General features: G+C 59.3%; 42 protein-coding genes and 2 pseudogenes (1 of these 44 only partly in view). 28 read left to right on the top strand and 16 right to left on the bottom strand.

Annotated features, from left to right (window positions below; genetic code table 11):
• Positions 1–521: 521 nt before the first annotated feature.
• Complete coding sequence (locus AACY30_RS22495; RefSeq protein WP_339470451.1) at positions 522–1,742, bottom strand: CaiB/BaiF CoA transferase family protein; 1,221 nt, start codon at positions 1,740–1,742, stop codon at positions 522–524.
• A gap of 12 nt (positions 1,743–1,754) precedes the next feature.
• Positions 1,755–2,936: an acyl-CoA dehydrogenase gene (locus AACY30_RS22490; RefSeq protein ID WP_339470453.1), complete on the bottom strand. Its 1,182-nt coding sequence runs from the start codon at positions 2,934–2,936 to the stop codon at positions 1,755–1,757.
• A 157-nt stretch (positions 2,937–3,093) separates the two neighbouring features.
• Here AACY30_RS22490 and AACY30_RS22485 point away from each other — a divergent pair, with 157 nt between their 5' ends.
• From AACY30_RS22485 to AACY30_RS22390, 20 genes are all read left to right on the top strand, one after another.
• Positions 3,094–3,993 (top strand): LysR family transcriptional regulator, encoded by a 900-nt coding sequence (locus tag AACY30_RS22485; RefSeq protein ID WP_339470454.1) that lies wholly within the window; start codon positions 3,094–3,096, stop codon positions 3,991–3,993.
• A 452-nt stretch (positions 3,994–4,445) separates the two neighbouring features.
• Entirely contained in the window at positions 4,446–5,567 is a 1,122-nt protein-coding gene (locus AACY30_RS22480) for a Re/Si-specific NAD(P)(+) transhydrogenase subunit alpha (RefSeq protein WP_339470455.1), read from the top strand.
• A 15-nt stretch (positions 5,568–5,582) separates the two neighbouring features.
• Positions 5,583–5,906: an NAD(P) transhydrogenase subunit alpha gene (locus AACY30_RS22475; protein WP_003170836.1), complete on the top strand. Its 324-nt coding sequence runs from the start codon at positions 5,583–5,585 to the stop codon at positions 5,904–5,906.
• Complete coding sequence (locus AACY30_RS22470; RefSeq protein ID WP_339470456.1) at positions 5,903–7,339, top strand: NAD(P)(+) transhydrogenase (Re/Si-specific) subunit beta; 1,437 nt, start codon at positions 5,903–5,905, stop codon at positions 7,337–7,339. The genes AACY30_RS22475 and AACY30_RS22470 overlap by 4 nt, the downstream gene beginning before the upstream one ends.
• A gap of 179 nt (positions 7,340–7,518) precedes the next feature.
• On the top strand, positions 7,519–9,012 hold the full coding sequence (locus tag AACY30_RS22465; protein ID WP_339419137.1) for an acetyl-CoA hydrolase/transferase family protein: 1,494 nt from the start codon (positions 7,519–7,521) through the stop codon (positions 9,010–9,012).
• A gap of 318 nt (positions 9,013–9,330) precedes the next feature.
• The gene (locus tag AACY30_RS22460; protein WP_049710714.1) at positions 9,331–9,543 is read left to right on the top strand and encodes a DUF1127 domain-containing protein; all 213 of its coding nucleotides are present in this window, start codon (positions 9,331–9,333) and stop codon (positions 9,541–9,543) included.
• Positions 9,544–9,804: 261 nt separating this feature from the next.
• Positions 9,805–9,990, top strand: coding sequence for a DUF1127 domain-containing protein (locus AACY30_RS22455; RefSeq protein ID WP_339470457.1), 186 nt, complete (start codon positions 9,805–9,807; stop codon positions 9,988–9,990).
• Between the two features lie 136 nt (positions 9,991–10,126).
• The gene (locus AACY30_RS22450) at positions 10,127–10,447 is read left to right on the top strand and encodes a DUF2388 domain-containing protein (RefSeq protein ID WP_339419142.1); all 321 of its coding nucleotides are present in this window, start codon (positions 10,127–10,129) and stop codon (positions 10,445–10,447) included.
• 80 nt (positions 10,448–10,527) lie between these two features.
• Positions 10,528–10,836, top strand: a complete 309-nt coding sequence (locus tag AACY30_RS22445; protein WP_049710716.1) for a DUF2388 domain-containing protein — start codon at positions 10,528–10,530, stop codon at positions 10,834–10,836.
• A gap of 39 nt (positions 10,837–10,875) precedes the next feature.
• Positions 10,876–11,196, top strand: a complete 321-nt coding sequence (locus tag AACY30_RS22440) for a DUF2388 domain-containing protein (protein WP_049710717.1) — start codon at positions 10,876–10,878, stop codon at positions 11,194–11,196.
• Complete coding sequence (locus AACY30_RS22435) at positions 11,193–13,154, top strand: DUF7844 domain-containing protein (RefSeq protein ID WP_339470458.1); 1,962 nt, start codon at positions 11,193–11,195, stop codon at positions 13,152–13,154. The genes AACY30_RS22440 and AACY30_RS22435 overlap by 4 nt, the downstream gene beginning before the upstream one ends.
• Before the next feature lie 317 nt (positions 13,155–13,471).
• Positions 13,472–14,779: a CitMHS family transporter gene (locus AACY30_RS22430; RefSeq protein WP_339419150.1), complete on the top strand. Its 1,308-nt coding sequence runs from the start codon at positions 13,472–13,474 to the stop codon at positions 14,777–14,779.
• 68 nt (positions 14,780–14,847) lie between these two features.
• Positions 14,848–15,615, top strand: coding sequence for a TerC family protein (locus AACY30_RS22425; RefSeq protein WP_339470459.1), 768 nt, complete (start codon positions 14,848–14,850; stop codon positions 15,613–15,615).
• A 211-nt stretch (positions 15,616–15,826) separates the two neighbouring features.
• Positions 15,827–17,485 (top strand): Na/Pi cotransporter family protein, encoded by a 1,659-nt coding sequence (locus AACY30_RS22420; RefSeq protein WP_339419151.1) that lies wholly within the window; start codon positions 15,827–15,829, stop codon positions 17,483–17,485.
• Between the two features lie 57 nt (positions 17,486–17,542).
• Positions 17,543–18,925, top strand: coding sequence for a M16 family metallopeptidase (locus AACY30_RS22415; RefSeq protein WP_339470460.1), 1,383 nt, complete (start codon positions 17,543–17,545; stop codon positions 18,923–18,925).
• Positions 18,926–18,997: 72 nt separating this feature from the next.
• On the top strand, positions 18,998–20,029 hold the full coding sequence (locus AACY30_RS22410; RefSeq protein WP_339470461.1) for a DUF5924 family protein: 1,032 nt from the start codon (positions 18,998–19,000) through the stop codon (positions 20,027–20,029).
• A gap of 54 nt (positions 20,030–20,083) precedes the next feature.
• A complete protein-coding gene (locus AACY30_RS22405) occupies positions 20,084–21,232 on the top strand; it encodes an ABC transporter permease (RefSeq protein WP_339419155.1) in 1,149 nt (382 codons plus the stop codon).
• Positions 21,229–22,032, top strand: coding sequence for an ABC transporter ATP-binding protein (locus AACY30_RS22400; protein ID WP_445261452.1), 804 nt, complete (start codon positions 21,229–21,231; stop codon positions 22,030–22,032). The genes AACY30_RS22405 and AACY30_RS22400 overlap by 4 nt, the downstream gene beginning before the upstream one ends.
• Position 22,033: 1 nt before the next feature.
• Complete coding sequence (locus AACY30_RS22395) at positions 22,034–22,972, top strand: MlaD family protein (protein ID WP_339419157.1); 939 nt, start codon at positions 22,034–22,036, stop codon at positions 22,970–22,972.
• On the top strand, positions 22,969–23,580 hold the full coding sequence (locus tag AACY30_RS22390; protein ID WP_339470462.1) for an ABC-type transport auxiliary lipoprotein family protein: 612 nt from the start codon (positions 22,969–22,971) through the stop codon (positions 23,578–23,580). The genes AACY30_RS22395 and AACY30_RS22390 overlap by 4 nt, the downstream gene beginning before the upstream one ends.
• 91 nt (positions 23,581–23,671) lie before the next feature.
• Here the strand turns inward: AACY30_RS22390 and AACY30_RS22385 are convergent, their stop codons facing one another.
• From AACY30_RS22385 to AACY30_RS22365, 5 genes are all read right to left on the bottom strand, one after another.
• Positions 23,672–24,901 (bottom strand): nucleoside recognition domain-containing protein, encoded by a 1,230-nt coding sequence (locus AACY30_RS22385; protein ID WP_339438463.1) that lies wholly within the window; start codon positions 24,899–24,901, stop codon positions 23,672–23,674.
• 98 nt (positions 24,902–24,999) lie between these two features.
• Complete coding sequence (gene gltP, locus AACY30_RS22380) at positions 25,000–26,331, bottom strand: glutamate/aspartate:proton symporter GltP (protein ID WP_339470463.1); 1,332 nt, start codon at positions 26,329–26,331, stop codon at positions 25,000–25,002.
• A 747-nt stretch (positions 26,332–27,078) separates the two neighbouring features.
• Entirely contained in the window at positions 27,079–27,546 is a 468-nt protein-coding gene (locus AACY30_RS22375; protein ID WP_339470464.1) for an inhibitor of vertebrate lysozyme family protein, read from the bottom strand.
• A gap of 2 nt (positions 27,547–27,548) precedes the next feature.
• Positions 27,549–27,713 (bottom strand): DUF1328 domain-containing protein, encoded by a 165-nt coding sequence (locus AACY30_RS22370; protein WP_084378456.1) that lies wholly within the window; start codon positions 27,711–27,713, stop codon positions 27,549–27,551.
• Between the two features lie 80 nt (positions 27,714–27,793).
• On the bottom strand, positions 27,794–28,078 hold the full coding sequence (locus AACY30_RS22365) for a hypothetical protein (protein WP_339419167.1): 285 nt from the start codon (positions 28,076–28,078) through the stop codon (positions 27,794–27,796).
• A gap of 378 nt (positions 28,079–28,456) precedes the next feature.
• Here AACY30_RS22365 and algB point away from each other — a divergent pair, with 378 nt between their 5' ends.
• Together algB and AACY30_RS22355 are read left to right on the top strand one after the other, a co-directional pair.
• Positions 28,457–29,803, top strand: coding sequence for a sigma-54-dependent response regulator transcription factor AlgB (gene algB, locus AACY30_RS22360; protein WP_339419169.1), 1,347 nt, complete (start codon positions 28,457–28,459; stop codon positions 29,801–29,803).
• A gap of 10 nt (positions 29,804–29,813) precedes the next feature.
• A complete protein-coding gene (locus tag AACY30_RS22355; protein WP_339470465.1) occupies positions 29,814–31,601 on the top strand; it encodes an ATP-binding protein in 1,788 nt (595 codons plus the stop codon).
• On the opposite strand, the gene AACY30_RS22350 is transcribed toward AACY30_RS22355, so the two are convergent.
• From AACY30_RS22350 to AACY30_RS27615, 7 genes and pseudogenes are all read right to left on the bottom strand, one after another.
• Complete coding sequence (locus AACY30_RS22350) at positions 31,598–32,374, bottom strand: N-acetylmuramoyl-L-alanine amidase (protein WP_339470466.1); 777 nt, start codon at positions 32,372–32,374, stop codon at positions 31,598–31,600. The genes AACY30_RS22355 and AACY30_RS22350 overlap by 4 nt on opposite strands.
• Positions 32,375–32,462: 88 nt before the next feature.
• Positions 32,463–34,523, bottom strand: coding sequence for a GGDEF domain-containing protein (locus AACY30_RS22345; protein ID WP_339470468.1), 2,061 nt, complete (start codon positions 34,521–34,523; stop codon positions 32,463–32,465).
• Complete coding sequence (locus AACY30_RS22340) at positions 34,520–35,398, bottom strand: endonuclease/exonuclease/phosphatase family protein (RefSeq protein WP_339470470.1); 879 nt, start codon at positions 35,396–35,398, stop codon at positions 34,520–34,522. The genes AACY30_RS22345 and AACY30_RS22340 overlap by 4 nt, the downstream gene beginning before the upstream one ends.
• Positions 35,399–35,408: 10 nt before the next feature.
• The gene (gene dsbA / locus AACY30_RS22335; protein WP_339419178.1) at positions 35,409–36,044 is read right to left on the bottom strand and encodes a thiol:disulfide interchange protein DsbA; all 636 of its coding nucleotides are present in this window, start codon (positions 36,042–36,044) and stop codon (positions 35,409–35,411) included.
• Between the two features lie 168 nt (positions 36,045–36,212).
• A complete protein-coding gene (locus AACY30_RS22330) occupies positions 36,213–36,824 on the bottom strand; it encodes a c-type cytochrome (RefSeq protein WP_339470472.1) in 612 nt (203 codons plus the stop codon).
• A gap of 36 nt (positions 36,825–36,860) precedes the next feature.
• A pseudogene (locus tag AACY30_RS27620) lies at positions 36,861–36,980 on the bottom strand (c-type cytochrome); the annotation flags it as partial.
• Positions 36,981–36,983: 3 nt separating this feature from the next.
• Positions 36,984–37,079, bottom strand: a pseudogene (locus tag AACY30_RS27615) (cytochrome); the annotation flags it as partial.
• Positions 37,080–37,270: 191 nt separating this feature from the next.
• On the opposite strand from AACY30_RS27615, the gene yihA reads away from it, so the two are divergent.
• Positions 37,271–37,912, top strand: coding sequence for a ribosome biogenesis GTP-binding protein YihA/YsxC (yihA, locus tag AACY30_RS22320; RefSeq protein ID WP_032862650.1), 642 nt, complete (start codon positions 37,271–37,273; stop codon positions 37,910–37,912).
• Positions 37,913–38,180: 268 nt separating this feature from the next.
• Here yihA and polA read toward each other — a convergent pair whose 3' ends face one another.
• Entirely contained in the window at positions 38,181–40,958 is a 2,778-nt protein-coding gene (polA, locus tag AACY30_RS22315; protein ID WP_339470474.1) for a DNA polymerase I, read from the bottom strand.
• Positions 40,959–41,032: 74 nt separating this feature from the next.
• On the opposite strand from polA, the gene AACY30_RS22310 reads away from it, so the two are divergent.
• Complete coding sequence (locus AACY30_RS22310; RefSeq protein WP_339419185.1) at positions 41,033–41,323, top strand: DUF2782 domain-containing protein; 291 nt, start codon at positions 41,033–41,035, stop codon at positions 41,321–41,323.
• Between the two features lie 56 nt (positions 41,324–41,379).
• On the top strand, positions 41,380–42,333 hold the full coding sequence (locus tag AACY30_RS22305) for a homoserine kinase (protein ID WP_339470476.1): 954 nt from the start codon (positions 41,380–41,382) through the stop codon (positions 42,331–42,333).
• A gap of 63 nt (positions 42,334–42,396) precedes the next feature.
• Here AACY30_RS22305 and AACY30_RS22300 read toward each other — a convergent pair whose 3' ends face one another.
• Entirely contained in the window at positions 42,397–43,326 is a 930-nt protein-coding gene (locus tag AACY30_RS22300) for a zinc ABC transporter substrate-binding protein (RefSeq protein WP_339470478.1), read from the bottom strand.
• Between the two features lie 58 nt (positions 43,327–43,384).
• On the opposite strand from AACY30_RS22300, the gene zur reads away from it, so the two are divergent.
• The 3 genes in view from zur to znuB are tightly spaced (each overlapping or abutting the next) and all read left to right on the top strand, a layout consistent with a single transcriptional unit that may run on beyond the window.
• Positions 43,385–43,867 (top strand): zinc uptake transcriptional repressor Zur, encoded by a 483-nt coding sequence (zur, locus tag AACY30_RS22295; protein WP_065875637.1) that lies wholly within the window; start codon positions 43,385–43,387, stop codon positions 43,865–43,867.
• On the top strand, positions 43,867–44,646 hold the full coding sequence (gene znuC, locus AACY30_RS22290) for a zinc ABC transporter ATP-binding protein ZnuC (RefSeq protein ID WP_314562907.1): 780 nt from the start codon (positions 43,867–43,869) through the stop codon (positions 44,644–44,646). The genes zur and znuC overlap by 1 nt, the downstream gene beginning before the upstream one ends.
• On the top strand, positions 44,639–45,296 hold the 5' portion of the coding sequence (gene znuB, locus AACY30_RS22285; RefSeq protein ID WP_339427756.1) for a zinc ABC transporter permease subunit ZnuB. 131 nt of this gene lie beyond the right edge of the window; 658 of the gene's 789 nt are visible here — the first part of the coding sequence; it begins with the start codon at positions 44,639–44,641; the stop codon falls past the right edge of the window. Before znuC ends, znuB begins: the two co-directional genes overlap by 8 nt.

Below are 45,296 nucleotides of genomic sequence, written 5' to 3'. Positions count from 1 at the left end.
GTCTGACTCCACAAGCACCCACACGAATTGCTTGATTCAGTTGTTAAAGAGCGGTTGGTTAAGATCTTTCGTCTCAACCGAGGCGCGCATTCTACAGCAGCCTCATTTGCTGTCAAGTGATTATTTTAAGAAGTTTTCGAAGAATTCTTCAACAACTTCAACCACTTGCGCTTCCGATCTCTCGTTAGCGGGAGGCGAATTCTACAGCGTTACACGCTGCTGTCAACACCTCTTTTTCCCCGCTTTCGACCGAGAGGATCGAAACGTTAATAGAGCCAAACAACACTGCTCTACCAACTCCTTCTGGGCTTCGATGAACTAAAGCAACTCGCTGTCGAATTTCGCATAACTCTTTGTTTACCAAGGAGTTTTCCGTTTCGACTGCGCCGGAAGTGGGGCGAATTATAGACTTCCAGAATCTGCCGTCAACCCTTAATTTTGCTTTTTATATCAATTAGTTAGGATTGATCAAAAAACCACCAAAAAGGCCACGATAACGCCCTCTATATAAAGGGGAAGACTCAGATAACACCCAGCCCCCTCAGGGCAGCCACGTTGGCCACACCCAATCCCAGCACATCCTGCAGCACTTTCGCCGTATGCTCCCCTAATAGAGGAGGCGCACTCCGGTACTCCACAGGGGTCTTGGACAACCGTATCGGACTGGCAACCTGAGGCACCATCCCCGCCAGCGCATGGGGCAACGCCATCGCCAACCCGCGCGCTTTGACCTGTGGATCGGCAAACACTTGAGCCAGGTCATTAATAGGCCCGCAAGGCACACCGACCCGCCCCAACTGTGACACCCACTCAGCCGTCGTCTTAAACACCGTAGCTTGGCGAATCAACGGAATCAGCTCTGCGCGATTGGCCACTCGCACCTTATTAGTAGAGAAACGCGGATCATCCGCCCACTGAGACTGCCCAGCCACCTCAGCAAACTTACGAAACTGTCCGTCATTACCCACCGTCAGGATGAAGTCACCATCGGCCGTGGGAAAGTCCTGATAAGGCACAATATTCGGGTGAGCATTGCCCAAGCGCTTAGGCGCCTCCCCTGTTGTCAGGTAATTCATCGCCTGGTTAGCCAGGCAAGCCACCTGCACATCCAGTAACGCCATATCAATATGCTGCCCGCCACCGTCATGGTCCCGATGAGCCAGCGCCGCCAGTATCGCTACGGTCGAGTAAAGCCCCGTAAGAATGTCAGTCAGGGCCACGCCAACCTTCACCGGCCCAGCCCCGTCATCACCCTCGGGCCTGCCCGTCAGACTCATAAGCCCGCCCAGCCCCTGGATCATGAAGTCATAGCCAGCACGCGCCGCATAAGGCCCCGTCTGACCAAAGCCGGTAATCGAGCAGTAGATCAACTCCGGATTGATCTCCTTGAGCGACTCATAATCCAGCCCATACGCCGCAAGACCACCCACCTTGAAGTTCTCGATGAGGATGTCCGACTTGGCCGCCAAGTCGCGCACCAGTGCCTGCCCCTCCGGCCGCGTGAAGTCGATAGTCACGGACTGCTTATTGCGATTGGCCGACAGGTAATACGCCGCCTCACTGGTGTTCTCGCCATAGGCATCTTTAAGGAAGGGCGGCCCCCACGCACGCGTGTCGTCGCCATTGCCCGGCCGCTCGACCTTAATTACCTCTGCCCCAAGGTCCGCCAGGATTTGCCCGGACCAGGGCCCCGCCAGTACTCGCGATAAATCCAGTACCCGCAAATGCGAAAGCGCGCCCATGCCGTACTCCCGTTAATAGAAAGCCTGAAGACCGGTTTGCGCACGCCCTAAGATCAGTGCATGCACGTCATGAGTGCCTTCATAGGTGTTCACCACCTCGAGGTTGACCAAATGGCGCGCCACCCCGAACTCATCGGAAATACCGTTGCCACCCAACATATCCCGCGCCATACGCGCGATATCCAGCGACTTGCCACACGAGTTGCGCTTCATGATCGAAGTAATCTCCACCGCTGCAGTGCCTTCATCCTTCATACGACCCAAGCGCAGGCAGCCTTGCAGGGCCAGAGTGATCTCGGTCTGCATATCGGCCAGTTTCTTCTGGATCAATTGAGTCGCCGCCAATGGACGACCGAATTGCTGACGATCCAGAGTGTATTGGCGAGCGGTGTGCCAGCAGAACTCTGCGGCGCCCAAAGCCCCCCAAGAGATGCCATAGCGGGCAGAGTTAAGGCAGGTGAAAGGCCCTTTCAAACCACGCACATCCGGAAAAATGTTCTCTTCGGGCACGAATACGTTCTCCATGACGATTTCACCCGTAATGGAGGCGCGCAACCCGACCTTGCCGTGAATCGCCGGGGCGCTCAGACCTTTCCAGCCTTTCTCCAGGACAAAACCACGGATATCACCGGCATCGTCCTTGCCCCAGACCACAAATACATCCGCGATCGGGCTATTGGTGATCCACATCTTCGCGCCGGTCAGGCTGTAGCCGCCGTCTACCTTACGAGCACGGGTAATCATCGCGCCCGGGTCGGAACCATGGTCGGGCTCTGTCAGGCCAAAACAGCCGATCCATTCGCCAGAGGCCAACTTCGGCAGGTACTTCTGTTTCTGCGCCTCAGTGCCAAACTCGTTGATAGGCACCATCACCAGTGACGACTGCACACTCATCATCGAACGGTAGCCCGAGTCGACACGCTCCACCTCACGCGCAATCAACCCATAGCAGACATAGTTCAAACCGCTGCCACCGTACTGCTCGGGAATCATCGCACCGAGCAGCCCGGTCTCACCCATCTCGCGAAAAATCGCCGGGTCGGTCTTTTCATGGCGAAAGGCTTCGAGCACACGCGGTGCCAACTTGTCCTGGGCGAATTGCTCAGCACTGTCGCGCACCATGCGCTCTTCTTCGGTGAGCTGTTGATCCAGCAGCAGCGGATCGATCCAGTTGAAGCTTGCCTTACCAGCCATGAATAAGTCCTCGCGGAGAAAATCGGAAATCGTGGAATGAGCCTAGGCCCCCCAGACGCACAGGGCAAACGAGGTTTCCGCATAGGGTTGTGCTAATTTGTCACTTCGTAACGGCCAAGAAAGACCCATCAGCGCTTTATGAGTGAGGACAAGGTATATGCGCAGGAAAATTCCCAGCACCACCGCCCTGGTCAGTTTTGAAGCAGCAGCCCGCCACGAAAGCTTCACCAAGGCCGCGCACGAGCTTTCGATCACTCAAGGCGCCATCTGTCGACAGATTGCCAGCCTTGAGGAGTTTTTGAGTGTCGAGCTGTTTCGGCGCTCACGGCGCGGGGTCAAGCTGACGGAAGCAGGGCTTTCCTACAGCCGTCGCGTTGCCACACAGTTGGACGCAGTGGAGCGCGATACGCTTTCGGTAATGGGACAGCAGGGCGCCAACGTCATTGAGCTGGCCGTGGTCCCGACGTTTGGCACTCAATGGTTAATACCTCGCCTAAAGGACTTTCAACGCCAGCACCCTGAAGCCACCGTCAACCTGACCAACCGCACGCGCCCCTTTCTGTTTGCCGATACCGAATTCGACGCCGCCATCTACTTCGGCGATGCCGACTGGTCCGGCACTGAATCCCATCGACTGATGGGTGAGAACCCTGTCCCCGTGTGCAGCCCACGACTTTTGGCTAGCCGCACGCTGCTCAGCGCTCAGGAGATTGCAGAGCTGCCGCTCCTGCAGCAGACCACTCGACCCTACGCGTGGCGCCAGTGGTTCAGCGCCCAACAACTGAACATCCCCCGCGACATGACAGGCCCCCGCTACGAGCTATTCTCGATGTTGTCCCAGGCAGCCATGCACGACATGGGAATCGCGCTGATCCCGCCGTTCCTCATCCAGCGCGAGCTGGAGGAGGGCCAACTGGTGATTGCAAACCCCCAGACACTGACCAGCTCAAAGGCTTACTACCTGATGATTCCTGAGAGAAAAGTAGAATCTGCCTCACTGCACGCATTCAGAGACTGGTTGATCGACCAATCACAGCGCTACAGCCCCAATATATAAAGGCTAAAACCGAATTACTGACTTTGTAGTCAATTAATTTTTAAACCTACAGATATACATATATGTCGCATTTCAACAGACTGTATCTGTCAATCAAAAATCAGGCTAAAAGCCATGACCTACATGGCTTGTAGCGACTATTACAAGCCAATAACCGACTATTCACACGAACCATTGCAAAATACCGCAAAAACGCCTTAAACGCTTTAACCCCATGTATTAGAAGCGTTTATTTCGCCTTGTTGCGACAATCAGTCACAGGGTGACTTGTAGTTAATTTTTCGTCACGCGTCATAATCCCTTGAAGGCCGTAAAGTTCGCCTGCAAAATGCCGCGCCCCGCTGTCATTTCAGCGGGATCGTGCTGATCGGCCGCCCCAGCTGCGCCACTCGCGGTGCACTGGCCTTTTTACAAAAAGATCAAAAGCAAAAAGATCATGCAGGAGATTTGACGTGCACATTGGTGTTCCTCTCGAAACCCAGACCGGTGAAACGCGGGTGGCTGCCACCCCGGAAACCATCAAGAAGCTGATCGGCCAGGGCCATAAGGTCACTGTACAAAGCGGAGCAGGCATTAACGCCAGCGTCCCCGACAGTGCCTATGAAACGGCAGGCGCAACCATTGGCGACGCCAGCGATGCGTTTGGCGCGGCGCTTATTCTCAAGGTGGTTGCCCCCAGCGACAGCGAACTTGCGCTGATCAAAAGCGGCACCGTGTTGGTGGGCATGCTCAATCCGTTCAGCAACGAAACTATCGCCAAACTTGCCGAACGCGGCATCATCGCCTTCGCACTCGAAGCCGCGCCGCGCACCTCGCGGGCCCAGAGCCTAGACGTGCTGTCTTCCCAGGCCAACATCGCCGGCTATAAAGCTGTGCTGCTCGCCGCTCATCACTATCCTCGCTTCATGCCGATGCTGATGACCGCCGCAGGCACCGTGAAAGCGGCGCGCGTGCTGATACTCGGTGCTGGCGTGGCAGGCTTGCAGGCCATCGCCACGGCGAAACGCCTGGGTGCGGTGATCGAAGCGTCTGACGTACGCCCGGCCGTGAAGGAGCAGATTGAGTCCCTCGGCGCGAAGTTCGTCGATGTGCCCTACGAAACCGATGAAGAGCGCGAATGCGCCGTCGGTGTCGGTGGTTACGCCCGTCCAATGCCGGCCAGCTGGATGCAGCGTCAGGCCCTAGCCGTGCACGAGCGCGCCAAGCAGGCCGACATCGTCATCACCACTGCGTTGATTCCTGGCCGCAAGGCACCGACGCTGCTGAGCGCAGAGACCGTCGCGCAAATGAAGCCTGGCTCTGTGGTCATCGACCTCGCCGCCGCCCAGGGCGGCAACTGCCCGCTGACCATCGCCGATCAAGTGGTGGTGGAGAACGGCGTGATCATTTGCGGCCCGACTAATCTGGCCGGTGCCGTAGCCGCCGATGCGTCTGCTTTATATGCACGCAACCTGCTGGACTTCCTGAAGCTGGTCTTCAACAAGGAAGGGCAGTTTGAACTCAACCTCGAAGACGACATCGTCGCCGCGTGCCTGATGTGCCGCGACGGCCAAGTCATCCGCAAAAACGCCTAAGCAGGGATTCAGACGATGGAAGAGCTTATCTCCCCCGGTATCTACAACCTGATCATCTTTGTGCTGGCGATTTATGTCGGTTACCACGTGGTCTGGAACGTTACCCCCGCGCTGCACACGCCTTTGATGGCGGTGACCAACGCCATTTCCGCAATCGTGATCGTCGGCGCCATGCTGGCCGCTGCGCTAACCGTGACACCGCTGGGCAAGACCATGGGCACCCTGGCGGTGGCCCTTGCGGCGGTAAACGTGTTTGGCGGCTTCCTGGTGACCCGCAGGATGCTTGAGATGTTCAAGAAGAAAGCCCCGAAAGTAAAAGAAGAGGCGCCATCGTCATGAGCATGAATCTCGTCACGACGCTCTACTTGATCGCGTCGATCTGCTTTATCCAAGCTTTAAAAGGGCTATCCCATCCAACCACATCCCGACGCGGCAACCTGTTCGGCATGCTCGGCATGGCGCTGGCGGTATTCACCACGGTAGGCCTCATCTATAAGCTCGGCGCTGAACTTGCTACTGCCGGCATCGGCTACGTGATTGTCGGCTTGTTGATCGGCGGCACTGCCGGCTCGATCATGGCCAAGCGCGTTGAGATGACCAAGATGCCGGAGCTGGTCGCGTTCATGCACAGCATGATCGGCCTGGCAGCGGTGTTCATCGCGATTGCTGCGGTGGTTGAGCCGCAATCCCTGGGTATCGTCAAACACCTGGGTGACGCGATTCCTGTCGGTAACCGCCTGGAGCTGTTTCTCGGTGCCGCCATCGGTGCCATCACCTTTTCCGGCTCAGTGATCGCGTTTGGCAAGCTGTCGGGTAAGTACACGTTCCGCCTGTTCCAGGGCGCCCCCGTACAGTTCGGCGGTCAGCACAAGCTTAACCTGGTGCTCGGCCTCGCAACGCTGGGCCTGGGCATGGCGTTCATGTTCACCGGCAACCTCACCGCGTTCTCGCTGATGCTGGCCCTGGCCTTCGTGCTTGGCGTGCTGATCATCATCCCAATCGGCGGCGCCGACATGCCGGTGGTGGTGTCGATGCTCAACAGTTACTCCGGCTGGGCGGCGGCGGGTATTGGCTTCTCGCTGAATAACTCGATGCTGATCATCGCCGGATCCCTGGTGGGCTCGAGCGGCGCAATCCTGTCGTACATCATGTGCAAGGCGATGAACCGCTCCTTCTTTAATGTACTGCTCGGCGGTTTCGGCAATGCGCCGGATGCCGGCGCGGCGGCGGGCTCTAAAGAAGCACGCCCGGTGAAGTCCGGCTCGGCCGACGACGCGACCTTCCTGCTGACCAACGCCGACACCGTGATCATCGTGCCAGGCTATGGCCTTGCAGTGGCTCGGGCGCAACACGCGCTCAAGGAACTGACGGAGAAGCTGACTCACCGAGGCGTCACCGTGAAGTACGCGATCCACCCGGTGGCGGGGCGCATGCCAGGCCACATGAACGTACTGCTGGCCGAAGCAGAAGTGCCTTACGACCAAGTGTTTGAAATGGAAGACATCAACTCCGAGTTCGGCCAGGCCGACGTGGTGCTGGTGCTGGGCGCAAACGACGTGGTCAACCCGGCCGCCAAGAATGACCCGAACTCGCCGATTGCCGGCATGCCCATTCTCGAAGCCTTCAAGGCCAAGACCATCATCGTCAATAAGCGCTCAATGGCCAGCGGTTATGCCGGCCTGGATAACGAGCTGTTCTACCTGGACAAGACCATGATGGTCTTCGGCGACGCCAAGAAGGTCATCGAAGACATGGTCAAAGCCGTCGAGTAACACTGCTTCAGCGCAACACTCGAAACCCCGGCCTGCTGTAGGCTGGGGTTTTTTATGACTGCATGAAACCCGACCAAAGGCTCTAAATCGCTGCCCGGCATTCGACCATGGTAGCGGGCCGAATTTTTTTGAAATCACTAAACTGCGCACCTTGCCTCCGTAGCCCGAGATAACAATCCATGTACCGTGATCGTATCCGCTTGCCTTCGTTGTTGAACAAGGTCATGAGCGCGGCAGATGCCGCCGCACTGATCGAGGACGGCATGACCGTCGGCATGAGCGGCTTCACCCGTGCCGGTGAAGCCAAGGCCGTCCCGCATGCCCTGGCCGAACGCGCCAAGACTTCCCCACTGAAGATCACCCTGATGACCGGCGCGAGCCTGGGCAATGACCTGGATAAACAACTGACCGAAGCCGGCGTACTGTCACGACGCATGCCATTCCAAGTCGACAGCACCTTGCGCAAGGCGATCAACGCCGGCGAAGTGATGTTTATCGATCAGCACTTGTCGGAAACCGTCGAGCAACTGCGCAACAACCAGCTCAAGCTGCCGGACATCGCCGTGATCGAAGCCGTCGCCATCACCGAGCAAGGGCACATCGTGCCCACCACCTCCGTGGGTAACTCGGCCAGCTTCGCCATTTTTGCCAAGCAGGTGATCATCGAGATTAACATGGCGCACAACCCGAATCTGGAAGGGTTGCACGACATCTATATCCCCACTTATCGGCCAACACGTACGCCAATCCCACTGGTCAAAGTTGACGATCGCATTGGCAGCACCGCGATCCCGATTCCACCGGAAAAGATCGTCGCCATCGTTATCACCAACCAGGCCGACTCTGCCTCTACCGTGACGCCGCCTGACAGCGACACCCAGGGCATCGCCAATCACCTGATCAACTTCCTCAAGCAGGAGGTCGACGCTGGCCGCATGACCAACAAGCTCGGCCCGCTGCAGGCCGGGATAGGTAACATTGCCAACGCAGTGATGTGTGGGCTGATCGATTCGCCATTCGAAGACCTGACCATGTATTCGGAAGTGTTGCAGGACTCGACCTTCGACCTCATCGACGCAGGCAAGCTGAGCTTCGCTTCGGGCAGCTCGATCACCTTGTCAGAACGGCGCAATGCCGATGTGTTCGGCAACCTCGAACACTATAAGGACAAGCTGGTATTGCGCCCGCAGGAGATCTCCAACCACCCTGAAGTGGTGCGTCGCCTTGGCATCATCGGCATCAATACCGCGCTGGAGTTCGACATCTACGGCAACGTCAACTCCACTCATATCTGCGGCACCCGGATGATGAACGGCATTGGCGGCTCCGGCGATTTCGCGCGCAACGCGCACTTGGCGATCTTCGTCACCAAGTCGATTGCCAAAGGCGGTGCGATTTCCAGTGTGGTGCCAATGGTCAGCCATGTGGACCACACCGAGCATGATGTCGACATCCTGGTAACAGAAGTCGGATTGGCCGACCTGCGCGGCCTGGCGCCGAGGGAGCGGGCACGGGTGATCATCGACAACTGTGTGCACCCGGCCTACCGCGATGCGCTAAACACTTACTTCAATGCTGCTTGCGCCCTCGGTGGGCATACCCCGCACATCCTGCGCGAAGCACTGAGCTGGCACATTAACCTCGAAGAAACGGGGCACATGCTCAACGCGTGATTGATACAGATTCGAGCTGATGCAAATACAGTTTCATCAGCTCGGCACCTTCCTTTCGATTTTATGAAAAAACTGTACTGCTGTACTGGTCATTTCCTACCCTGATATTCCACACACCTCACTGAAAATGCCTATTTCGCACCCATTTAGTGCGGACAGGTACAGTTGCCCCTTTTTCGTACAGTACAGCACCCTTAAACAGTTAACTGCCCTCTCACAATACAACTGAACTGTATCTAGAGAGTCTTGCGTCGGAAGAGGATCATTGGCATCAGTTAAACCACTACCTAATCCCGCCACAAGCGGAAGGATGTCATCATGGAACGTACACTCAGTTCCGATCTGTTCTCTGAAAAAGCTGTAAACAACCAAGCCGCCATGCCTCTGCGCGTTCTGGCCAACCTGATGTTGTGGCAGCGCCGCATCTCCAGCCGTCACCAACTGGCTCGCCTGGATTCGCGTCTGCTGGCTGACGCAGGTATCAGCGAAGCTCAACGTTACGAAGAGCTGAGCAAGCCGTTCTGGCGCTAACTTAGCGCTCGCTGGCCCTGACCCACCGGGTCCACTGCCAGCACTGATTCTTCAAAATAAAGCCCGCCCCGGGAAACCGGAGGCGGGCTTTGTTGTTTCCGGGAGGGTGGTTTTGAACGGGAAAACAGAAGCCTTTCATACCGATAGGTACAGTTTAAAAAATATACCAGTTAAGCAGTACAATTTAGCCTTGGTGTATCTGTACCGGTCGCAACGACTTGCCCAACATGGTGTTTCAAGACCTCATGAAAAGTAACCGCCATGGATAAGCCATCCCCTCTTTATAAGCGGCTCTTGCACCAGACAACCTCCATCCTCTCTAAATGGATGCGCCGCACCTACGAACGACGCCAGCTGTCGCGGCTTGATGGTCGGGAGCTGTCGGATCTCGGTATCAGCCATGGCGACCAAATGGCTGAGCTGTCCAAGCCATTCTGGCGTGACTAGGCAGTCAAGGCGCTTCCCGAACGCATAAGTGTCGGCTTAATATCCACTCAATACGTGGCGAACCGCCTAGCACGGGCGTCTGATCCAGAATGGTTGCCCTGCGCCACCTCATCCGTTCATCTACAGGAGTCACCCCATGTCCCGTCTTCGCCTGCTGAGTGCTGCTGCCCTGTTGGCCCTGGCTGCCAATGCCAATGCCACCAGCTTCATCGTGACCACCGACTCCATCGTCGGCGCGCTGAAGGCCACTTCCGACGCCAGCTCCGATGCCACTTCGTCCCTGCGTGACAATAAGGTCGTGCGCGCCGCTCGTGACGACGCCGCCAGCTTTGTCGCCAGCGAAGGCGCCATTCGTGGGGTAAAACTGGAAAGCGCCCTGGCGCAGATTCGCCAACAGGCTCCGCAACTGAACACCGCGACTGACGCCCAACTGGCCCAGGCCATCCTGTCTATCTGACGACAGGACGGATGCCTGGGCGCTGGCTCTCGCCTGGGCATTGCGCTAGCCTTGACGCTCACTTTCAGTAGTCGAGTCCCATGGCTTTTTCATACCGCCTTTTAATAGTCCCTTTGATATTTTCCGCCGGCTGGTCGCCACTGTCTTCGGCCTTTGACCTGACCACTCAGAGCACCGTCGCCAGCGCGTACGCCACCAGCAAAGTGACCTCTGCACCCTTCGACAAAAAAGTGATAATGGCCGCCCAGGACGACGCTGCCGCGTTTATTGCCACAGACGGCCAATGGCGGGGTGCACGGCTGGAGTCGGCGCTGGATTACCTGCGCCGTAACCAACCAAAACTTAACGCCAGCGACCTTGAACTGGCGCAAGCAATTCTCGTCCAATAATCATCTTTGTATTTCCATCTTTGTATTTGGAGTTATTCCATGCGTAGTCCGCTGATCGCCGCCACCCTTGGCCTGCTGTTGTTGGCCGACGTTGCCCAGGCGCATACCCTGGTTGCCACCAGTAACATCATTGTTCGCGCCTCTGGCCGCACTATTGATTTCACCTCGGACACCACCACCTCCATCCGCGATTCCAAAGTGGTGCGCGAAGCCCACGATGACGCCGCCAGTTTCGTGGCTACCAACGGCGAGATCCGTGGCGCGCGATTGGAAGCCGCCTTCGACACCCTGCGCACACGCTTGCCCGAAGCCCGTGACGCCAGTGACCAGACGCTTGCTGAAGCTATCCTCGCACTGTGAGGCGAATCGCCGCCTGGTTCCTGGCCGGGGCTGTGCTGCTGTGTGCCAGCGCGGCCCAGGCCAGCCTGCAACTGCGGCTCAAGACCGAGGGCTTGAGCCCCGCTGAACAAGAGGCCAGCCAGGCATTGCTCGACGAAGCGATGCGCTCTTTGCCGCCGCGCTTTATCAAGCAGTTGGACCGTCGCATCGATGTTGGCTGGACCGACAAGATGCCCGAAAACGCCTATGGCCAAGCCTCCCTGGTGTCCGAACTGGACCTCAACCGCAACCTGCTCGCCAGCCTCACAGACGGCAGCGCCGCCACCCAAAAAACCAATCGCCCCCACGGCACTGTGCGCCGGGAAATGCTCGCCACCGTGCTGCATGAACTGACCCACATCTATGACCGTGCGCGCCTGTGGTCCAAAGAAGACCGTGCGCTGATCAATCGTTGCAGCCGCCAGAACAACCTCACCGGCCTCATCGGTCTGCCTGATCAATGCCGTGGCCAGAATGGCCGACGCTTTACCCTCAGCGATGACCCACGCCTGCTGGACCTTGCCGGCTGGCCGCAATACGTTGGCCGTCGCGGCGAGCGTGAGCAGAACAATCACCAGGTCGCCCGCAGCCCGGACATCTACGAAACCACCAGCCCGCTGGAATTTGTGGCCGTCAATATGGAGTACTTCCTCCTTGACCCGAGCTACGCCTGCCGCCGCCCCTCACTGTTCCGCTATTACAAGGAACACTTCGGCTGGGCCCCGCCCGAACAAGACACCTGCGCCAAGAGCTACGCATTCCTGAACGCCGGCAACGACTTCGCCAAGACACCGCTGGGCCATGTCGACCCGGAGCGCGTGTACGAAATTGACTACCTGCTGGCCGAGGCCAACCAGAACCTGGTCAGTCGCTGGGGTCACAGCATGCTGCGCCTGGTGATTTGCGCGCCGGGGCGCCCGCGAGGGCCGGATTGTCGGCTAGACCTGGACCAGCATCTGGTGTTGTCCTACCGCGCTTTTGTCGGTGACGTACAGTTGTCGAGCTGGGATGGCCTGGTCGGCAAGTACCCATCGCGACTGTTTGTACTGCCGCTGGCACAAGTGATCGACGAGTACACCAAGACCGAGTTGCGCGGCTTGGCCTCTGTACCGTTGAAACTGACCCGCCAGGAAATCAACGACACTGTCGAACATGCCGCCGAAATGCACTGGAGCTATGACGGCAACTACTTCTTCATTTCCAACAACTGCGCAGTGGAAAGCCTCAAGCTGTTACGCAGCGGCAGCGCCAACCCACAACTGACCGGCCTGGATAACATCACCCCCAATGGTTTGCTGGAGGTCCTGAGCGCCCGCGGCCTGGCCGACACAACTGTACTGGACGACAAGCGCAAGGCCCTGCGCCTGGGCTATCACTTCGACTCGTTCCGCGAGCGTTACCAAGCAATGTTCGATGTGCTGCGCAAACACCTGCCGATCAAACAAACCCAGGTCGAAGATTGGCTGTCTCTCAGCGCAGAGGAACGTCGCCAGTGGTTCGGCCAGGCCGACCTGCGCACCAGCGCCGCGTTGTTGCTGCTGGAGCAGGCGAGCTTTCGTAAACAGTTGATGCTGGCCCAGGACGAGGTCAAACAACGCTACCTCGGCGCTCGCGAGCTGAAAAACGGTGGCATGGAGAAAGCCAACGCCACGTTGCAACAGATCCTCGCCAACAGCGGCTTCCTCAGCCGCCCGGCGGAGTTGCTGGGCAGCGGTGGCTACGGCCTGCCGCAACCGTCGGAATCCAAGCGTCTGGAATCGGAAAGTGCCGAGCGCCAGAAGCAACTGCAATCGCTGACCGGAGAATTGGATAAAGAGGTGAGGGCGCTGCTGGAGCCTTCCCGCTCCGCCGAAATTGCTGCGTGCGAAGCCAACCTCAAGCAGGTGGGCGAGCATTTGCGGGCATTGCATAAAGCGGCGGGCGGCTTGGAGCTGCCCTGAAAAACTCGCGGTAAACACCTTTCAAATGTGGGAGCTGGCTTGCCTGCTCGCACATTTGATCTGTGTAAACCTGAAGACCGTATGCCTGGCCTCCATCACCTGTTTTGTCAGCGAAAGCTGGCTGAAAGCTTTCGCGACTAGGATCACCTCCAACTGCCGGCAACAGACCGGCTGTACACAACAACAATGGTGATTCCCGATGCCCGCCCGTACCCGCCTGTTCGCCCCAACTCCACCCGTACGCCTAGTGCCTTTCGTTCTGCGCTGACCCCCGCCGGTTCGCCATTCCCTAGCCGCGCTACGCCTGGAGTATTCCTATGCTGACTTTCCTTGGCTTTGCCATGGTCATCACGTTCATGTTCCTGATCATGACCAAGCGCCTGTCGGCGCTGATCGCGTTGATCATCGTGCCAATCCTGTTCGCGCTGTTCGGCGGCTTCGCACCGAAGATCGGCCCGATGATGCTCGAAGGCATCACCAAGCTCGCGCCGACCGGCGTGATGCTGATGTTTGCCATCCTCTACTTTGCCCTGATGATCGACTCCGGCCTGTTCGACCCGGCCGTGCGCAAGATCCTCAAGATGGTCAAGGGTGATCCGCTCAAAGTCTCCGTCGGCACCGCTGTGTTAGCCCTGGTCGTGTCGCTTGACGGTGACGGCGCCACCACCTACATGATCTGCGTGGCCGCCATGTTACCGCTGTACCAGCGCATCGGCATGAGCCCGCGGATCATGGCCGGGTTGATTATTCTCGCCGGTGGCGTGATGAACATGACCCCCTGGGGTGGCCCAACCGCCCGTGCCGCCAGTGCGCTGCACGTGGACCCCTCGGATATTTTCGTGCCGATGATCCCGGCCATGGCCGCCGGCGTGGTCGCGATCCTGGTGATCGCCTACATGTACGGCAAGCGCGAACGTGCGCGCTTGGGTGAACTGCACCTGCAAGGTGACGAGATCGACCACAGTGAAATCAGCGTGTCGCAATTCCCGGATGCCCGCCGTCCGAAGCTGATCTGGTTCAACGGCGCGCTCACCCTGGCGCTGATGTGCACCCTGATCGCCGGTCTGTTGCCACTGCCGGTGCTGTTCATGGTGGCGTTCAGTATCGCGATGATCGTCAACTACCCGTGCCTGCAACAGCAGAAAGACCGCGTCGCCGCCCACGCCGGCAGCGTATTGGCGGTGGTGGGACTGATCTTCGCCGCCGGTATCTTCACCGGCATTCTTTCCGGTACCGGCATGGTCGACGCCATGTCCAAGAGCCTGCTGGCGGTCATCCCGGAAGCGATGGGCCCGTACATGGCGGTAATCACCGCGCTGGTCAGCATGCCGTTCACCTTCTTCATGTCCAACGACGCGTTCTACTATGGCGTACTGCCAGTGCTCGCCGAAGCCGCCAGCCACTATGGCATCACCGCCGTCGAAATGGCCCGCGCGTCTATTGTCGGCCAGCCTGTGCACTTGCTCAGCCCGCTGGTACCTTCGACCTACTTGCTGGTAGCCCTGGCCGGTATCGAATTTGGCGATCACCAGCGCTTCACGCTGAAGTGGGCAGTGCTGGTGTGCCTGTGCATAATGTTCGCCGCATTGCTGATGGGGATTTTTCCGCTGTTCAGCACTCTATAATCGTACCGACTCACCCACCGCGCGGCGCTGCAGCTTGCGCGGTCTAGCACTTGCTCAAAGGAATACACATGGAATGGCTGACCAATCCGGAAATCTGGATTGCCTTCTTCACCCTGACGGCCCTCGAGATCGTTCTGGGTATCGATAACATCATCATGATTTCGATCCTGGTCAGCCGCATGCCCAAGGATATGCAGGCGCGCACCCGGATCTTCGGCCTGGCGCTGGCCATGGTCACGCGCATTCTGTTGCTGCTGTCGATCACGTGGGTCATGCAACTGACCAACGACCTGTTCGTGGTCTTCGGCCAGGGCATCTCCGGTCGAGACCTGATCCTGTTCTTCGGTGGCCTATTCCTGCTGTGGAAAAGCTCCCAGGAGATGTACCACGCGCTGGAAGGTGAAGACGAAACCCACGAAGAACCGGGCGGCAAAGGTGGCAAGTTCATCTACACCATCATCCAGATCGCGATCATCGACATCGTGTTCTCCCTGGACTCGGTGATCACCGCTGTCGGCATGGTTTCCCATGTGCCGGTCATGGTTGCGGCGATTGTCGTGGCAGTGCTGGTGATGATGCTGGCGGCCGGCACCATCAGCGAATTCATCGACAAGCACCCGTCACTGAAGATGCTCGCGCTGTCGTTCCTGCTGGTCGTGGGTACCGTGCTGATCGCCGAATCGTTCGATGTGCACGTGCCAAAAGGCTACGTCTACTTCGCCATGGCGTTCTCGCTGGCGGTGGAAGCGGTGAACATCAAGATGCGTACCGCCATCGCGAAAAAGCGCAAACAGCAGGATCCGGTGAAACTGCGCAAAGATATTCCGGGTCAATAAAACTGAATCGCTGCTGAAAAAGGGGCTTTCGAGCCCTTTTTTCTCGTCTGCAAAAAGCTGATTTCATGACAGTTTTGTTTCAATCCCCACTTTAGCTATGCGATGCTGGCGCAGAGCCCATTCGCCAACTACAGCTTAATTACAAGACGTAAAACGGCAGCGGCAATTCTCATTTGCGTCGATTGGCGCACACCCACACGGGGGGCCGAGCATGCTGACCTTGCTCAATCTGCTTTCCGCCGTGACCCTGCTTATCTGGGGCACGCACATCGTCCGGACCGGCATCCTGCGGGTCTACGGCTCCAACTTGCGCCAAGTCATCGGGCAGAATATGTCCAAGCGCTGGCTGGCATTTGTCGCCGGTATCCTGGTGACTGCCATGGTGCAGAGCAGCAACGCCACAGCGATGCTGGTGACTTCCTTTGTTGGCCAGGGCCTCATGGGCCTGATGCCCGCCCTCGCGACCATGCTGGGTGCCGACGTCGGTACAGCATTGATGGCGCGCGTGCTGACTTTTGACTTGTCTTGGCTGTCACCGCTGCTGATCTTTCTCGGGGTGATTTTCTTCCTGTCGCGCAAACAGACGCGGGCAGGGCAGTTGGGCCGGGTCGGGATCGGTTTGGGGCTGATCATCCTCGCACTGCAACTGATCGTCGAAGCCGCCGGGCCGATCACCCACGCCCAGGGCGTGAAAGTGCTGTTCGCTTCGTTAACCGGCGACATCCTGCTCGACGCCCTGATCGGCGCCTTGTTCGCGATGATTTCCTACTCCAGCCTGGCCGCCGTCCTACTGACCGCCACCCTGGCCGGCGCCGGCGTGATCGGCCTGCACGTGGCCATCGGCCTGGTGATCGGCGCCAACATCGGCAGCGGCGTGCTGGCCTTCCTCAGCACCAGCATGCAAAACGCCGCCGGCCGCCAGGTGGCCCTGGGCAGCTTGCTATACAAATTGATCGGCCTGCTGCTGATCATCCCGGTACTCGACCCACTGGTGCTTTGGATGGATGGCCTGGACTACAGCGCCCAAGGCATGGTCATCACCTTCCATCTGCTCTACAACGTCAGTCGTTGCCTGATCCTGTTGCCCACCATCGGACCGATGGCGCGGCTGTGCGCCTGGTTGCTTCCGGAACAACAGGAGGCCAACGGCAAGGCCAAGCCACGCCACCTCGACCCAACCGCCCTCGCGACGCCCAGTCTGGCCCTGGCCAACGCCGCCCGGGAAACCCTGCGCCTGGGCGACTTGATCGACAACATGCTGACCTCGATGCAAGAAGTACTGCGCGGCAAACAGACCGCTATCACCCAGGAAATGCGCAGCCTCAGCGACGATGTCGAAGCGCTCTACAGCGCGATCAAACTCTACCTGGCGCAAATGCCCCGCGAAGACCTCAGCGAACAGGACAGCCGTCGTTGGGCCGAGATCATTGAGTTGTCGATCAACCTGAAACTGGCCGGCGACTTGATCGAACGCATGCTACGCAAAGTCCAGCAGCAGAAAACCTCCCAGCGCCGCCAATTCTCTGAAGTGGGCCTGGAAGAACTGACCGGCCTGCACGGCCAACTGATCGCCAACCTGCGCCTCGGCTTGTCGGTATTCCTCAGCGGGGACCCGGAAAGCGCTCGCCAATTGCTGCGCGAGAAGCGCCGTTTCCGCGCCCAGGAACGCCGTCTGGCCCACGCCCACGTCAGCCGCCTGCAGCACAAAATCGTACAGAGCCTGGAGACCAGTTCCCTGCATCTGGAACTGATTGCCGACATGAAACGCTTGAACTCGTTGTTTTGCAGCAGTGCTTATGTAGTGTTGGAAACGTCCGACACCGGCGCGCTCTCCGCCGAAGATATTGCCGACATCACACACTCGCCCTGAACGGATGATGGCCCGTGAAGTCAGTTAAAGCTGACCTCACTCGCCAGGAAGCTTGTTATGCGTCGCCTGTTATTCGCTTGCCTGTTCATGAGCTGTGCCCACGCCTTTGCCTTTGACCGCCTGCAAGTCGAGGGCTACACCTTGCCCAACGGCCTGCAATTGCTGCTCAAACCGGGCACCGAGCGCGGGCACGTGGCGATTCGCCTGGTGGTGGGCGTAGGGCTGGATGACTTCAGTTGCGAGGACAAAGAGCTGCCGCACTTGCTGGAGCACTTGCTGTTCAGCGGCATCGACGGCGGCGGCGAAGGTGACCTGGAAGACCGCATGCAGGCACTGGGCGGCGAGTGGAACGCCTACACCAGCAATGCCGACACCACCTTTGTGATCGAAGCGCCCGCGCAAAACCAGCGCAAGGTGCTCGACCTGCTGCTGGCGATCATCACCCGTACGGAACTGACTGACGCCAACATCAACGCCGCCAAACAAGTGGTCGAGCGCGAAGACGGCGGCCACTATTCACACCTGCAACGCCTGCTGGACCGCCAGGACCTGGGCCACACTGCCAGTAATCAACTGGCCGTCGAACTTGGCCTCAAGTGTGCTGAACGTGCGGAGGTCAATCACCTGACTCGCGACCAATTAGAGAAGCTGCGCAAAAACTGGTACGCGCCCAACAACATGACACTGATCATCGTCGGCGACCTCGACAAACTGCTACCGGCTTATCTGGAACGCACCTATGGCCAACTCGACCCGGTCGAGCCGACTGAACACCCCGCGCTGCCCGACATCCAGCACGCCGCCGCCAGCCATCGCGAATTGATTCACGGCTGGGTGGGCGACAGCGCCAAGCTGCACTGGCTGTTTCCCGAGCCGGTGCTGGACGACCAGCATGACGAAACCTACGACTTGCTCAAGGACTACCTCGACTGGGCGCTGTACCGCCAACTGCGCCTCAAGCACGGCTTGTCCTACGGCCCCTGGAGCGAGCGCGAAGTACTCGGCGGCGTAGGCTTCCTCAGCCTAAACGCCGACCTTGAGCGGGAAAACCTCCCAGAAGCCGAACAGGTACTCCAGGACCTCAAGGCGCAACTGCTCAAGGACGGCCTCGACCCTGCGGTATTCGCGCGCTTGCAACAAGCTGCCATCGCGCGCCAGGCGTGGGCCGTGCAAGGCAACAGCGCGTTGGCCGACTACTACTGGAGTGCATCTGGCGATTACAACAAAGGCCGCTTCAGCGACCCGGTCAAGCGCATCAAGGCGGTGAGCCTGGACCAGACCAACCAAGCCATGCGCCAAGTGCTCAAGCAGCCAGGCTACTGGCGCATCGAGAAACCGCTGCTGAGCTATGACGCACTCAGTTGGATCGGCGCCGGTATACTCGGGCTGATCGCCATTGTGTTGATTGGCGTGCGGGTTTATCGCAAACGGATCGCGTAATGAGGCACCGGACGACGGGCTAAGACGCTATTCTGTCTCGGATTTTTCCCTACAAAGACTGCGAACCGCCGAATGCTAAACCTGACCCGCATAATCACCCGCATCCTTGAGCTGATGAAGCGCTACCCAGGGGTGATTGCACTCGGCGGTTTTATCTCGGGTGTGTGCAGCTTCATCCTGGTGGATCGCCAGCAAGGCATGGCGAGTTGGATCGCCGTGATCATGCTGGTGAGCTGGCTGTGGCTGATGTTGGAAAACAGTTTTACCCAGCTGTTCACCAAAGTCTTCAAGCGCGAAATCCCCGAACCCCTGTTGCGTTACGCGACACAGATGATCCACCAGGAAAGTCTGTTTTTTGTGCTGCCGTTCTTTTTTATCACCACAGCATGGAACAGCGGCCAGTCGATTTTTACCGGCTTGCTCGGTGCGGCGGCACTGGTGTCGATTGTTGACCCGCTGTATTACAAATGGCTGGCGCCCAAACGTTCACTGTTCCTCGCGCTGCACACCTTCACCCTATTCGCCGCTCTGCTCACAGCACTGCCGATCATCCTGCACTTGACCACCGCCGAGAGTTACAAGCTGGCCCTCGGCGTCGCGATGGCGCTGTCGATTCCAAGCCTGGCGGTAAGCCTGCCGCTACGCAGCGTCAAAGGCTGGGCGATGCTGCTCGGGGTCACCGCTGCCATAGGCTGCGCCGGATGGTTCCTACGCAGCTGGGTACCGCCAGCCACGTTGTGGATGACTGAAGTCGCCATCAGTACCCAACTGCAAGACCGCACGCCAGGCGACGACCTCAAGGAAGTCAACGCCGCGCAGCTGCGAAGCAGCGGGCTGTACGCCTACACCGCGATCAACGCCCCACGCGGGCTGGATGAACGGATCTACCACGTGTGGAAGTTCAACGGTAAAGAGGTCGACCGCATCGCCTTGGATATCCATGGCGGACGCAAAGAGGGCTATCGCGCCTGGACCCATAAGCAGAATTTCCCAGGCGACTCGGTAGGCCGCTGGCAAGTGCAGGTTTTGACAGAAGACGGGCAGGTGATCGGCGTACTGCGTTTCAAAGTCACCGACACAGCACAAGCGGACAATCCAAAGTAGGACGTATCGTGCTATTACGTAGGAATTGTGGATAGCCAAACAAGCTCGGAGCTTATGACCACCCGTACGACCGCCGGCGCAGCCCACCTCGATACGTCCACCACCCCGCCACAGCTGAGGATTACGGGGGACTGGACGCTTGCCCACTATGCCAGCCTGAAGAAGCTGTCGGACAAGCTCGACGGCCAATACGATGCCGGCGCGCGCATCGACCTCAATGGCCTCGGCGCGCTGGATACTGCGGGCGCCTCGCTGCTGGTGGAGTTGCTGGGGCCGACCCGTATCGAGCAATCCGCCGAGCAGACCGATTGCAGCCTGTCAGCCGCCGACCGCGCGCTGCTGAAGACCGTCTACCGCTCCCTGAACGATTTTTGCGTGCCGCAGAAAGCACCGGAAGAAGCCACCGGCATCCAGCTGCTGGCGCGCATCGGCCGGGCGGTGGACACCGTCTGGCAGGACAGCAAAAAACTGCTGGGCTTTATCGGCCTGATCCTCGAAACCTTCGCTCGCGGTATTTTCCGCCCCAAGCGCTGGCGCATCACACCGATGGTCGCGCACATCGAACAAACCGGCCTCGACGCTGCGCCCATTGTGGCCTTGCTGACCTTTCTGGTCGGCGCCGTCGTAGCGTTCCTGGGCGCCACGGTGCTCAAGAGCTTTGGCGCGACGATTTTTACCGTGGACCTGGTGGCGTTCTCTTTCCTACGCGAGTTCGGCGTGTTGCTTACCGCCATCTTGATCGCCGGCCGCACAGCCAGTGCCTTTACCGCGCAAATCGGCTCAATGAAGGCCAATGAAGAAATCGACGCCATCCGCACGCTGGGCCTCGACCCGATGGAACTGTTGGTATTGCCGCGCGTGCTGGCGTTGCTGGTGTCATTGCCAATGCTGACCTTTCTGGCAATGCTCTCCGGGATTGTCGGTGGCGGCGTGGTCTGCGCCGTGGCGTTGGATATATCGCCGGCGATGTTTCTCTCGCTGCTGCAATCGGACATTGGTGTGCAGCATTTCCTGGTGGGCATGGTGAAAGCACCGATCTTCGCCTTCTTGATTGCCGCCATTGGTTGCCTGGAAGGCTTCAAGGTCAGTGGCAGTGCCGAATCGGTCGGCGCTCACACCACCTCCAGCGTGGTGCAATCGATTTTCGTGGTGATCGTGCTGGATGCGGTGGCTGCGCTTTTCTTCATGGAGATGGGCTGGTGAGTCGTCTGCACCGGGCGCCCAGTGAGGCGGTGATCGAAGTGCGCGGGCTGTGCAATCGCTTTGGCAGCCAGAGCGTGCACGAGAACCTCGACTTGGATTTGTATAAAGGCGAGATCCTCGCGGTCGTCGGCGGGTCCGGCAGCGGCAAGTCGGTGCTGTTGCGCAGCATTGTTGGCCTGCGCAGGCCCAGCGAAGGTGAAGTGCGGGTATTCGGTAAAAACCTGCCCAATCTCTCGGAACACGAACGCTCGCTGATGGAACGACGCTTCGGCGTGCTGTTCCAGAAGGGCGCACTGTTTTCCTCGCTGACCGTCACCGAAAACGTCGCGCTGCCACTGATTGAACACGCCGGCCTCAGCCGCCGCGACGCCGAGCACTTGGCTGCGGTCAAGCTGGCCCTGGCCGGGCTGCCGCTGTCGGCGGCCGACAAATACCCGGCCTCGTTGTCGGGCGGCATGATCAAGCGCGCGGCCCTGGCCCGTGCGCTGGCGCTGGACCCGGACATCCTGTTTCTCGACGAACCCACCGCCGGCCTCGACCCGATTGGCGCGGCGCAATTCGACCAACTGATCCTCACCCTGCGCGATGCATTGGGCCTAAGTGTGTTCCTGGTCACTCATGACCTGGATACGCTGTACACCATCACCGACCGCGTGGCGGTGCTGGCACAGAAGAACGTGCTGGTCGCCGGTGCCATCGACGTCGTCTCGGAAACGGACAACGTGTGGATTCACGAATATTTCCACGGCCCTCGGGGCCGCGCGGCATTGGATGCCGCTCAATCGCTTAACGAGGTATGACATGGAAACCCGAGCCCATCATGTGATGATCGGTCTGTTCAGCGTGATCGTGGTGGTCGGCGCGATGCTGTTCGGCCTGTGGCTGGCCAAGTCCAGCATCGACAGCGCGTTCCAGGATTACGAAGTGGTCTTCAACGAAGCCGTCAGCGGGCTTTCCCAGGGCAGTTCGGTGCAGTACAGCGGCATCAAAGTGGGTGACGTTATCAGCCTGCGCCTGGACCCCAAGGACCCGCGCCGCGTCCTCGCACGCATCCGCCTGGCCGGCCAGACGCCGATCAAGGAAGACACCCTGGCCAAACTGGCACTGACCGGTATTACGGGCACCTCGATCATCCAGCTCAGCGGCGGCACGCCCCAAAGCCCCGAACTCAAAGGCAAAGACGGCAACCTGCCGGAAATCATCGCTTCGCCTTCGCCCATCGCGCGCCTGCTCAATAACAGTAACGACTTGATGACCAGCATCAACCTGCTGCTGCACAACGCCAACGACATGTTCTCCGCGCAGAATGTCGAGCGCCTGAGCAACACATTGGACCACTTGGAAAAAACCACGGGGTCGATTGCCGACCAGCGTGGCGACATCAAGGTGGTGATGCAGCAACTGATGCAAGTGAGCAAGCAGGCCTCTGCCGCCCTGGAGCAAACCACGGTGCTGATGCGCAACGCCAACGGCTTGCTCAACGATCAAGGCAAACAAGCCTTTGGCAGCGCCGAGCAGGCCATGAAGTCTCTTGAACAGAGCACCGCCACCATCAACACCTTGCTGACAGACAACAAGAGTTCGGTAAACAGCGGCATGCAAGGCCTCAATGAACTGGCACCGGCCGTGCGCGAACTGCGCGAAACCCTCGGCTCACTGCGCGCCATCTCTCGCCGCTTGGAAGCCAACCCCAGCGGTTACCTGCTGGGCAGCGACAAAAACAAGGAGTTCACGCCATGAAGCGTGCTTACCAAATGATCGCCCCTGTGGCCCTGGCGCTCGTGAGCGCGTGCTCGATTTTGCCCAAGGCCGACCCTTCGGATGTGTATCGCCTGACCTCGGCCCAGACCACCACACAGGGCACCCCGGTAGCCTGGTCGCTGCGCGTGACCAAGCCGCAGACCAGCGAATTTCTCGACAGCCCGCGCATTGCCGTGGTGCCCAATGGCGACCTGATCAGCAGTTATGCGAACTCGCGCTGGAGCGATCCGACGCCGGTGCTGTTGCGTAATCGCCTGCTGGACGGGTTTCAGCGCGATGGGCGGGTAACGTTATTGAGCACCGACGAAACCAATCTGCAGGCCGACTATGAGCTGGGCGGGCAATTGCAGGCATTCCAGAGTGAGTACCGGGGCGGGGCGGTGGCGGTGGTGATACGTCTGGATGCTCGGCTGGTGCGGGGGAGCGATCAGCGGATAATTGCCAGTCGACGATTTGAGGTGAGGCAGCCGGTGAATGACACCAAAGTGCCGGCCGTGGTGGCTGGGTTTGGGCAGGCAGGGGATCAGTTGACTAAGCAGGTGGTGGATTGGGTGGTTGCGCAGGGCAATAGTGCACCGAAACGCTGAGGGCCTCTTCGCAGGCAAGCCAGCTCCCCATTTTGATGCGTGAATACAGTCAAATGTGAGAGCTGGCTTGCCTGCGAAAGGGGTTTAAGCCTCAGCCAAAGAACCAGTAGCACACCGCAATCGCCGCCACGACGCCGGCAAACTCCGCCAGCAACGCACATCCCACCGCATGCCGCGCCCGCTGGATCCCCACCGAACCAAAATAAACCGCCAACACGTAAAAGGTGGTCTCGGTACTGCCCTGAATCGCCGCCGCCACCAATGCCGGGAAGCTGTCTACGCCCTGGGTTTGCATAGTCTCGATCAGCATCGCCCGCGCGGCACTGCCGGAGAACGGCTTGACCATGGCAGTCGGCAAGGCATCCACAAACCGCGTATCCATGCCGGTCCAGGCCACGACGTGGCGAATACCTTCCAGACCAAACTCCAGCGCGCCGGATGCTCGCAGCACGCCGACGGCACACAGCATCGCCACCAGGTACGGCAGCAGATTCTTGGCCACATCGAAGCCTTCTTTGGCGCCTTCGACGAACGCCTCATATACCTTCACCTTGCGCAGCGCGCCGATCACTAGGAACAGCATGATCAGGCCGAACAGCGTGAGGTTGCCAAGGATCGACGACAAGCCAGCCAGTGCGGTGGCGGACAGCGTCGCCAGCAACGCCATGAAACCGCCCAGCACCAATGCACCCGGAATCAAATAGGCCAGCACCACCGGATCCCACAGACGCAGGCGCTGTATGATCGCCACCGACAACAGACCCACCAATGTAGACGCACTGGTCGCCAGCAGGATCGGCAAAAACACCAGCGTCGGGTCCGCAGCACCTTGCTGCGCGCGGTACATGAAGATGGTCACCGGCAACAGCGTCAGCGAAGACGCGTTGAGCACCAGGAACAGGATCTGCGCGTTACTCGCCGTGTTGGGGATGGGGTTGAGTTCCTGCAATGCCTTCATCGCTTTCAAGCCGATGGGCGTTGCCGCGTTATCCAGGCCCAGGCCGTTGGCTGCAAAATTGAGGGTGATCAAGCCAATGGCGGGGTGGCCGGCGGGCACTTCAGGCATCAGGCGGCGAAACAATGGGCCCAGCGCCTTGGCCAGCCACTCGACGATCCCGGCTTTTTCGGCGATGCGCAAAAAGCCCAGCCACAGCGTCAGGGTGCCGAACAGCAGCACCATCACTTCCACCGACAGTTTGGCCATGGCGAAAATGCTTTCGACCATTGCCGCAAAAATCCCGGCATTACCGCCAATCAGCCATTGCGCCAGTGCTGACACCATTGCCACGACAAAGAAGCCAAGCCACAGGCCATTGAGCATCAGTTGAACCCCCCAAAGAATGGGGCGAATGATAACGGGGCTGGCAGAAACGACAAACCCCGGAATTTTCCGGGGTTTGTTTCAGAGCCGTCGTGCTATCAGCTGCGCGTGGCTTGGCCGACCGGCAGCGCTTGCTTGCTGCGCCAGTGCGGCAGGGAGTTCCAGTAACGCTCGCCCTTGGCATCGTCGTACATGCCTTCCCAACGGGAGATGACCAGCACGGCCAGGGCGTTGCCGATCACGTTGAGCGCAGTACGCGCCATGTCCATGATGCGGTCGACGCCGGCGATGAACGCCAGGCCTTCCAGCGGAATACCCACGCTGCCCAGGGTAGCCAGCAGTACCACGAAGGACACGCCCGGTACGCCGGCGATACCTTTGGAAGTGACCATCAGGGTCAGCACCAGCATCAGCTGCTGGCCGATCGACAGGTCGATGCCGTACAACTGGGCAATGAAGATCGCCGCGATGCTCTGGTACAGGGTCGAACCGTCGAGGTTGAACGAGTAACCCGTCGGCACCACAAAGCTGCAAATAGCCTTCGGCGCGCCGTAGGCTTCCATCTTCTCGATCACGCGCGGCAGCACGGTTTCGGAGCTGGCGGTGGAGTAGGCCAGTACCAGCTCATCCTTGAAGATGCGCATCAGCTTGACCACCGAGAAGCCGAACAGGCGGGCGATCAGGCCAAGGATCACGAAAGCGAAGAACAAGATGGCGACGTAAACCAGAATCACCAGCTTGGCCAGCGGCAGCAAGGAGGCGAAGCCAAAGTTGGCCACGGTCACGGCGATCAGTGCGAATACGCCGATCGGGGCGTACTTCATGATCATGTGGGTAACTTTGAACATGCTCTCGGACACGCCCTGGAACAGGGTCACCAGCGGCTCACGCAGCTCAGGCTTGAGGCTCGACAAGCCCAGGCCGAACAGCACGGAGAAGAAGATGATCGGCAACATTTCGCCACGGGCCACGGCGGCGAAGATGTTCGATGGGATCAGGTTGAGGATGGTCTCGATGAACGCATGCTCATGCTGCACTTCGGCGGCAGTCGCCTGGTACTTGGAGATATCCACGGTACCCAGGGTACTCATGTCGATGCCAGCACCCGGGTGGAACAGGTTGGCCAGCAGCAGGCCAACCACGATGGCGATGGTGGTGACGACTTCGAAGTAAAGGATGGTTTTGACGCCGATACGCCCGAGTTTTTTCGCGTCACCGACACCGGCAATGCCGACGATCAGCGAGGAGATCACAATCGGGATCACGATCATCTTGATCAGACGGATAAAGATATCGCCCGCTGGCTGCAACACATTGCTGATCCACCAGGCCTTTTCAGCGCTGAAATGGTTGAGCACAGCACCGATTGCGATCCCCAGCACCAAACCGATGAGGATCTGCCAGGCGAGGCTTAGCTTTGCCTTCTTCATGTCATTACCCTTACTTCAAGTGAACTTAAGGCAAACGCGCCAGCTGCAACGCCCGAGGGCGAAAAAGTGTGTGCATCTGCCTCCATGGAAGGTCACCGCAGCGTGGCCGAAATGGCTTACTGGCAGGCGAAAAAAGGCGCAACTATTCCCATGCAAGGGAGCGACGTCTAATGCCGTAAACGCCTACCCTATGCCGAATCGGCATGGCCTTTTTTCATAATAACTGTCCGAACGGTCAGTTCAAATGTGACATTTTGTCCGACAAACATGCCGTGAACCTGCCAAACCCGGCTCGCGCAGAGATTCAGCACGTGTCGCGAGCATTGCTATAAATACTTGGGAATTCCGCTGTTTAATGTCAGAAATGGCCTAAATGCCCAGACCAATTTTCTCGATAGATGGTCGAGCAGACACACTAAGAAATGGTTGGGATCGAGCAGAACGGAAATTTGCGACTATGGGAGGTATACAGGTATATGGAGAGGGACAAAGAGGCAAAGCGTTTCGTCATAAGCGCGCCGCAAGTTCAGCAAGCCATAAGCTTGTGAACCTGCGTCGCAGCCTTTCTCCTGACCCGGCCCTTTCGCAGGCACTCCCTGTACCCGTAGGTCACGCCGATCGCGATTGATCAGCACAACCCGGACCCTTGGTCATGCACAGCACTTGGCGTGCTGTGCAGACAGAAAGAAGCGAGGGGCTTCTTTCAGTGGACGCCAGCTCCGCAGACGACATCGCGTCAGGCGGAACCTAGTACCAATTCGGATCTTTCTTCAGTTGCTCCATCAGGAGCTTCTGCATACCTTCGTCCGGCTTGCCGATAAAACGGTAGTCGGCATGCCGCGTGGGCGATTTGTCCGCCGGCAGGCCGGCCGGGACCTCAACCAACATGGCGTAGGCATCTTCCTTGTCGAAGCTGAAGGCAACGATCAAGCGCTTGTTCAGGCACGTGTCAGCGGTTTCGCAGAGCGGCCCAACCAAATACTTATCACCGTCTTCTTCCACGGCATTCATTTGCTCGGCCGTGCCCGACAGGTTCAATACCCATTCTGGTAGACGCTCTTCTTTCTTCACCACGCCTTGCCAGCTTTCACGGTATTGCGGGTCCGAGCTGAGCAATTCGTTGGCTCGGGATTGGCCGTCATTGGCGGCCATCACCAAGCCGCTACCGCCCAGAAGCAGGGCGGCAGTAATGGCTTTGAAGGACAGAGTGGTCATTTTCAGCCTCGGCCGCGACGACCAAAGAAGAAAGAAACGATGAACATCACCAGGAAGACCACAAACAGGATTTTTGCGATACCCGTGGCGGTGCCCGCGATGCCACCGAAGCCCAAGACTGCAGCCACAATGGCGATGATCAGAAATGTGATTGCCCAACTCAACATGGTGATTCTCCTTATCGTTCTTTAAGAGGTAACAGCTGTGGTGCCGCACAGCCACTCAACACGAGTAGCCGTTGTGTTGCCTAGAACACCCAACGCTCTTGGGATGGCAGTTCACTCAGGGAAGACGCCTGGTCAACCATCCGCAATTGCGGGGCTGTTGCGCTGGGAGCAACGCTGCCAACGGAACGGAAATGGGTCTGGGTCATGGCCGGACGCTCAAACTGAGGAACCTGCTGCTGACTCTGCTGCCAATGTTGCAACTGCTGAACACCAATCAACGTGACAATCAGCGCCAAGCTGGCAAACAGCCCTTGCTGCAAGCGCAGTGGCGATACACGCAATTGACTAAGGCTTTGGCGAGTCATGCTGCTGTTCTCCCACATTTTGATTATTCGTGAGAGGGATATTGCAGAGCGCATGCCAGTTTTTTTACAAAATAAATATCAACAAAATCAATAGCTTATCTATTAATAGATCACCATAAACCCAGCATCCTGCACGATCGCCCACTTGGCGCCGTGCGAAATGCACGACGGCCAGCGGTCGGATCAAGGGATAGAAAGCGTAAGGTGTGTTGCCCAAGCGGCACGAGGGTATGGAAACGCCATCAGACGGGGCTTTGTAGACAGGGCTGCAGATACCTGCACGACGTCGCCATTTATCGATCAGAATAAACCATGCAACTTGCCCGATTATTCCGGGACTAAACACCATCATTCATACTTTTAGGGAGCGCGGGACAGATGGAATCAGCCAAGGAACTTCAAGGCCGCATTCTTTTAGTGGATGACGAATCCGCGATCCTCCGCACCTTCCGCTATTGCCTGGAAGATGAAGGCTACACAGTGGCTACCGCGAACAGCGCTGCCCAGGCCGATACCTTGATGCAGCGCCAGGTGTTCGACCTGTGCTTCCTGGATTTGCGCCTGGGCGAAGACAATGGCCTGGATGTACTGGCCCAGATGCGGATCCAGGCGCCCTGGATGCGCGTGGTGATTGTGACCGCCCATTCGGCGGTCGACACCGCTGTTGATGCGATCCAGGCTGGCGCCGCCGACTACTTGGTGAAGCCTTGCAGCCCCGACCAACTGCGCCTCGCCACCGCCAAGCAACTGGAAGTGCGTCAACTCTCTGCGCGCCTCGAGGCCCTCGAAGGCGAAGTGCGCCAACCGAAAGATGGCCTCGACTCCCACAGCCCGTCGATGATGGTTGTACTGGAAACCGCACGCCAGGTGGCCGGGACAGATGCCAACATCTTGATCCTGGGTGAATCCGGTACCGGTAAAGGTGAGCTGGCGCGAGCCATTCACGGCTGGAGCAAGCGCTCAAAGAAATCCTGTGTGACCATTAACTGCCCATCGCTGACCGCAGAGCTGATGGAAAGTGAGTTGTTCGGTCATAGCCGTGGGGCCTTTACCGGTGCCAGTGAAAGCACCTTGGGCCGCGTCAACCAAGCAGATGGCGGCACACTGTTTCTCGACGAGATCGGCGACTTTCCACTCACCTTGCAACCTAAATTGCTACGATTCATCCAAGACAAGGAATACGAGCGTGTGGGCGACCCGGTCACCCGTCGTGCCGATGTACGTATCCTCGCGGCCACCAACCTGAATCTGGAAGACATGGTGCGCGACGGCCGCTTCCGAGAGGACTTGCTCTATCGCCTCAACGTGATCACCTTGCACCTGCCGCCGCTACGCGAGCGAAGTGAAGACATCCTGACCCTGGCCGACCGTTTCCTGGCGCGCTTCGTCAAGGAATACGCCCGACCTGCACGCGGCTTCAGCGATGAAGCGCGCGAAGCGCTGCTCAACTATCGCTGGCCGGGGAATATCCGTGAGCTGCGCAACGTAGTGGAACGCGCCAGCATCATTTGTCCCCAGGATAAGGTCGAAATCAGCCACCTCGGGATGTCTGAGCAGCCGACCAACAATGCGCCGCGTATCGGTGCGGCGCTGAGCCTCGACGAGTTGGAGAAGGCACACATCGGCGCCGTCCTCGCTACCAGCGACACCCTGGACCAGGCGGCTCGCACCCTGGGTATCGACGCGTCGACCCTGTACCGCAAACGTAAACAGTACAACCTGTGAGCTGTACCCTATGAAGTTAGCGATGAAACTGCGCACTCGGTTATTCCTGAGCATCTCCGCGCTGATCACCGTTGCCCTGCTAGGTTTGATCCTGGGCTTGGTCAGCGTCATGCAAATGGCCAAGACCCAGGAGTCTTCAATTCGCAGCAACTTCGTTACCCTCGACTTGGGGCTCAAGCTGCGTCAGAGCCTGGGCGACCAGTTGATGATGATGCTGGAGGCGCGCCCTAATCCGGAAGCCCTGGAAGCCTCGAAAGGACGCTACTTTGATTTGCTGGATCAGGGGATTGCCCATGAGCGGCAAGCTCACACCGGAAGCGGCTTCAGCGAGGCCATGACGGACTACTTGAGTTTCCTCAAGGCTTTCGATGAGTCTCAGCAGGCTTCGCCGCCGCCGGGCAGCAAGGAAAAACTCCACGAAACCTTCAACGTGCTGCGTAACGGCCTGATCGCCGAACACAAGCACGCCCTGGAAAGCATCAGCGCCAGCGAACAAAAGTCCCGCGCGCGCGCCTTGCTGATTGCCGGCGTTCTGGGATTGGTGGGGCTCGCGGTGCTGATCATCGGATTCATTACGGCTCATGGCATTGCCCGGCGTTTTGGCGGGCCGATCGAAGCCCTGGCCAAGGCGGCGGACAAGATCGGGCAGGGCGATTTCGAGGTGACGCTGCCCATCTCCTCTGCCGCGGAAATGAACCTGTTGACCCGGCGCTTCGGCATCATGGCCGAAGCGTTGCGCCAGCATCAGGCGACCAATGTCGATGAACTGCTGGCGGGCCAGCAGCGCCTGCAAGCGGTGCTCGACAGCATCGACGATGGCTTGCTGATGATCGACCGCCAAGGCCGCCTGGAGCATCTCAACCCTGTCGCCCAGCGGCAATTAGGTTGGGACGAGGAACGCCTCGGCCAGGGCCTGGGCGAGGCGTTGGTGCGTCCGGAACTGGACGAGCAACTGCAACTGGTACTGCGAGGCGGCAACCTGGAGCGGGCGCCGGACGATCTGGAAGTGGAAGTCGAAGGCGAACTGCGCCTGCTGACCTACAGCTTGACCCCCGTGAGCCATACCGAGGGGCATATCCTCGGCGCGGTGATGGTGCTGCATGACGTCACCGAACAACGGGCATTCGAGCGGGTGCGCAGCGAGTTCGTACTACGCGCCTCCCATGAACTGCGTACGCCGGTGACCGGCATGCACATGGCATTCGGACTGTTCCGCGAACGCGCGAAGTTTCCCGCAGAGTCCCGTGAAGCGGACCTGCTGGACACGGTTAATGAAGAGATGCAGCGCCTGATGCAGTTGATCAACGACCTGCTCAATTTCTCGCGGTACCAGAACGGCCTGCAGAAACTCACGCTGGGGCAGTGCGATGTGACTGACCTGCTGGAACACGCCCGGGCGCGCTTCGTCGAGCCAGCCAACGCGCAAAACGTCGAACTGCTGGTAGAAACTCAATCCGACCTGCCCAGATTGTATGCAGACCAGGCACAACTGGAGCGGGTGCTCGATAACCTGCTGGGTAACGCCCTGCGCCATACAGCCACTGGCGGGCAGATTCGCCTGCAGGCGCGCCGCCATGGTGAGCGGGTGATTGTCAGCGTCGAAGATAACGGCGAAGGCATCGCTTACGGGCAACAGGGGCGGATCTTCGAGCCCTTCGTCCAGGTAGGCCGCAAGAAAGGCGGCGCCGGCCTGGGGCTGGCGCTGTGCAAGGAGATCGTGCAATTGCACGGCGGCCGCATGGGCGTGTATTCGCGGCCGGGGCAAGGCACTCAGTTCTATATGGCGTTACCGCTTTAACGGTGGTTCAACGCTCGCAGGATCGCTGCACTCTCCGCATCTGGCGCGCCGTCAAAAAGCGATGGCCGGAAATGCATCTGGAACGCCGCGATCACATGACGCGTGGCCACATCCAGCTCTCCGGTCTGGGGTGTCTGGTAGCCCAGACGCGCCAACTCTTCCTGAAACCAGGTAATGCTCGGCAGCTCGGTGGCGTATTGCACCTGGTAGCGCGCGAAAGCCTGGGCATCCGGCCATACGCCCAGCCCTTCAGCAGCCAGGCGCTTCCAAGGGAATAGCGGGCCCGGGTCCAACTTGCGCAGCGGTGCGATATCGCTGTGACCAATAATGTTTTTGGGGTCGATGCCGTTGCGCTTACTGATGTCTTTGAGCAAGACCACCAGGGATTGCACCTGCGCCTCAGAGTACGGGTACCAGAGTCGGCCAGTCGGCGTGTCCTTGTAGCCAGGGTTCACGATCTCGATACCGATGGAGCTGGAGTTAAGCCAGGTGCGCCCCATCCACTCGCTTTCCCCGGCATGCCAGGCGCGCTGGCTCTCATCAACCAGCTTGTAAATGGTGGCGGAGGCATCGTCGCCGATCAGGTAATGGCTGCTGACCTGGCCGTGGGTGAGCAATGCCAGGGAGCGTTCAAGGTTGGTGGAGGTGTAATGGACGACCACGAACTGCACGCGGTTGTCGTGATTCACCGAGGGGTGGTTGGTGTCCAGGCGAGGGCCGCTGGCGCAGCCCGCAAGCAGAAGGAACACAAAAGCAAAGTACAAGGATTTCATGACGGAAGACGTTACACTGAAGACGATAATGCAACAGTGTAACGTACCGATTGTGGCCTGGCGGTCAAATTACAAAATGGAACATTTTTTAGGCTGCCTGCACCTGATTCCGTCCCGCTGCCTTTGCCCGATATAGCGCCGCATCGGCGCGCTTGAGCGCCAGGTCACTGCGCTCTACCGGCTGGAACTGCGCCACGCCCATGGACACCGTGATCGTCACCGGCTCGCCCTTGAAGTGAAACGGGCACGCCTCAATCGCTGCGCGCAACACCTCGCCCGCCGCCAGGGCATCCTTCAAGGATGAGTCAGGCATCAGCAAGACAAACTCTTCACCGCCAAAGCGCGCGATAAAGTCAGTCGGTCGCAGGCGTTTGCGCAGCACAGTGGCGATGATTTTCAGCACCCTGTCGCCAGCCAGGTGGCCGTAGCCATCGTTGATGCGCTTGAAGTGATCCAGGTCCAGCATCGCCAGCGACAGGTTGTTGCCGCGCTGGTGCCAAGTGTTGACCTCCTGATCCAGGCGCTCACTCCACGCTGCGCGATTGGGCAAGCCGGTGAGCGGATCGATCAGGGCCTTCTGGCGTTGAACCTCCAGGTGCTCGCGATAGCCTTGGGCTTCCTGCTCCATATTGGCAACCCGCTCGGCCAGGCCCTTCAGACGTGCAGCCGTTTCCTGCTCACGTTGATCGCGCTGCTGCTGGTGCTCATCCATGGTGCCCAGCAGGCCTTCGAGATGGCTTTCCAATACGTGCTTGAGGCTGTCCAGGTCGGCGGCTTCCTGCACGCTGCTTTGCAGGCCGTCGACCTGTTCGCGGATCTGCGTGTCCAGCTCCCGGGCGGCGGAACGGCTATCGGCGTGGCCGTCGCTGGCGACCTGCAAATGCCCCTGGAACGCTTCGAGGCGCTCGTTGAGCTGCTTGAGGTAAGCCTCGAACTCATGCTGGCCGCTGTCGGTGATCGCCAGCATCAAGACTGCCAGGTCGTCGAGGATAGGCAGCAGTTCGTACCAGTTCAGGCCGTGGGCCAGACGCTCACGCATGGCTTCGGCCTGGGGCCGATGGCGCTCGGGCAATGCCAGCTCTTCCAGCAGGCCGAGCAGGGTGTCTTCGATGTGCTTGGCCACGAAGCTGTAGGACGGCTCCGGCGAGTCGGGTAAGGAATACGCGCCATCCGCTTGCAGCTCGTCGGGGTTGGACTCTTCGACCTCCAGCACAGGCGGGAGCGACAGGCTGCCGATGGCAGTCTTATCCGGGGTTTCGACCTGAAGTTCGGGTGTTTCGATGAAGGCGGCAAGGGCGCTTTCCGGTGCCAGCTGTTCTGCCTGAAGTTCGACCTCGGGCTCCACACGCGCCAAGGGCGCTGCGAGCGCTTCAACAGGAGCGGCTTGAGCGGCGGCCTCGTAGACGAACGCTTCACTGGAGGCCTCGGCAACCTTTGCCGGTGCATCCGATTCAACTGCAAGGACAGCCGGCTCTTGAGGCTGTGGCGCAAAGGCGCGCAAGGCTTGCGTCAGCTCCTCGGACTGCTCGGGCTGCTGAGGCTCGGCGACGGGCTTGGCCACAGGGGGTTGCGATGCCGGGATGGGGACCGGTTCGTTTGCTAGCGCCTCGTTCGCGAAATCCTTGGAACCAAACAGACGCTGCAAGAGCCCAGGCCCTGCGCGCGTGGTTTCGCCGCCGGGCTCCAGGTTATTCAGCGCCTGGCTTTGCAGGCCACTCAACTCGCTCAGCAACAACGGGATCTCACGTGCCTGGCCGACGCGTCCGTCCAACTGCTTGGCAAACGCCTTCAGCGGCCGGATGACCTCACGGGGCAACGGCAGCTTTTGCAGTTGCGTGACCAAGGAGGTCAGCGCAGTGCTGATCTGATCGACCCGGGTTTCGCGGCGCTGCTCTGACTCAAGAACGGCCTTTTCCAGGCGCGGCAGCAACGCGGCGAGGGCGGCGTCCATGTCATCCGTGCGGACAACGTCGCGCATTTCCTTCATGCATTGGTCAACCGCGCGATCGGTGCCCTCAGCCGCCAACGTACTGCGTACGAGCCCACGCCGCATCAGGTCAAGGCGGGCAGCCCAGCGACGTTCGAGCTTTTCCTGTTGCTCAATGCTTTTAAGGTACTTCTCTTTCCAGCGCTGGGCGTCGTCGCTCATGCAAGGGGTCCGCGAGGGCCGGGACTCAGCGCGGGGAATGCATCGGCCGTGAGCGAACCCGGCAGACGAATCTCTACCGCGACCGGCAGGTGATCGGAGATGGGCTGCGCCAGCACCTGCACACTCTCGAGTGTGAGGGTCGGGCTTAGCAGGATATGGTCAAGACAGCGTTGCGGGCGCCAGCTGGGAAACGTAGCTTCGGCTTGCGGTGCCAGTAGGCCAAGGTCGCGCAACGGGGAATTCAGCAGCAGGTCGCTGGCATGGGTGTTCATGTCCCCCATCAGCACCTGGTGTTTGTAATTGCCAATCAGCTCTCGGATGTAGGCCAATTGCAGGGTCCGGGTGCGTGCACCCAGCGCCAAGTGCATCATCACCACGACCAAAGCCTCTGGCCCCTCGCCAAAACGCACAAGGATAGCGCCGCGGCCCTTGGGGCCTGGCAGCGGGTGGTCTTCGATGGCAGAAGGCTTCAAGCGGCTGAGCACACCATTGCTGTGCTGCGCCAGACGCCCGAGGTTGCGATTAAGCTGCTGGTACCAATAAGGGAAGGCACCCAGCTGGGCCAAGTGCTCCACCTGATTGATATAGCCGGAGCGCATGCTGCCGCCATCGGCTTCCTGCAGGGCAACTAGGTCGAAGTCATTCAACAGGTTGCCGATCTTTTGCAGGTTGCCGGCGCGCCCATTGTGGGGCAACAGGTGTTGCCAGCCACGGGTGAGGTAATGCCGATACTTCTCGGTACTGATGCCCACCTGGATATTGAAGCTCAGCAGCCGCAGACGACTGTCCGGCAGCAAACCTGTGGTTTCCAGGTGATGTTCGTTGACCTGCGGATCATGCAGGCCAACCACACGTTCGGTACCCCAGCGGCGCATGACAGGCCCCTTACTTGGCTGCGCGCTCTTTGGCGATCAGCTGGTCGGCAACATTAAGGACAGCTTCCGGGCCGCCAGCAGTACCCAGGTCAAAACGGTATTTGCCGTTGACGATCAGCGTCGGTACACCTTGCACGCCATACTTCTGCGCCAGTTCCTTGGCCTGTTTGATCTGGCCCTGTATCGCGAAGGAGTTGAAGGTGGCCAGGAACTTGTCCTTGTCGACGCCTTGGGTGGCAACGAAGTCAGCCATTTCGTCTGGTTTGGTCAGGCGTTTGCCTTCTTTCTGAATCGCATTGAACACGGCGTTGTGCACCTTGTGCTCTACGCCCATGGCTTCCAGGGTCAAGAACAGTTGGCCATGAGCATCCCATGGGCCGCCAAACATGGCAGGGATACGTTTGAAGTTCACGTCCTTAGGCAGTTTCTCAACCCATGGGTTGATCGTCGGCTCAAAAGCGTAGCAATGCGGGCAGCCATACCAGAACAGCTCCACCACTTCGATCTTGCCTGGCACCGAAACCGGAACCGGGTTGGCCAATTCAACATAGGTTTTCCCGGCTTCAAGCGGCACGTCGGCAGCTTGTGCGGTCATGCCGAAGAGGCTGGCAGTGACGAGAGCGGCGCTGAGGATCAGATTACGCATGCTTTACTCCTGGACAAATAAAGTCGCCTCACGCGACCTTTGTTGTGACAGGTCTACGCGGGCATGAGTTCGTTAGTGTAACGGTAGCGGCCACAAAAAAGGGCAGCCTAAGCCACCCTTTTTATGCTTGCATCGATGGATTAATCGAGCGTTAACGTCGTGTGCGCCTCAGTGTAGCCCCTGGATGTAGCTGGAGACCGCCGCAATGTCTTCATCACTCAGCTTGCGAGCAATTGTGCGCATGATCATCGCATCGCCGTCGTTGCTTCGCCCGTCCTCTTCCTTACGGAAATCGGTCAACTGTTTGGCGATGTAGGTTGCGTGCTGGCCACTCAAGTGCGGGAAGCCAGCGGCTGCTATACCGGCGCCATTTGGCGAGTGGCAGCCGGTGCAGGCAGGAAGACCTTTTTCCAGGTCGCCGCCGCGGAACAGTTTCTCACCACGGGCCACCAGTTTCGGATCGGCAGCTCCCACACTGCCTTTCTGGCTGGCAAAATACGCGGCGATGTCTGCCAGGTCCTGATCGCTGAGGTTGGTCAGCAAGCCGGTCATTTCCAGGACGGTGCGCTTGCCAGACTTGATATCCTGCATCTGCTTGGTCAGGTAGCGCTCTCCCTGGCCGGCCAGTTTGGGGAAGTTCGGCGCCGGGCTGTTACCATCCGGTCCATGGCAAGCACCACATACAGCGGCTTTCGCCTGGCCCGCTGTAGCGTCGCCTGCAGCATGGGCAACACCAGTGATGCCCAAGGTCAACAGCAGACTCACGATCAGTTTGTTCATCAGCTAATCCAACTACGGCTAAGGGTTTAAGAGTTATCAACCGGGTTTACTCACCATCAACTCAATGATGGCCTGGTAATCCTCAGTACTGCAGTCCATGCACAAACCACGCGGCGGCATTGCCTTGAAACCCTGGGTCACGTGTTGCACCCGCGTGACCACGCAAACTCGGTTGTACACTGCTTCCGGATCCTGTGTAGCCTGAGCACCCTAAAGCGGGGCCAGGACACCGACAGCGCGCAACCACTTGGTCAAACGTCGACCATTCAGGGTTTGAGAGCGTTTTGCGTTCTAATGCGCAATAAAGGTCTTTCGCTCCCGTGAACTTCGCCCTTCGCTGGGACAAAGCACACACAAAATCTGCGGCATTATATACTGGCGCTACTGAAACGGAAACGACACCGCTTGCCGCACCCTTTCTCGGCATCGCCCACATCGGAAATCTCATGCAACTCAAGAATCCCATCCTCGGCCTGTGCCAACAGTCCACGTTCATGCTCAGCGCCGCCAAAGTTGACCAATGCCCGGATGACGAAGGCTTTGAAGTCGCCTTTGCCGGTCGTTCCAACGCCGGTAAGTCCAGCGCACTGAACACCCTGACTCACGCCAGCCTGGCACGTACCTCGAAAACCCCGGGCCGCACGCAACTCCTCAACTTCTTCAAGCTAGACGATGATCGGCGTCTGGTCGACCTTCCGGGCTACGGTTACGCAAAAGTACCCATCCCGCTGAAGCTGCACTGGCAGCGTCACCTCGAGGCTTATCTGGGTGGCCGCGAGAGTTTGAAGGGTTTGATTTTGATGATGGACATCCGCCATCCGATGACCGATTTCGACCTGTTGATGCTCGATTGGGCTGTTGCCAGCGGCATGCCGATGCATATCCTGCTGACCAAGGCAGACAAACTGACCTACGGCGCCGCCAAGAACACTCTGCTCAAAGTGCAGGCCGAAATCCGTAAAGGCTGGGGTGACGCGATCACTATCCAACTGTTCTCGGCGCCGAAGCGTATGGGCCTGGAAGACGCCTACACCGTACTGGCCGGCTGGATGGAATTGGCCGACAAGGGCGCGGAAATCGCGGAGTAACTTTTCTGCAGGCAAAAAAAACCCCGGACTTCGTATGGGGAGGGGAAGTTCGGGGTTCAAGTTCCGGACCGCTAGGGCGGGATCCAGATATCTGCCAACACTTAACACAACATAGGAGCATTGAAGGGCTTCACCACCCATTCAGTAACTCTGAGTGGCAGTTCACGGGTTAAGTTCCGGCAGGCTCAAAAACTATTGGAAATAACTGACAGCGACTTCCGGACTAAAGCACTGTGCCACCACCCAAGGTGGTGGCAAAGCCTCGTAATCAGTGCGCTTCGTCCCAGTTATCGCCCACACCTACTTCCACCAGCAGTGGCACATCCAACTGAGCAGCCGCACTCATGTGCTCACGGATCCTCTCGCTGACTTCGGCCACCAAGTCCTCACGCACTTCCAGCACCAATTCATCGTGCACCTGCAGGATGACCTTGGCATCCAGGCCCGAATCGGTCAGCCAATTGTCCACCAGCACCATGGCTTTCTTGATGATGTCCGCCGCCGTGCCCTGCATTGGCGCGTTGATCGCGGTGCGTTCTGCCGCCGCGCGCTCCTGTGGCTTGTTGGAATGGATATCCGGCAAATACAGCCGGCGCCCGAAGAAGGTTTCGACGTAACCCTGGTCGGAAGCCTGGGCGCGGGTGCGCTCCATGTACTCGCGAACCCCGGGATAACGGGCGAAGTACACATCGATGTACGCCTTGGCCGTCTTGGTATCGACGCCGATATCCTTGCCAAGCTTCTGCGCGCCCATGCCATAGATCAAACCGAAGTTGATCGCCTTCGCGCTGCGGCGCTGGTCAGAAGTAACCTCACCCAGCTCAACCTTGAACACCTCGGCGGCCGTCGCCGTGTGCACATCGAGGTTGTGACGGAAGGCGTTCATCAACCCTTCGTCCTTCGACAGGTGCGCCATGATCCGCAGCTCGATTTGCGAATAGTCCGCCGCCAGCAGTTTGTAGCCCTTAGGCGCAACAAACGCCTGGCGAATCCGCCGCCCTTCGGCGGTGCGCACCGGAATATTCTGCAGATTCGGGTCACTCGAGGACAAGCGCCCGGTAGCCGCCACGGCCTGGTGATAGGACGTGTGGATCCGCCCGGTGCGCGGGTTGATTTGTTCCGGCAAGCGATCGGTGTAAGTGCTTTTCAGCTTGCTCATGCTGCGGTACTGCATCAGCACCTTGGGCAGCGGATAGTCATCTTCGGCGAGCTTGGCCAGCACTTCTTCGGCAGTCGACGCCTGGCCCTTACCGGTTTTTTTCAGCACCGGCAGGCCGAGTTTTTCGTAAAGGATCGCGCCGAGCTGCTTGGGCGAACCCAAGTTGAATTCCTCGCCGGCGATCTCGAACGCCTGGCGCTCCAGTTCGACCATCTTGTTGCCCAGCTCGATGCTCTGGATACCCAGCAGCTCCTTGTCCACCAGCGCACCCTGGCGCTCGATACGGGCCAGCACCGGTACCAACGGAATCTCGATATCCGTGAGCACACTCACCAGGCTCGGGATTGCTGACAGTTGCGCGAACAGCTCCTGATGCAGGCGCAAGGTCACATCGGCATCTTCAGCCGCATAAGGGCCGGCCTGCTCCAATGCGATCTGGTTGAAGGTGAGCTGCTTGGCGCCCCTGCCGGCGATGTCCTGGAAACTGACAGTGTCGTAATCCAGGTACTTCTTCGCCAGGCTGTCCATGTCATGCCGGGTTGCGGTGGCGTTTAACACATAGGATTCGAGCATGGTGTCAAAGGCGATGCCCCGCACCGTAATGCCGTGCGCGGGGTCGCCGCCGATGGCGCAGTTGGCCAGGATATTCATGTCGAACTTGGCGTGCTGGCCGACCTTGAGCTTGGTCGGGTCTTCCAGCAACGGTTTCAGGGCCAGCAGCACGGTGTCACGGTCCAACTGCTCAGGCACGCCGACGTAGGCGTGGGTCAGCGGGATGTAGGCGGCTTCATGGGGCTGCACGGCGAAGGAAACACCGACCAACTGTGCCTGTTGGGCGTCGATGCCGGTGGTTTCGGTGTCGAAGGCGAACAACTTCGCGTCGTTGAGCTTTTTCAACCAGCTATCGAAGGTCGCCTGGTCGAGGATGGTGGTGTAGGTGGTCTGCGCTGGCGCCACGGGTTCAACGACTGCTTCAACAACAGGAGCAGCCTTGAGCTCCACACGCTTGGCGTCGCGCTGGATCTCGTCAATCCAGCTCTTGAACTCCAGCAGCGTATACAGCTCCAGCAGTTTTTCACGGTCCGGTTCGATCAGGTGCAGATCATCCAGACCCACATCCAGTGGCACATCAATCTTGATCGTCGCCAGCTGGTAGGAAAGGAACGCCATCTCTCGATGCTCTTCCAGCTTGGCCGGCAGCGTCTTCGCGCCACGGATAGGCAGGGTCGGCACGATATCCAGCTGCTCATAAAGCTCTTTAAGGCCGCCGTTCACACCGACAAGCAAGCCGGACGCGGTCTTAGGACCGATACCAGGAACACCCGGAATGTTGTCGGACGAATCGCCCATCAACGCCAGATAGTCGATGATCTGCTCCGGAGCGACGCCGAATTTCTCCTTTACGCCCTCGATATCCATCGCACTACCGGTCATGGTATTGACCAAGGTAATGTGGCCGTCCACCAGTTGCGCCATGTCCTTGTCACCGGTCGAAATCACCACCGGGCGGTCAGCGGCGGCGCTGCTGCGGGCCAGGGTGCCGATCACGTCATCGGCCTCGACGCCTTCGACGCATAGCAGCGGGAAGCCCAGTGCGATCACGCTTTGATGCAATGGCTCGATTTGCAGGCGCATGTCATCAGGCATGCTGGGGCGATTGGCCTTGTATTCGGCGTACATGTCATCGCGAAAGGTCCCACCCTTGGCGTCGAACACCACCGCGAACGGGCTGTCCGGGTACTGCCTGCGCAGGCTTTTGAGCATATTCAACACGCCCTTGACCGCACCGGTCGGCAGGCCTTTGGAGGTGGTCAGCGGTGGCAGCGCATGAAAAGCGCGGTACAGATAAGAAGAACCGTCCACCAGGACGAGGGGTGCTTGGCTCATGAGCAGAATCAACCTTTTCGGCGGGTCAGGCGCTAGAATAGCCGGACCAATGACGACAAAGGGACAAGGTTATCATGCGTACATTTAATCGCCTGCTGTTGACCGGCTTGATTTCACTCACTCCGTTGGCTGCCATGGCGGCAGACGATGCGCCTGGGGGTGATCCGCAAGTGACCATTCGCACGGAAGGCGACAAGACCATCCAGGAGTACCGTCAGAACGGGTTCCTGTACGCAATCAAGGTCACTCCGAAAGGGGCGCCTCCCTATTTCCTGGTGCGCGCGGACGGAACCGATGCGAACTTCATCCGCTCTGACCAGCCGGATATGCTGATCCCGTCATGGAAGATCTTCGAATGGAAATGATTTCTTAACTTAAATTGGCGCCGCGCACAGCGGCGCCCGTACTGGCAGTTTTAACCATGTCTGTGTTCACCCCCCTGGCTCGGCCCGAGCTGGAAACCTTTCTCGCCCCTTACGGGCTCGGCCGCCTGATTGATTTCCAGGGGATTGCCGCCGGTAGTGAAAACACCAATTTCTTTGTCAGCCTTGAGCAGGGCGAGTATGTCCTGACACTGGTTGAGCGCGGCCCGGTCGCAGAAATGCCGTTCTTCATCGAGCTGCTCGACGTGCTCCACGACGCTGATTTGCCCGTGCCTTATGCCCTGCGTACAACCGACGGCGTGGCACTGCGCGAGCTGAAAGGCAAACCGGCACTGCTGCAACCGCGCCTGGCCGGCAAGCACATCAAGGACGCCAACGCCCAGCACTGTACCCAGGTCGGCGACCTGCTTGGCCACCTGCACCTGGCGACTCAAGGCGAAAAGGTGCTGGAACGCAAGACCGATCGTGGCCTGGATTGGATGCTGACTGAAGGCACGCAACTGATCTCGCACCTGAATGACGCACAGCAACACCTGCTGAAAGCTGCACTGACGGAAATCGAAGCCCACAAGATCCAGATCCTCGCCCTGCCGCGCGCCAACGTCCACGCCGACCTGTTCCGCGACAACGCGATGTTCGAAGGCACGCACCTCACAGGCCTGATCGACTTCTACAACGCCTGCTCCGGGCCGATGCTGTACGACGTGGCGATCGCCCTGAATGACTGGTGCTCGGATGCCGCCGGCGTGATTGACGGGCAACGCGCCCGTGCGCTGCTCGGCGCCTATGCCGGCCTGCGACCGTTCACCGCCAAGGAAGCCGAACTGTGGCCGACGATGTTGCGGGTGGCGTGCGTGCGGTTCTGGCTGTCACGCCTGATCGCCGCCGAGTCGTTTGCAGGGCAGGATGTGTTGATCCATGACCCGGCGGAGTTCGAGCATCGCTTGGCACAACGCCAGCAGGTCACGATCCAACTGCCGTTCGCCCTCTAAAGCCCCAACTCGGTCAATGTGGGAGCTGGCTTGCCTGCTCCCACATTAGACCTGCGCCGTCTGTTACAACGACTCCAGGCACCCAGCCAAGTCATTCCCCAACTTCTCCAACACCTGCTCATAACCCTGAGCCGTAGCCGGGGTATACCCGCCCAACGCATCCAACTCCGCCAGCTTCACCGGCAAGCCCGCCACCAGCGTTTCAGCCAAACGCGGACGCAACGGCGGCTCGCTGAACACGCAGGTCTTACCCACTTCCTGCAAACGCGTACGCATCGCCGCTACGTGCTGGGCGCCAGGCTGCACTTCAGCGGCGACACTGAACACACCGGCATGTTTGAGCCCATAAGCGTCTTCGAAGTAATCGAAGGCTTCGTGGAACACGAAGTAAGGTTTGCCGCCAATCGGCGCCAGGCGGGCTTTCAGGCGAGCATCCAAAACATCCAGGCGCTCATCAAAGGCTTTCACATTACTCTGGTAACGCACGGCATTGGCCGGGTCTGCGGCCGCCAGATCAGCAGCCATGCGCGCCGCAATCACACGAGCATTCACGGTCGACAGCCACAAGTGCGAATCCAGGCTGCCTGGGCGGTGATCATGATCATGTTCGTCGGCATCGTCGCTATGGGAGTGGCTATCTTCGGCGAAGCGCCGCAGCTTCATACCCGGAAGATCCTGCACCGCTACCGTTGTTGCCGTACGACCTTTCAGCACGCGCGGCAGGAAACTCTCCATATCCGGACCGATCCAGTACAGCAGGTCCACCGACTGCACGCGCCGTACGTCGGATGGACGCAGCGCGTAGTTATGCGGCGACGCACCCGGCGGCAGCAACACCTCCGGTACCGACACGCCGTCCTGCACAGCCGCGGCTATCAACTGCAATGGCTTGATGCTGGTCAGCACCTTGACCTCGGCCTGAGCGGCGCCATTGATGAACAAACTGGTGACAAATACGATAAAAACGGGAAAAAGTCGGGACACGATGACCACTCAATGGCGTAGGAACGGGTAACATAATAACGTCTCTATCAAATGTCTGTCGCCGCTCATGCCTATTACACCACTTGCCAGCCGTCCCCACGACCACTCCCACTGCGTGCATACCGCGCTGTCGGAGGCCGATACCCTCTGCGCACAGAAGGGTTTGCGCCTGACCGCCTTGCGTCGGCGGGTACTGGAACTGGTGTGGCAGAGCCACAAGCCGCTGGGCGCCTACGACATTCTCGGGGTGCTCAGCGAGCAGGACGGCCGTCGTGCAGCGCCACCCACGGTCTACCGTGCGCTGGATTTCCTGCTGGAAAACGGCTTGGTGCACCGCATTGCCTCGCTCAACGCCTTTGTTGGCTGCAACCACCCGGAACACGCGCATCAAGGTCAATTCCTGATCTGCCGCGCGTGCCATGCCGCCATCGAACTTGAACAAAAAAGCATCAGCGACGCCATTATCAGCAGCGCTGCCGATGTCGGCTTTACGGTCGAAGGGCAAACGGTCGAAGTAGTCGGCTTGTGCTCGGGCTGCCAGGGGGCTTGATGAGCAATGCGTTAATCCGCCTGGAACAGGTCGGGGTCACGTTCGCCGGGCAACACGTGCTGGATAACATCGCACTGAGCGTGGAGCCGGGGCAGATCGTCACCCTGATCGGCCCTAACGGCGCCGGCAAGACCACGCTGGTGCGCGCCGTGCTCGGCCTGCTCAAGCCCGACACCGGCAGCGTCTGGCGCAAGCCGAAGCTACGCGTCGGCTACATGCCGCAGAAGCTGCACGTCGACCCGACGCTGCCACTCTCGGTGTTGCGATTCCTTCGCCTGGTGCCGGGCGTGGACCGCGCCCGCGCGCAGGCTGCGCTCAAGGAAGTCGGCGCCGAACAGGTGATCGACAGTCCGGTACAAAGCATCTCCGGCGGCGAAATGCAGCGCGTGCTGCTGGCCCGCGCCTTGTTGCGCGAGCCGGAACTGCTGGTACTGGATGAACCCGTGCAAGGCGTCGACGTCGCCGGCCAGGCCGAGCTGTACAGCCTGATCACGCGCCTGCGCGACCGCCATGGCTGCGGCGTGCTGATGGTGTCCCACGACTTGCACTTGGTGATGAGCACCACCGACCAGGTGGTCTGCCTCAATCGGCACGTGTGCTGCTCCGGCCACCCGGAACAGGTCAGCGGCGACCCGGCGTTCGTCGAGCTGTTCGGCAAAAACGCGCAGAGCCTGGCGATCTATCACCACCACCACGACCACGCGCATGACCTGCATGGCGCGGTCGTGGATGATCCTTCTACCCCTCACGTTCATGGAGATAGCTGCAAGCATGGCTGATTTTCTGCTCTACGCCCTGCTGGCAGGCTTGGCTTTGGCACTGGTTGCAGGCCCGTTGGGCTCCTTCGTGGTCTGGCGGCGCATGGCGTATTTCGGCGACACCTTGTCGCATGCCGCGTTGCTGGGCGTGGCCATGGGCTTTTTGCTCGATGTAAGCCCGACCATCGCGGTGACCGTAGGCTGCCTGCTCCTGGCGGTGCTGCTGGTGACCCTGCAACAGCGCCAGCCACTGGCCTCCGACACCCTGTTGGGCATCCTGGCACCAAGCACCCTGTCTTTGGGCCTGGTGGTGCTGAGCTTTATGCACGAAGTGCGCATCGACCTCATGGCCTATCTGTTCGGCGATCTGCTGGCGATCAGCCCCACTGACCTGACCTGGATCCTCGGCGGCAGCGCGACCGTACTGGTGTTGCTGGTGGCCCTGTGGCGCCCATTGCTGGCGATCACCGTGCATGAAGAGCTGGCCAGGGTGGAGGGTTTGCCCGTACCCGCGCTGCGCATGGCCCTGATGTTGCTGATCGCCGTGGTGATTGCTGTCGCGATGAAGATTGTCGGCGTATTGTTGATCACATCGCTGCTGATCATTCCCGCCGCCGCCGCTCAGCGCCATGCCCGTTCGCCGGAGCAAATGGCGATCGGCGCCAGCCTGT

Origin of the sequence: Pseudomonas sp. RA_5y_Pfl1_P24 (assembly GCF_963970945.1) — a bacterium.
GTDB lineage: Bacteria > Pseudomonadota > Gammaproteobacteria > Pseudomonadales > Pseudomonadaceae > Aquipseudomonas > Aquipseudomonas tritici.
The sequence above is the reverse complement of the archived record's forward strand: the minus strand, read 5'-3'. Positions and strand labels throughout refer to the sequence as shown.

Bases quoted from the DNA above. Each gene is read 5' to 3' on its own strand.
- AACY30_RS22375 (WP_339470464.1), bottom strand. From the start codon at position 27,546: ATGACCACTCTGTCCTTCAAAGCCATTACTGCCGCCCTGCTTCTGGGC.
- AACY30_RS22485 (WP_339470454.1), top strand. From the start codon at position 3,094: ATGCGCAGGAAAATTCCCAGCACCACCGCCCTGGTCAGTTTTGAAGCA.
- AACY30_RS22450 (WP_339419142.1), top strand. From the start codon at position 10,127: ATGTCCCGTCTTCGCCTGCTGAGTGCTGCTGCCCTGTTGGCCCTGGCT.
- AACY30_RS22365 (WP_339419167.1), bottom strand. From the start codon at position 28,078: ATGACTCGCCAAAGCCTTAGTCAATTGCGTGTATCGCCACTGCGCTTG.
- AACY30_RS22465 (WP_339419137.1), top strand. From the start codon at position 7,519: ATGTACCGTGATCGTATCCGCTTGCCTTCGTTGTTGAACAAGGTCATG.
- AACY30_RS22305 (WP_339470476.1), top strand. From the start codon at position 41,380: ATGTCTGTGTTCACCCCCCTGGCTCGGCCCGAGCTGGAAACCTTTCTC.
- AACY30_RS22385 (WP_339438463.1), bottom strand. From the start codon at position 24,901: ATGCTCAATGGCCTGTGGCTTGGCTTCTTTGTCGTGGCAATGGTGTCA.
- AACY30_RS22415 (WP_339470460.1), top strand. From the start codon at position 17,543: ATGCGTCGCCTGTTATTCGCTTGCCTGTTCATGAGCTGTGCCCACGCC.
- algB (WP_339419169.1), top strand. From the start codon at position 28,457: ATGGAATCAGCCAAGGAACTTCAAGGCCGCATTCTTTTAGTGGATGAC.
- AACY30_RS22350 (WP_339470466.1), bottom strand. From the start codon at position 32,374: ATGAAATCCTTGTACTTTGCTTTTGTGTTCCTTCTGCTTGCGGGCTGC.
- AACY30_RS22425 (WP_339470459.1), top strand. From the start codon at position 14,848: ATGGAATGGCTGACCAATCCGGAAATCTGGATTGCCTTCTTCACCCTG.
- zur (WP_065875637.1), top strand. From the start codon at position 43,385: ATGCCTATTACACCACTTGCCAGCCGTCCCCACGACCACTCCCACTGC.
- AACY30_RS22395 (WP_339419157.1), top strand. From the start codon at position 22,034: ATGGAAACCCGAGCCCATCATGTGATGATCGGTCTGTTCAGCGTGATC.
- AACY30_RS22310 (WP_339419185.1), top strand. From the start codon at position 41,033: ATGCGTACATTTAATCGCCTGCTGTTGACCGGCTTGATTTCACTCACT.
- AACY30_RS22430 (WP_339419150.1), top strand. From the start codon at position 13,472: ATGCTGACTTTCCTTGGCTTTGCCATGGTCATCACGTTCATGTTCCTG.
- AACY30_RS22445 (WP_049710716.1), top strand. From the start codon at position 10,528: ATGGCTTTTTCATACCGCCTTTTAATAGTCCCTTTGATATTTTCCGCC.
- AACY30_RS22420 (WP_339419151.1), top strand. From the start codon at position 15,827: ATGCTGACCTTGCTCAATCTGCTTTCCGCCGTGACCCTGCTTATCTGG.
- AACY30_RS22390 (WP_339470462.1), top strand. From the start codon at position 22,969: ATGAAGCGTGCTTACCAAATGATCGCCCCTGTGGCCCTGGCGCTCGTG.
- AACY30_RS22460 (WP_049710714.1), top strand. From the start codon at position 9,331: ATGGAACGTACACTCAGTTCCGATCTGTTCTCTGAAAAAGCTGTAAAC.
- yihA (WP_032862650.1), top strand. From the start codon at position 37,271: ATGCAACTCAAGAATCCCATCCTCGGCCTGTGCCAACAGTCCACGTTC.
- AACY30_RS22410 (WP_339470461.1), top strand. From the start codon at position 18,998: ATGCTAAACCTGACCCGCATAATCACCCGCATCCTTGAGCTGATGAAG.
- AACY30_RS22495 (WP_339470451.1), bottom strand. From the start codon at position 1,742: ATGGGCGCGCTTTCGCATTTGCGGGTACTGGATTTATCGCGAGTACTG.
- AACY30_RS22355 (WP_339470465.1), top strand. From the start codon at position 29,814: ATGAAGTTAGCGATGAAACTGCGCACTCGGTTATTCCTGAGCATCTCC.
- dsbA (WP_339419178.1), bottom strand. From the start codon at position 36,044: ATGCGTAATCTGATCCTCAGCGCCGCTCTCGTCACTGCCAGCCTCTTC.
- AACY30_RS22490 (WP_339470453.1), bottom strand. From the start codon at position 2,936: ATGGCTGGTAAGGCAAGCTTCAACTGGATCGATCCGCTGCTGCTGGAT.
- AACY30_RS22440 (WP_049710717.1), top strand. From the start codon at position 10,876: ATGCGTAGTCCGCTGATCGCCGCCACCCTTGGCCTGCTGTTGTTGGCC.
- AACY30_RS22330 (WP_339470472.1), bottom strand. From the start codon at position 36,824: ATGAACAAACTGATCGTGAGTCTGCTGTTGACCTTGGGCATCACTGGT.
- polA (WP_339470474.1), bottom strand. From the start codon at position 40,958: ATGAGCCAAGCACCCCTCGTCCTGGTGGACGGTTCTTCTTATCTGTAC.
- AACY30_RS22340 (WP_339470470.1), bottom strand. From the start codon at position 35,398: ATGCGCCGCTGGGGTACCGAACGTGTGGTTGGCCTGCATGATCCGCAG.
- znuC (WP_314562907.1), top strand. From the start codon at position 43,867: ATGAGCAATGCGTTAATCCGCCTGGAACAGGTCGGGGTCACGTTCGCC.
- AACY30_RS22475 (WP_003170836.1), top strand. From the start codon at position 5,583: ATGGAAGAGCTTATCTCCCCCGGTATCTACAACCTGATCATCTTTGTG.
- AACY30_RS22370 (WP_084378456.1), bottom strand. From the start codon at position 27,713: ATGTTGAGTTGGGCAATCACATTTCTGATCATCGCCATTGTGGCTGCA.
- AACY30_RS22470 (WP_339470456.1), top strand. From the start codon at position 5,903: ATGAGCATGAATCTCGTCACGACGCTCTACTTGATCGCGTCGATCTGC.
- gltP (WP_339470463.1), bottom strand. From the start codon at position 26,331: ATGAAGAAGGCAAAGCTAAGCCTCGCCTGGCAGATCCTCATCGGTTTG.
- AACY30_RS22405 (WP_339419155.1), top strand. From the start codon at position 20,084: ATGACCACCCGTACGACCGCCGGCGCAGCCCACCTCGATACGTCCACC.
- AACY30_RS22455 (WP_339470457.1), top strand. From the start codon at position 9,805: ATGGATAAGCCATCCCCTCTTTATAAGCGGCTCTTGCACCAGACAACC.
- AACY30_RS22345 (WP_339470468.1), bottom strand. From the start codon at position 34,523: ATGAGCGACGACGCCCAGCGCTGGAAAGAGAAGTACCTTAAAAGCATT.